Here is a 54,497-nt window from a genome sequence, read left to right on the forward strand (position 1 = left end):
AAGCCGAACGCGGAGCGTCCGTTGAGGCATTCCCACGCAGAGCGTGGGAACGATCGGCACAAGTTAGTCCTTGTCCAATAACCCCAAATTCCCGAATACCACTATCGGCAGTTTTTGCCTGGCTGCCATATGACGGACTCATTACAACCCTAGGATGGCTTTCATCTGCCAGATGAGGTCCGTCCATGAACAATTTGATCGCCACTGCCCTGACCAACCCCGGCGTACCGATGAAGGTGCGCGGCGCACAGAAACGCTTTGGTGCGTTCACCGCGCTGGACAGCGTGTCTCTCGACGTGGCGGCAGGCGAGCTGGTGTGCCTGCTCGGTCCTTCGGGTTGCGGCAAAACCACCCTGTTGCGTTGCATTGCCGGTCTGGAAAAGCAGGACAGCGGCGAGTTGTATCTCGGCGAGCGTGACGTTTCCCACCTGGCACCTCAAGCGCGGGACTACGGCATTCTGTTCCAGTCCTACGCACTGTTCCCCAATCTCACCGTTGAAGCGAACATTGCCTACGGCCTGACCGGCAGCGGCCGCGATCAAGTGCGGCAGCGCGTCGGGCAGATGCTGGAGCTGGTCGGCCTGAGCGGCAGCGAGAAAAAATATCCGGGGCAATTGTCCGGCGGCCAGCAGCAACGCGTCGCCCTGGCCCGCGCCCTGGCCCCGGCACCTTCGTTGTTGCTGCTCGACGAACCGATGTCGGCCCTCGACGCCCGGGTCCGTGAGCACCTGTGCACTGAGCTGCGCCAACTGCAACGCAGCCTCGGCATCACCACCCTGATGGTGACCCACAATCAGGACGAGGCCATGCTGATGGCCGACCGTATCGCCGTGATGAGCAACGGCAAGGTCGAGCAGTACGCCACGCCGCAGGAAATCTACAACCGCCCGGCCACGCCGTTCGTGGCGGAGTTCGTCGGTCAGGGCAACTGGCTGCCGTTTCAGCGCAGCAGTGACAGCCACGCTCGGGTTGGCGCCATGAACCTGCGTCTGGCCGATGACAGCGCCAAGACTACGTCGGGGCGTTTGTTTTGCCGCCCGGAAGCGATCAACGTCAACCCGCTGGTACACGAGGAAAACCTGTTCCCGGCCAAGGTTCGCGAAATCACCTTCCTTGGCAACCGCTGCCGCATGAGCTTCGAACTCGATCACCTGCCGGGCCACGCTTTGTTGGCTGAGCTGGCACCGGAAGCCATGCCACGTCTTGGCGCGCAGCAGATCATGGTTGCCTTGCCGCCGCGCAGCCTGCAGGTGTTTGCCTGATGAGCGTGAACATCGCGCTGCCGCTGCCCCACAAGCAGGTTCGGCAGATTTCCCGTGCCGAGCTGGGCGACCGCATCTTCGTGGTTGGCGGCAAGGTCCTCTTGTTGGGGTTGCTCGGCGTTGCGGTGTTGATGCCGTTGCTGGCGATCTTCTGGCGTGGTTTCAGCGCGGAGGCCGGGCAGGGCGGTGGCTGGCTCGCTGCGCAAGAACTGGTGACCAGCGACAACTTCCACTGGTTGCTCGGTAACAGCCTGAAGGTTTCCCTCAGCGTCGCCTCCATCGTCGTACCGCTGGCCTACCTCTTTGCCTACGCGCTGCAACGCACATTGATTCCCGGTAAAGGCCTCTGGCGCGGCATCTCGTTGCTGCCATTGATGGCGCCTTCGATGTTGCCCGGCATCGCCCTGGTTTATCTGTTCGGCAATCAGGGTATGTTGCGCGGCCTGCTCTCGGACAACATCTATGGCTTCTGGGGCATCGTTCTGGGTGAGGTGATCTACACCTTCCCGCACGCATTGATGATCCTGCTGTCGGCCTTGTCCCTGGCGGATGCGCGACTGTTCGATGCGGCTTCCAGCATGGGCGCCAGTCCCGCAAAGGCGTTTCGCAGCATCACCTGGCCGGCGACCCGTCAGGCGGTTTTCGCCGCGTTCTGCCTGGTGTTCACCCTGACCATCACCGACTTCGGTGTGCCCGTGGTGGTCGGTGGCGACTATCAGGTACTGGCGCTGGAAGCCTACAAAGCCGTGGTTGGCCAACAGCAATTCGGTCGCGGTGCGCTGATCGGCATGGTCCTGTTGCTGCCGGCGCTGTTCAGCTTCGCGGTCGATGCCTGGTTGCGTCGGCGTCATGGCGATTCAATGAGCGGTCGCGCCCAAGTATTCAAGCCTTTGCCGTCGACGCTGCGCGACAGCTGCTATCTGGCCGTCGTGCTGCTGATCTGCGCCACATTGCTGCTGGTGTTCGGCATGGCGGTGTTCTCTTCGCTGGTGAAATTCTGGCCTTACAACCTGTCGCTGTCGCTCAACCATTACCAGTTCAATGACACCGCGGGCGGTGGCTGGCTGGCGTACGGCAACAGCGTGAAGATGGCTTTGTGTACCGCGCTGATCGGTAGCGTCCTGATCTTCACCGGCGCCTATCTGATGGAAAAAACCAAAGGCCAGCGCGGCTTGAATATGACACTGCGCATGCTCAGTTTCGTACCGATGGCGGTGCCGGGTCTGGTACTCGGATTGGGTTACGTCTTCTTCTTCAACCTCACCGGCAACCCGCTGCATGTGCTCTACGGGACCATGACCTTGCTGGTGGTTTGCACCATTGCTCACTATTTGACCACTGCGCAAATGACCGCCACCACCGCGCTGCGCCAACTCGATGGCGAGTTCGAAGCCGCCGCGCTGTCGCTCAAGGCACCGCTGTACCGCCACTACTGGCGCGTGACCGTGCCGATTTGTCTGCCGGCGCTGCTGGACATCGTGCGCTACCTGTTCGTCTCGGCCATGACCACCGTCTCGGCGGCGATCTTCCTCTACAGCCCCGACACCATTCTCGCGGCAGTGGCGGTACTGAACATGGACGACGCCGGCAACGTCGGCGGCGCGGCGGCGATGTCGACCCTGATTCTGTTCACTTCGGCGGGCGTTTCCCTGCTGCTGGCCTGGGCTTCGCGCGGTTTGCTGCGCCGCTCACAGGCCTGGCGGCAGACCGCGCCCGGCCATTGAAACCGTACAACCCCTCAACTCAAAAACAGGAAAAGATCATGTTCAAGCCTATGGCCCTGGCCGCTGCTGTCCTCACCGCTTTCAGCCTGAACGCCTTTGCGGCGAAAACCGAGTTGACGGTGTACACCGCCCTCGAAGCCGAACAACTGAAGACTTATAAGCAAGCCTTCGAAAAAGCCAACCCGGACGTCGGAATCAAGTGGGTGCGTGACTCCACCGGGATCATCACCGCCAAGCTGCTGGCAGAAAAAGACCGCCCGCAGGCCGACGCCGTCTGGGGCCTGGCCGCTTCAAGCCTGGCGATCCTCGATCAGCAAGGCATGCTGCAAAGCTACGCGCCGAAAGACCTGGGCAAGATCGGCGGCAACTACCGCGACGCCGCCAACCCGCCGGCCTGGGTCGGTATGGACGTGTGGGCGGCGACCATTTGCTTCAACACCGTCGAAGCCGAGAAGCAGGGCCTGACCAAGCCTGTGAGCTGGCAGGACCTGACCAAGCCTGAGTACAAAGGCAAGATCGTCATGCCAAACCCGGCGTCGTCCGGCACCGGTTTCCTCGACGTCAGCGCTTGGCTGCAAACCTTCGGCGAGAAGCAGGGCTGGGCGTACATGGACGGCCTGCACCAGAACATCGGCCAGTACGTTCACTCCGGTTCCAAGCCTTGCAAACTGGCGGCGGCGGGTGAGTTTCCGATTGGTATTTCCTTCGAATACCCGGCTGTTCAGTTGAAGCGCCAGGGCGCACCGCTGGACATCATCCTGCCGAAAGAAGGCCTGGGCTGGGAGATCGAAGCGACGGCGGTAATCAAAGGCACTGCCCACGAAGAAGCGGCGAAAAAACTCGCTGACTTCTCGGCAAGCCCTGAGGCAATGGAGCTCTACAAGGAGAACTTCGCGGTGCTTGCGCAGCCGGGCATTGCCAAGCCGCAGACCGAATTGCCAGCCGACTACGAACAGCGCTTGATCAAGAACGACTTTGCCTGGGCTTCGAAGAACCGCGACCAGATCCTGAGTGAATGGCGCAAGCGCTATGACGGCAAGTCGGAGAAAGTGGCGGCCAAGTAAGATCTTCATCGGCTGACAGGGCCTCATCGCTGGCAAGCCAGCTCCCACAGTGGTTCCCGGTGTGATCGGGATTTCCAACCACTGAAGATCCCCTGTAGGAGTGAGCTTGCTCGCGATAGCGGTAGAACAGTCAACACACCTGTTGAAGTGAAGCCGCCATCGCGAGCAGGCTCGCTCCTACCATTGGATTGGGTACATCCAAAAGAGATGGGTCGGTTGTCAGGCTGCCATCGCTGGCAAGCCCCACCGTGAACCCTGTGGGAGCTGGCTTGTCGGGTCGCCGCATCGCAGCGATAGCGGTCTACCCTTCACCACAAACTTCACTGATGGGGGAATTTCCGATGGGCCGCAACGAGCAGGTGATTACTGAGGTATTCGGGCTGTACGAACGCTTCGGCACCGACGATTACATCGGCGAGCCGGTGTCGCAGATCGAGCACATGTCCCAGGCCGCCGAGCTGGCGATGGCCGAAGGTTTCGATGATGAAGTGGTGCTCGCCGCGTTCTTCCATGACATCGGGCATATTTGCGGCGAAAGCACCGAGAACATGGACGGCTTCGGTGTGGTCAGCCATGAGCGGCTGGGCGCTGACTATTTGCGTCGGGCGGGCTTCAGTGAGCGCATGGCACGGCTGGTGGAGTATCACGTCCAGGCCAAGCGATATCTGACATTGAGGGAGCCCGGGTACTACGAGCGCTTGAGCGAAGCCAGTCGCCGGACCCTGGGATATCAGGGTGGGGTGATGACTGAAACCGAAGCCGATGCATTCGAGCAGGACCCGTTGTGCGCCGTGAGCTTGCGCATGCGCCATTGGGATGAAATGGCGAAACAGATGCATGTGCCGGTGATGGACCTGGGCGTGTTGAAGCGCAAGGCGGTCGCGGTTTTGTCCCGCGAGATTTGCTGAGCAATCTGACGACTGATTGAGAAAAACATGCATGGTTCACCTTGTTGGCAGCGCTCAAGCTGAGCCTTTCACAAGGAAGAACATGTATGCGTTATTTGAAAGTGATTGCACAGGATCGAAGTGGAAACGGGGACGCAGATACGCTGCGGTTGCTGTTTTTTGAAGATGAACAATTGCTGCGTGAAGCCTCGGACAATGAAGTTCTGCGGCTGAAAAACTTTGGCTCTCATTACTTCAAGTGCAGATGGTTCAACACCGGTGAGGGTGAGGAACGGCATCTGCGCATGTTTTCGCTGAGCCCGACCGGCAATGCAACGCCGGAATCGGTGCGGCTGCATTTCCATGAAGGCCCCAACATCGTCTACAAGGCTGCTGTTCATGACCTCGACAACGATGGAGCTTTCGAGATTGTGCTGTGCACTGATGTGGACAACGACGGCCGTGCCAATCGTACGGATCGGACGCGGGTCAATGCGTTGGTGCGGGAATACCTGAAGCTGGGTTGGCAGTGATCAATGTTAAAAACGCGTCACTCCAGACACCATAATTGTCCCGGCCGCTAAAGCTGTTGCGCCAACACCTCAACCTGCTCCTGCCGTTCCGCCTGATTCAACTTCGCATGCGCATTGAGTGACGACCATTGCGGATGCGCCCGTGCCTTGTTCAGGGCCTCGGGCAGTTTGCCCTCGCGCCAGGTCTTGTCCTGAGGCGTTGCCACCTGGATGCTGTCCATCGCCGCATGTCCGCGGGCATTGAGTGCTTGCAGCAGTTGTCGTTGCCGCAGGGCCAACAGTCGCAACACGTTGTCATCGACCGTCAGCTCACGCTGGCCCTTGAGCTTGCCCAGCAAGCGGCTGCCATAGCTGCGCGCGGTTTGCAGGGCGCCGCCGGCGATGGCGCCGGCCAGCGCGGCGGCGCCGAGGGTGATGCCGCCGACCAGCAGGTCGACGCCCGCTCCGGCGGCGGCACCTGCGGCGATGCCGCCACCGACCCGCACACCCAATTGCTTGAGGGTTTCGGGGTTGAACAGGTCATCGCCCCAGCGGCCATCGAGCAGCGGCAAATCGCTGGCAGCGGCGTCCTGCGGGCGGAAGGCATAAAGCTTGAGCAGGGACTCGACGCAGCGTTGCTCGCGCTGGCGCACCGCTTTACGCAGTTCGCCGATGGCTTGCTGTTCCTGTTCGGCATCACTGACCACGCTGCGCCGGCATGCCGCGCAATCGATCAATAATTCGGCAATCAGCCGCGTCGCACTTTGCTCGCGCGCCCGGCGTTGGGCTTGCTGGTCGGCGATCAAGCGTTCCAGTTGCGGCCGCGCGGCTTCGAGCAGCAGGGCGAGGCTTTCATAGAGTCGGCGCTCGCCATCCTCTGGCGGTGCGACGCTGTCGAAGCGCACCAGTGCGTGCAATCCCAACCGCGCCAGCGCTTCACGCCACGCCGGTTCGCGATGGTTGGCGCTGCTGACGAAATTCAACACCGGCAGCAACGGTTTGCCGCAACCGGCCAGCACTTCCAGCTCATCGCGATACTTGGCCAGCACCGGTTCCCGAGCATCGATCACATAGAGACCGGCATCGGAGGCCAATAACTGGCGCAAGACCTTGGCCTCTTGTTCAAAACGCTGCCGGGCTTCGCTGCCATCGAGGAAGCGCGCCAGGCGGGCCGGACCGTCCAACCGTTCACCAGGTCGCTCGAGACGTTCAAGGTAGTCGAGCAGGGCGATGGCATCTTCCAGGCCGGGTGTGTCGTAGAGATCGAGCAGCGGTTCGCCGTCCACCGACAATCGCGCGCCTTCGACATGCCGTGTGGTGCTGGGACGGTGGGACACTTCACCGAAACCGACATCGCGGGTGAGGGTGCGCAACAGCGAGGTTTTGCCGACGTTGGTGTGGCCGACGACTGCGAGTTTCAGGGGCTGCTTGCGTGCTTCAGTCATGACCCGTCTCCAGCCAGTTCAACGGTGCACAATCGGCGAACGGCAGCTCCAGCTGTTGCAGCGCCGTATGCCAGTCGCCAAGGCGTTCGGCATCCAGCGCTTCTCCGTGCGGCGCTTGCAGCAACCAGACGCGGGTGGCGCTGGCGTTGCGAGCCAGTTCGGCGATCAGCGCCAGGCTGCCGCGATCCGGCGAACGCCGTGGATCGCAGGCGATGGCCAGGCGCGCCGGAGGGAAGCGACTGAGTTGTTCGAGCAGTTTGTGCCGGGATTCGCGGCTGTCGAGAATCCCGGCGTTGCTCACGTTGTTCGGCAGTTGCGGCGGCCAGGGGCGCTCGTTGTCCAGTTCGATGGCGACCAACAGCGCACCGTCGCTTTGCTGTTCACTGACGCCGCTCTCGACCCGATGCAGTTGCTCAGGCGCCGCATCGCTGATGCCCAGACGTTCGCTGGTGGGCATCAGTCGCTCGCGTAGCTGCGCGTAGCCGGGCAGGTTCAAATCCAGGCGCAACATCGCTTGACCGGTTTTCCAGCGCCACAGGCAAAACAGCGCCAGCAACATTCGCGGTATCACGCCGTACACCAGCAATACGCCTGCCAGCCACGCGGCCCAGGCTTGTCGGGCACTTTCGATGTTGAGTGCGGCGTCGCCACTGGCGCGGATCATTTCCTCGGTGGGCACGCTGAAGCCGAGCAGGGCCGGCAGCGCGCCGAGAGCCTGGGTCACGGCAATAAACGTGTCGGCGCTGAGGATGGTGGTTTCCCAGACGAAACCGTAGCGTCGGGTCGCCATCAACGTCAGCAGGATCACCAGCGCGCTGAGCATCGCCAGCAACCACAAGCCATTGACCAGCACACCAACGGCCCAGCGGTTGAGCTTGCGGCGTTGCAACAACAACAGCAGGGCCGGTGCCAGCTGCGCGGCTTTGGCATCCCGGGCGAGTTTTTCGCTCAGCCACAGCCACAATCGCCCGAGGCTGGCGCCGTGTTCGCCGGCAAACGCCAGGCCCAAGGCCCAGCTCAGCAGCAGAATCAGATTGAGCCCGAGCAGGCTGCCCAAGGCCCAGAACACATTCACCGAGTGCAGGCCGTCGCCCATCGCGGCGAAGGCCAGGCTTGCGCCGGTGACCACGGCCAGCAGCGCCAGGACGATCAACGCCAGTCGCGCACCTTGCAGCCAGTGCTTGAGCGCAGCACTCAAGCCATCGCGGTCCGCCAGCCACAGGGCGCGGCGTTGAATGCGCGACGGCAAATCGCCCCCGGCGCTGCGGGCCAGTCGGTTGGCTTCCAGATCTTCCAGGGGGCCGGCGTGTTCTTCACGCAGGCGGATGGTTTCTGTCAGCCAGAGGTTATTCAGTTCAGTCACGCGGCATCCCGTCGCTCAAATGAGCTGTGAGCATAACCGTTGTGGCGCTTATCGGCGAAAGCGAGGCTCTGGTATCCTCGCCGACATGACTAAATCACTTCCCCTCAGCCTGATCGCAGCCCTCGGTGAAAACCGTGTGATCGGCGTCGACAACAGCATGCCCTGGCACTTGCCGGGGGACTTCAAATACTTCAAGGCCACGACCCTCGGCAAACCGATCATCATGGGGCGAAAGACCTGGGATTCTCTGGGTCGCCCGTTGCCGGGCCGCTTGAACATCGTGGTCAGCCGTCAGGCGGACCTGGTGCTCGAAGGCGCCGAGGTGTATCCATCGCTGGAGTCCGCGGTGGTTCGCGCCGAGGAATGGGCGAAGGAGCAGGGCGTCGATGAGTTGATGCTGATCGGCGGTGCGCAGTTGTATGCCCAAGGGTTGGCGCAGGCCGATCGGTTGTACCTGACGCGCGTGGCGCTGAGCCCGGAAGGGGATGCGTGGTTTCCGGAGTTTGATGTGAAGGAATGGACACTGGTTTCCAACGTTGAAAACCCGGCAGTAGAGGGTAAGCCAGCGTACAACTTCGAAGTCTGGGAAAAGGTTTGAAAGCATCGCTGGCAAGCCAGCTCCCACAGTGTCCAAGGTGAATCACTTGTTGCGTGAACACCATAGATCCCTGTGGGAGCTGGCTTGCCAGCGATGGGGCCAGATCAGGCGCTGAAAAATTTAAGCGTGCGCCAGCTCCGAATGCTCATCCGCATCCAGCACTCGTTTATCGGTCTGCTGCATCATCTGGCTGGTTATCGCACCGGCCGTCATCGAACCACTGACGTTCAACGCCGTGCGCCCCATATCAATCAGCGGCTCGACCGAAATCAGCAACGCCACCAGTGACACCGGCAAGCCCATCGCCGGCAACACGATCAGCGCGGCGAACGTCGCACCGCCACCCACGCCCGCCACACCGGCCGAACTCAGCGTCACAATCGCCACCAGTGTTGCGATCCACAGCGGATCGAGCGGGTTGATGCCTACGGTCGGCGCCACCATCACCGCCAACATCGCCGGGTACAGACCGGCGCAACCGTTCTGGCCGATGGTCGCGCCGAACGAAGCGGCGAAACTGGCGATCGATTGTGGAATGCCCAGGCGGCTGGTCTGCGCTTCGATACTCAACGGGATTGTGGCGGCGCTGGAACGGCTGGTGAAGGCAAACGTCAGCACCGGCCAGATCTTGCGGAAGAAGCGCAGCGGATTGATCCCGGCAGCCGACACCAGCACGCCGTGAACCACAAACATCAGACCAAGGCCAATGTAGGAAACCACGACAAAACTGCCGAGCTTGATGATGTCCTGCAAGTTGGAACCGGCCACCACTTTGGTCATCAGTGCCAGCACGCCGTAGGGCGTCAGTTTCATCACCAGGCGCACCAGACGCATCACCCAGGCTTGCAGGGTGTCGATGGCGTTGATCACTTTCTGACCTTTTTCGACATCATCCTTGAGCAGTTGCAGCGCTGCGACTCCAAGGAACGCAGCGAAAATCACTACGCTGATGATTGAGGTCGGCTTGGCGCGCGCCAGGTCGGCGAACGGGTTTTGCGGAATGAACGACAGCAACAGCTGCGGCACATTCAGGTCGGCAACCTTGCCCGCGTAGTCGGTCTGAATGGTTTGCAGGCGGGCCATTTCCTGGGTGCCGGCCACCAGACCTTCGGCGGTCAGACCGAACAGGTTGGTCAGGCCGATACCGATCAGTGCCGCGATGGCGGTGGTGAACAGCAGCGTGCCGATGGTCATGAAGCTGATCTTGCCCAGCGATGAAGCGTTGTGCAGACGAGCCACGGCGCTGAGGATCGAGGCGAACACCAACGGGATCACGATCATCTGCAGCAATTGCACGTAACCGTTACCCACCAGATCGAACCAGCCGATCGAGGCTTTCAGCACCGGGTTGCCGGCGCCATAAACGGTATGCAGCGCGACACCGAACACCACACCCAGAACCAGCGCGAGCAGGACTTTTTTTGCCAGGCTCCACGGCGTGTGGCGGGTTTGTGCCAGGCCAAAGAGCAGGGCGAGGAACACCAGCAGGTTGAGAATCAGCGGCAGATTCATTGGAACTCCCATTAGACATGTGCCAACTGCCTTCCGGGGCAGCTGCGAACCGGGAAGCCTAACAGCTTGAATTCTAAAGAATTAATACGAAAAACGTCTTGAAACTGTCGTTTTTGGAATAAGCGTGTGTCGTTCTCGGAGATGCAGCTGACGCGATGGGTACGCTAGCGGTCGCTGGCAGACGAGGACCGTCACACTTATTTGTTAGCGTCGATGTCTTTCATTCAGGGAGTGACGCCAATGAAGTTTGCATCGAAATTTCTGGCAGCCGCACTGTGTGCAGGTCTTGCCGGCCAGGTATTTGCGACGGATCTGAAGCACTGGCCCGCCGATCAGGCCAAGGCACTGGACGCCATGATTGCGGCCAACGCCAACAAGGGTAACTACGCGGTGTTCGACATGGACAACACCAGTTACCGCTACGACCTCGAAGAGTCGTTGCTGCCGTTCATGGAGAACAAGGGCCTGATCACCCGCGACAAACTCGATCCCTCCCTGAAGCTGATGCCGTTCAAGGACACCGCCGACCACCAGGAAAGCCTGTTCAGCTACTACTACCGCCTCTGCGAACTCGACGACATGGTTTGTTATCCATGGGTCGCCCAGGTGTTCTCGGGTTTCACGCTTGAGGAGCTCAAGGGCTACGTCGACGAAATGATGGCGTCCGGCAAACCGGTACCGGCGACTTATTACGAAGGCGATGTGGTCAAGAAGCTCGACGTCAATCCGCCGAAAATTTTCACTGGCCAGCAAGAGCTGTACAACAAGCTGATGGAGAACGGCATCGAGGTCTACGTGATGACCGCCGCCTCCGAAGAATTGGTGCGCATGGTCGCGGCCGATCCGAAATATGGCTACAACGTCAAACCGCAAAACGTGATCGGTGTGTCGCTGCTGCTCAAGGATCCCAAGACCGGCGAACTGACCACTGCTCGCAAACAGATCACCGCCGGCAAATATGATGAAAAGGCGAATCTTGGTCTCGAACTGACTCCGTACCTGTGGACCCCGGCGACCTGGATGGCGGGTAAGCAGGCGGCAATCCTGACCTATATCGATGAATGGAAAAAACCGGTGCTGGTGGGCGGCGATACACCGACCAGCGATGGTTTCATGCTGTTCCACAGCGTCGATGTGGCCAAGGGCGGGATACATTTGTGGGTCAACCGCAAAGACAAATACATGACCCAGATCCAGGGCATGATGGCCAAAAACGCTGCGGCCCAAGCCAAGGAAGGGTTGCCGGTGACGGCGGACAAGAACTGGGTGATCGTCACCCCGCAAGAGATTCAGTAAGACCGTTTGGCTTACCTGTGATGAGAGAACGTTAGCATCCTGTGGCGAGGGAGCTTGCTCCCGCTGGGGCGCGAAGCGGCCCTAAAAAGGGCTGCTGCGCAGCCCAGCAGGACGGTGCGGCGATCCGACGAGCTCCCTCGCCACGGGTACAGTGTTGATCGTTCCCACGCTCTGCGTGGGAATGCAGCCAGTGACGCTCCGCGTCGGGACGCGGAGCGTCCTTTTAGACAGTCCCACGCGGGAGCGTGGGAACGATCAATTGTGGTCAAAAAAATGCCCCGCACTGTGGCGGGGCATTTTCATGTTCGACGGTTAAGCCTTACAGCCCATCAAGCATTGCCTTGTTGCGCACAGCACCCTTGTCGGCGCTGGTGGCCAGCAGGGCGTAGGCTTTCAGTGCGGTGGTCACCTTGCGTGGACGTTTTTCCACTGGTTTCCAGCCTTTCTTGTCCTGCTCGACCCGGCGCGCAGCCAGTTCTTCGTCGCTGACCAACAGGTTGATCGAGCGGTTTGGAATGTCGATCAGCACCTTGTCGCCATCCTGCACCAGGCCGATGGCGCCGCCGGCAGCCGCTTCAGGCGAAGCGTGGCCGATGGACAGGCCGGACGTACCGCCGGAGAAACGGCCGTCGGTGAGCAGGGCGCAGGCTTTGCCCAGGCCTTTGGATTTCAGGTACGACGTCGGGTAGAGCATTTCCTGCATGCCCGGGCCGCCTTTCGGGCCTTCGTAGCGAATGATGACGATGTCGCCTTCCTTCACTTCGTCGGCGAGGATGCCGCGCACGGCGCTGTCCTGGCTTTCAAAGATCTTGGCGTTGCCTTCGAACACGTGGATCGACTCGTCGACGCCAGCGGTTTTCACCACGCAGCCATCCAGCGCGATGTTGCCGTACAGCACGGCCAGGCCGCCTTCTTTCGAATACGCGTGCTCGACACTGCGGATGCAGCCGTTTTCACGGTCGTCGTCCAGGGTTTCCCAACGGGTCGACTGGCTGAACGCGGTTTGCGTCGGGATGCCCGCCGGACCGGCCTTGAAGAAGTGGTGCACGGCTTCGTCGTTGGTCTGGGTGATGTCCCACTTGGCGATGGCCTCTTCCATGCTGCGGCTGTGCACGGTCGGCAGCTGAGTGTGCAGCAAGCCGCCACGGGCCAGCGAACCGAGGATGCTGAAGATCCCGCCGGCACGGTGCACATCTTCCATGTGGTACTTCTGGATGTTCGGCGCAACCTTGCACAGCTGCGGCACGTGACGGGAAAGGCGGTCGATGTCGCGCAGGTCGAAATCGATCTCGGCCTCCTGCGCCGCGGCCAGCAAGTGCAGGATGGTGTTGGTGGAACCGCCCATGGCGATGTCCAGGGTCATGGCGTTCTCGAACGCCTGGAAGTTGGCGATGTTGCGCGGCAGCACAGACTCGTCGTTCTCGCCGTAGTAACGCTTGCACAGCTCGACGATGGTGCGGCCAGCTTGCAGGAACAACTGCTCGCGGTCGCTGTGGGTGGCCAGGGTCGAACCGTTGCCCGGCAATGCCAGGCCCAGGGCTTCGACCAGGCAGTTCATCGAGTTGGCGGTGAACATGCCGGAGCACGAACCGCAGGTCGGGCAGGCGCTGCGCTCGTACTCGGCGACTTTCTCGTCAGAAGCGCTGGAGTCGGCGGCGATCACCATGGCATCGACCAGGTCGAGGCCGTGGGAGGCGAGTTTGGTCTTGCCGGCTTCCATCGGACCGCCGGAGACGAAGATCACCGGAATGTTCAGGCGCAGGGACGCCATCAGCATGCCAGGGGTGATCTTGTCGCAGTTCGAGATGCAAACGATGGCGTCGGCACAGTGGGCGTTGACCATGTACTCGACGGAGTCGGCGATGATCTCGCGGCTCGGCAGCGAATACAGCATGCCGTCGTGGCCCATGGCGATGCCGTCGTCGACCGCGATGGTGTTGAATTCTTTTGCCACGCCGCCAGCACGTTCGATTTCGCGGGCGACCAATTGACCCAGATCTTTCAGGTGCACGTGGCCCGGTACGAACTGGGTGAACGAGTTGGCAATGGCGATGATCGGCTTCTTGAAGTCGTCATCTTTCATCCCCGTGGCGCGCCACAGAGCGCGGGCACCGGCCATGTTGCGGCCGTGGGTGGATGTTTTCGAGCGGTAATCAGGCATGAAGCACTCCGGGCGGCTAATCAGGTATCAAAAGGGAAGTGAGCTTCTAGTGACGTCTGGAACACTCAGAAATGGCCGTGTGTCCGGAAGTTGCCGATAACTTTGCGGGATCGCCGCGCGCTTCAGCTTGAGCTCATAAACCCGCCGGGGATGACTGGCGATGAATGTCGCGATTCTACACGGCTGGCGGCTGGAGGGAATGCCGGGAAGCGTTGATCCCGTGTTGACCAGGCCTGTGGAATGACGACTGGCAGGTGTCAGCCGACATTGAGCGTCTGTTTATCACGTTGAAAGATCAACGCATTGAGTCCAAGGCCTGCGAGGCTTAATGCCAAAAAGCAAAGGGCCAGGGTGCTGATCAGACCCTCGGGTACCACGCTGATCAATGCGCTGGCCACGCCGCCGCTGAGGAACATCAGCACACCACCGACCGAGGTAGAAGTGCCGGCGTATTGCGGGTGGATGTTCATTGCCATGGAGTTGACGACAGGTCTGGTTATGGTTGTGCCGATCGTACAAATAAGCATGGATAACAGCACTGTGGTGGCAGAGAGACCAAATTGCCGAGTCAGCCACAGCATCAGCAGGCCTGAAGTTGCGATCAGCCCCAGGCCAATATTGATCTGGGTGTTAGCGTGCAGGTATCGATGCAGGACGCTGGCGACCACGCCGCCGAAAACATAAGCGACACCATACAACAGCAACGTCCAGGCAAATTCATAGGGTGAGAGTGCCAGTTGCTCCATGAAAATGATGGGTGAATTGACGATGAACGAAAAATGGCAGGCGAAGGCCAGGGCCGAAATCAGCCAGTAACCCATGAACCTTGCATCCGAACAGACTCGCCAATAAGCACTGAGAACTCCGCCATGCGCTGGCGTACGTATCGGTGGTGCTTTCTTGAGCAGCCGGCAAGCGCTCAGCCAGACAATCGTTGCCAGTGTAATAAACACCCAAAAGCTGCCCTGCCAGCCAAACTCCAATTGCAGCCAGGTCCCCAGCAGCGGCGATATGGAAATGAAAACACCGCCCGCAGTCACCATCCATATCCGGAGTCGCTCCCGTTCACGGCCCACAAACAAGTCCTGTACCAGCGACTGGGCCAGCGAAAAGGATCCGCAACCGATCGCCTGGATCACCCGGAAACCCAGAAACCACTGGTACTCGCTGGAAACTGCGCACCCAGCCGCTCCAATTGTTGCCAGAGCAATACCGGCCAACAACAGCTTCTTGCGGCCCCACATGTCCGAGAGTGGACCAACCAGCAGGATGGAGAGTGCCAGGCTGACGGCGAACACGCTGACGGACAGGGCCGCGTCAGGTGGTGAAATCCGGAAGTATCCCGAGAGATCTGGAAAGGAGGGGAGGACCACGTCCAATGGGAACACGCTCAACAGCATCATGGTCATCAGCAACAAGATGATCAGCGGTTTTTCACGGGTGTTTGTGGCGAGGTTCATCAATCAGTGCGCTCGTTCCGTGAGGGGTAGACGAGGATTGATTTGATGAAGAAGCAAGTCAATGCAGGGGAACGTGGGCGATTTCTGAAACATCTGTAGGAGCGAACTTGCTCGCGATGAATCCGGGAACGTCGCGGGGTATCAGGCTCCCCGCGTTATCGTTGACGACCATCGCGAGCAGGCTCGCTCCTACAGGGGATTACTCAGCTATTCGGCAGCAACCGGCAGGTAATGCTCTTGATGTAGCGGGTTTCAGCGATGGCTGGGTGAACCGGATGATCCGGGCCCTGGCCGCCGCGTTCGAGCATTTGGATGTTGCGGTCCAGGTGACGGGCGCTGGTCAAGAGAATGTTCTGCAGGTCGTCTTCCGGCAGGTGCATCGAGCAGGATGCGCTGACCAGGATGCCGTCCTTGCTGAGCAGGCGCATGGCTTGCTCGTTCAGGCGGCGGTAGGCGCCTTCGCCGTTTTTCATGTCTTTCTTGCGTTTGATGAACGCCGGCGGGTCGGCGACGATCACGTCGAAGCGTTCCTCGCTGGCTTTCAGCTCTTTGAGCGCTTCAAACACGTCGCCTTCGATGCAGGTCATTTTCTCGGCGAAACCGTTCAATGCGGCGTTGCGCTCGACGCCATCGAGGGCGAAGGCCGAGGCGTCGACGCAGAACACTTCACTGGCACCGAATGCCGCGGCTTGCACGCCCCAACCGCCGATATAGCTGTAGAGGTCAAGCACGCGTTTGCCTTTGGCGTATGGCGCCAGGCGCGCGCGGTTCATGCGGTGGTCGTAGAACCAGCCGGTTTTCTGACCCTGGATGACCGGAGCTTCGAATTTCACGCCATTCTCTTCCAGCGCGACCCACTCCGGCACCAGGCCGAAGACAGTTTCGACGTAGCGGTTGAGGCCTTCGGCGTCACGGGCAGCGGAGTCGTTCTTGAACAGAATGCCGCTTGGCTTGAGCACTTGGGTCAGCGCCGCGATCACGTCGTCTTTGTGGGCTTCCATGGTCGCCGAAGCGATCTGCACCACCAGGATGTCACCGAAACGGTCAACCACCAGGCCCGGCAGCAGATCGGAATCACCGTAGACCAGGCGATAGAATGGCTTGTCGAACAAGCGGTCACGCAGCGACAAGGCCACGTTCAGGCGATGCACCAGCAGCGATTTGTCGAGCGGCAACTTGATGTCGCGCGACAGCAGGCGGGCGCAGATCAGGTTGTTCGGGCTCATGGCAACAATGCCCAACGGCTTGCCGCCGGCGGCTTCGAGGATCGCCTGGTCGCCGGCCTTGAAACCGTGCAAAGGCGTGGCGGCTACATCGATTTCGTTGCTGTAGACCCACAAATGACCGTTGCGCAGACGACGGTCGGCATTGGCTTTGAGGCGCAGGCTAGGCAGGGACATGTCGTCGCTCCGGAAAAAAGAGCGGGAGTATAGCGTGTTGCGCAGGGCCACGGCGCGACGGATGGACATGCGGTGATCCGCCAGCGATTGGATGAAACTTCAGTGATCGGACCGTCCAAGGTGTCGGATCCAACTTTTAGAAGCTAGAATCGGCGCCTCACCCAGAGTGTGTACTTATGTCCCAAGAGCTGACTCCCGAACAAATCCAGCAGTCCCTGCAAGGCATCAGTGTGCCGGCTCAACCGCAGATCATGGTTGATCTGCAGATGGAGCAGTACATGCCCGACCCGGATCTGGAGGTGATCGCGAAGCTGATCTCCCAGGACCCTGGCCTCTCTGGATCGCTGTTGAAGATCGTCAATTCACCGTATTACGGTCTGAGCAACAAGATTGCCTCGATCCAGCGGGCGGTGAATTTGCTGGGCAGCCGCTCGATCATCAACCTGATCAACGCGCAGTCGATCAAGGGCGAGATGAATGATGACACCATCGTCACCTTGAACCGCTTCTGGGACACCGCCCAGGACGTGGCGATGACCTGCCTGACCCTGGCCAAGCGCATCGGTATCCAGAACGGCGATGAAGCCTACGCCCTGGGCTTGTTCCATGACTGTGGCGTGCCGCTGATGCTCCAGCGTTTCCCCGACTACATGGGCGTTCTGGAGCAGGCCTATGCCAGTGCCGGGGCCGAGTGCCGCGTCGTGGACACCGAGAACCGGGAATTCAACACCAACCATGCCGTGGTGGGTTATTACACGGCCAAGTCCTGGCGCCTGCCGGAACACGTGAGCACGGCCATCGCCAATCACCACAATGCCTTGGCGATCTTCAGCGATGAATCGTCGCGCAACAGTTCGCTGAAGAACCTGCTGGCGATCCTGAAGATGGCCGAGCATATTTGCGCTTCCTATCGCGTGCTGGGCAACCAGACCGAAGATCACGAGTGGGACAGCATCGCGGCGTTGGTGCTCGATTATGTCGGTCTCTCGGACTACGACTTCGAGACCCTCAAGCAGACGATTCGCGACCTCGGCGCGCACCGCTGATTGTCGGATTTTCTTCCTCCAAGAGAGCACCATGCCTGAACTGCCAGAAGTCGAAACCACCCGCCGTGGCATTGCGCCGCACCTGGAAGGCCAGCGCGTCAGCCGGGTGATCGTGCGTGACCGGCGCCTGCGCTGGCCGATTCCCGAGGACCTCGACGTGCGCTTGTCCGGCCAGCGGATCGTGCTGGTGGAGCGGCGCGCCAAGTACCTGCTGATCAACGCCGAGGTCGGAACCTTGATCAGCCACTTGGGCATGTCGGGGAATTTGCGTCTGGTAGAGGTCGGCCTGCCGGCGGCCAAGCATGAGCACGTGGATATCGAACTGGAGTCGGGCCTGGCCCTGCGCTACACCGACCCGCGTCGGTTTGGCGCGATGCTCTGGAGCCTCGACCCGCTCAACCATGAACTGTTGATTCGCCTGGGGCCGGAGCCGTTGACCGACCTGTTCGACGGTGAGCGGTTGTTCCAGTTGTCCCGTGGCCGTTCGATGGCGGTCAAGCCGTTCATCATGGACAACGCGGTGGTGGTCGGCGTCGGCAACATCTATGCGACCGAAGCCTTGTTCGCCGCCGGGATCGACCCCCGTCGCGAAGCCAAAGGCATTTCCCGGGCGCGTTATCTGAAGCTGGCCATCGAGATCAAGCGCATTCTCGCTGCGGCCATCGAGCGCGGCGGCACTACACTGCGTGATTTTATTGGCGGTGATGGTCAGCCGGGGTATTTCCAGCAGGAATTGTTTGTCTACGGCCGTGGCACCGAGCCTTGCAAAGTCTGTGGCACGCCGTTGCGAGAAGTGAAACTCGGGCAGCGCGCCAGCGTCTTTTGCCCACGCTGCCAGAGCTGAATGCCTTACGGTCTATAGTCAGTGTTCCGACTGTCTAGCCGAAGGACCGAGCCATGAACCTGTTTCGAACCCTTGCCGTCGCGTCGATGCTGAGCTTCGTTGCATCAGCCGATGCCAGCAGCGGCAGCGGGGATCCGCTCTACACCATCCAGAACCCACCGGCATACGCGATGATTGGCGACCTGTTGATTGCCCGGCCTTTACTGGTCGCCGCCACAGTGATCGGCGCCGGCGTGTTTGTGGTGTCGCTACCGTTTACCGCATTGGGCGGCGGAGTAGGCGATGCGGGGCAGGCGTTGGTGGTGGACCCGGCGAAAGCGGCGTTCGTGCGGTGCCTGGGGTGTATCGGGGAAGGGTTTGAGCGGCAGGAGTGAGGTCCTGAAAAGTTTCGCGGGCAAGCCTCGCTCCTACAACGATCACACGACTGTAGGAGCGAGGCTTGCCCGCGAAGGCGTCCTGAAAGACGCCAAATGTCTCAAGCCTTGCCGGTAATCTTGCGGTACTTCTCCATCAACTGCTCTTCAGTCTCCGGATGCGCTTCGTCCAGCGGGATGCAATCCACCGGGCAAACCTGCTGGCACTGTGGTTCGTCGTAGTGGCCGACACACTGGGTGCACAGGTTCGGGTCGATCACGTAGATCTCTTCGCCCTGGGAAATGGCGGCGTTCGGACACTCGGGTTCGCAGACGTCGCAATTGATGCAATCGTCGGTGATGATCAGGGACATGCTAACTCCAGCCGGGGCGGCAAGCCCGGGCGCAATAAATCAATGCGCGTAATTGTGCCGCATTGGCGTGCGCAGTGCACGCAAGCGCGATCAAGTGCAAAAGATCGCAGCCCGCGGCAGCTCCTACTTCTTGAAGCGCTCGGTCAGTGCATCCGCCACTGCCGGGTGGACGAATTTGGTGATATCGCCGCCCAAGGCAGCGATTTCACGGACCAGTGTCGAGGAAATGAACGAATAGCGCTCGGACGGGGTAAGAAACAGGCTTTCCACATCCGGGGCCAACTGGCGGTTCATGTTGGCCAGCTGGAACTCGTATTCGAAGTCCGACACCGCGCGCAAACCACGCAGGAACACATTGGCGTTCTGCTCTTTGGCGAAATGCGCCAACAGGGTCGAGAAGCCGACGACTTCAACGTTCGGCAAATGCTTGGTGACCTCGCGGGCCAGCTCCACGCGCTGTTCCAGGGGAAACAGCGGGTTTTTCTTCGGGCTGGCGGCGACAGCAATGATCACGTGATCGAACAGGCGCGAGGCGCGTTCGACCAGATCGCCATGGCCCTTGGTAATAGGGTCGAAGGTACCTGGGTACAACACTCGGTTCATCGCGTCGTCCTGGCGGGAGTGCGTTGGGGAGTCGGATGGTATCGCAGCCTTCCCGGTCGGCCAAGTCGCCTGTTGGGTAAGAAAGCACTATAGACGATGCGAATAATCGCTTTTTTCACGGATTTTTTAAACGTTCGGCCAGAGAAGTCGCCAGTTGCGCCGTCAGGCCGTAGACCGACAACTGCGGGTTTGCGCCAATGCTGGTAGGGAATAGCGAGCCGTCATGAATCGATAGATTGGCCAATTGATGGTGCCGGCCGAGGCTGTCGGTCACGGCATTTTTCGGATCTTCGCCCATCGCGCAACCCCCCATCACATGCGCGCTGCCCAAACGAGTGCGGTACAACTCCAGGCTTAGACCGTCAATCAGTGCCCGTGCCTCGGCGAGGGTTTTGACGTAGCGCGCGTCGGCGTGCATCGGCATCACCGCCCGGGCGCCGCCGGCGAACTGGATCTCGGCCATCGTGTGGAATGCCCGGCGCAACCCGTCCCAGGTATAAGGCGAGATTTGGTAATCGAGTACTGGCGTGTCGTCGCTGCGTAATTCGACGTTGCCACCCTGGCTGTCCGGGTGAAAACCGTCGCGCAGCAGTGCCAGCATGGCGTGCGTGTGCGGCAGGTTGGTCATGTGCCCGGCGTTTTCTTCGCCAAAGCCCCCGAGTAATGTCGCGGCCAGCGCCGGGTGTAGCGGTGGAACTTCCAGTTTGTAGGCCATGGGGCCGGTAGTGCCGTTCTGCCATTGGAAATGATCGGAATAAATGGACTGCGGCGCGCCATAGAACGGGTTGACGACCTCGTCGAACAACGCAGCGGACATGTTCACCGGATGCAGGAACGTGCGTTTGCCCAAGCGTTCGTGCGGATCAGGCGCTCCGGAACGCATCAACAAGCCTGGTGAGTTGATGCCACCGCCGGCCAGCACGTAATGCCGCGCCTTGACCGTGATCTTGCGACCGGTGGGTTCGACGCAGCGCTCGTCCATCGCCACGCAATGCAGGCCGGTGACTTTGTCGCCGCTGATGACGAGTTTTTCGGCGCGGGCCAGGTAAAGCAACTCGCCGCCCTTTTCCAGGGTCGCTGGAATGGTCGTGACCATCATCGATTGCTTGGCGTTGGTCGGGCAGCCCATGCCGCAATAGCCGAGGTTCCAGCAGCCGCGCACGTTGCGCGGGATGACATGCCAGCTGTAGCCGAGTTTTTCGCAGCCTTTGCGGATCACGTCGTTGTTGGCATTGGGCGGGACCATCCACGGCGCGACGCCCAGACGCTGCTCCATTTTTTCGAACCACGGCGCCATGTCGGCCGGGCTGTGACCCTTGACGTTGTGCTCTTTGGCCCAATGCTCCAGGGTCGGTTGCGGAGTGCGAAAACTGGAAGTCCAGTTGATCAGAGTGGTGCCGCCCACCGCCCGGCCCTGAAGGATGGTGATCGCGCCATCCTTGCTCATGCGCCCGATGCCTTCCTGATAGAGACTGGCGTAGGCCTGGTCTTCGAGCAGTTTGAAGTCGCTGCTGGTCTTGAGCGGACCTTCCTCGATCAGCAGCACTTTGTAGCCGGCTGCGCTGAGGATTTCGGCGGTGGTGCCGCCACCGGCACCGCTGCCGATGATCGCCACATCCGCTTCGAGGGTCAGGTCCTGGCTCAGTTGCGAACCGTTATGGGTTTTCCAGCCGCGGGCCATGCCTTCGCGGAACGGATCGGGTACGGGCATCTTCGGGTTCTCTTATTGTTCTGGATATTTTGGTGAGGCAGATGACGCCTTCGCTGCAGCAGGAGCGAGGCTTGCCCGCGAAAGGCTCGATACGGTTTTCAAACCGTTGGCGGTCCGGGATAGCCGCAATGCGCCCACGATTCCTGGCGGCCGTACCAGGCCATCATCACCAGTTGCAGCAAAGAGCTGTGTCCCATGCGCAGCAAGTTCAGCGAGCTGTTTTCCCAGCGATCGAGGAAGTGCCGGATATCGTCGGCGCTGGCGTTTTCCCAGCTGCCCCAGATCCCGGTCAACGGACCGCGTGTGACAGCCATGCCCAGCACATCGAACAGTTGCCGGGTCAGCTTGAGCATTTCCGGCGACAGGTGATCGAGGTTGTAGTCCAGACTTTTCAAAGTGCCATCGACCGCAGCCGGCATGCGTTCGGCGGTCACCGCACCGTCAAGCATTACCGGAAGCAAGGCCCGCAAAAACAGCAGATCGCCGCTGCGCAACGCCGTGAAACCACTTTGCGGTGCACCCGAAGAGCAACCCGTGAGGCTGGCACCCAATCCGGCGGTGGCGAGAAAGGCGCTGGCGCCGAGGCTGAACTTGAGCAGGCCGCGCCGTGACAGCGCGGGTGTATCGGACAGGCTTGGGTTCATTATTGTTATTACCCGAGGGTGACGATCGTTAGCGAATAAACAGCTTCTGGATCAGTTTCTGAATGGATTTACCGTACGGCGGATAGATCAGTTTCGCCGCGTTGAAGCGCTGTTTGATCAGCACACCCTTGGCCTTGCTGAAGGTGAGGAAGCCTTCGTGCCCGTGGTAGTGACCCATGCCCGAAGCACCGATGCCGCCGAAAGGCATGTCATCCTGAGCCACATGCAGCAGCGTGTCGTTGAGGCACACGCCACCGGAGTGGGTCTCGTGCAGCACGCGGTTTTGCTCGCGCTTGTCGTAGCCGAAGTAATACAGCGCCAGCGGGCGAGGGCGTTGGTTGATGTAGGCAAACGCCTGATCGAGATCCCGATACGGGACGATCGGCAGCAGCGGGCCGAAGATTTCGTCCTGCATCACGGTCATGTCATCGCTGACGTTGAGCAACAGGCTATGGCCCATGCGACGGCCCTGGCTTTGCTCGAACAGAGGAATCAGCAACGCACCCTTGCTGGTGGCATCGCTGACGTAGCCATTGAGCCGAGCCAGTTGTCGATCATTGATGATTGCCGTGTAGTCCGGGTTGTCAGTCAGCGTCGGATAAAACCCGCGCACAGCCGAGCGATAGGCTTCAACGAAGCCACCGACACGATCCTCCGGCACCAGCACGTAGTCCGGAGCCACGCAGGTCTGTCCGGCATTGAGGGTCTTGCCGAACGCGATGCGTTCGGCGGCGTCCTTGAGCGGCACATCGTGGGACACAATGGCCGGAGACTTGCCACCCAGTTCCAGTGTCACCGGTGTCAGGTTCTCCGCCGCCGCGCGCATCACGTGCTTACCGATGCTGGTGGCGCCAGTGAACAACAGGTGATCGAAACGCAGGCGGGAAAATGCCACGCCGATATCGGCCTCGCCCAGCACGACGCAGACCAGGTCTTCGGGGAAGATCCGCGCCAACAACTGCTTCATCAGCAAACCGGTGGCCGGGGTGGATTCGCTGAGCTTGAGCATCACCCGGTTACCCGCCGACAGCGCACCCACCATCGGGCCGATCGCCAGGTACAACGGGTAATTCCACGGCACGATCACCCCAACCACGCCCAGCGGCTGATAAACCACTTTGGCCGAGGCTGGTTGAAAGGCAACGCCGACCTTGCGCCGCGACGCACGCATCCAGCCTTTGAGGTGCTGGCTGGCGTAATGGATGCCGTGCAGGCTGGGCATCAATTCAGCGAGCAGGGTCTCATCGGCGCTGCGATGGCTGAAGTCCTGGCTGATCGCGTCAATCAAGGCCTGACGCTCGCTGTTCAGCAAGTCGCGCAGTGCCTTGAGCCACTGTTGGCGCTGGGCGGCAGGGGGCATCGGGTTGGCGGCATACGCCGCGCGTTGTGCTTCAAACAGCGCCTGAAGCTCGTCCAGAGGCTGCTGTAGGTTTTGCAGGTAGGAAATTTCAGCAGTCATGGTCGGCTCCGGATTTATTCTAATGAGGCACTTTTTAGAGTCTATGCTCTAAAAAGTCAAATGCCTTCGTCGCGCAGTGATGTTCCATCCGCTTGCGGATAGGTCGTAAGATGCCCATCAACGCACTCTGAATTAAAGCTCAAGCCATGGCCCCACGGATCAAAACCAGCGAGCGCATCGTGCAGAACAGCCTGGAGCTGTTCAATCAACAGGGCGAGCGCAGCATCAGCACCAACCACATTGCTGCCCACATGGAGATTTCCCCGGGCAACCTGTACTACCACTTCCCGAACAAGCAGGCGATCATCGCCGTGCTGTTCAGCGAGTACGAAACCCTGGTGGACAGCTTTCTGCGCCCGCCACAGGGCCGCGCCGCGACGGTGGAAGACAAGCGCTTCTATCTCAAAGAGTTGCTCTCGGCGATGTGGGGTTACCGGTTTTTGCATCGCGACCTCGAGCATTTGCTCGACAGCGATCCGGAACTGGCCGCCCGTTACCGGCGTTTTTCCCAGCGCTGCGTGATTCAGGGCATGGCGATCTACGAAGGTTTCGTTGCCGCTGGCATCTTGAAGATGGATCGTGTGCAGATCGAGTCCCTGACCCTCAATGCCTGGATCATCCTCACTTCCTGGGTGCGCTTTCTGTGCACCACGCGGGAGAATTCCAGTCATCTGAGCGAGCAGGCGATCAAGCGCGGCGTGTATCAGGTACTGGTACTGGAAGCCGGATTCGTCACGGATGAGGCGCGCGAAGCGGTCAACGCCTTGTTTGAAGAGTTTTACGTGCCGTTGGCTCAGGCGCTGGAAGAGGTTTGAGCCAGCGCGTGCAGCAGGATTGAATTGCGTTTAATCACAGGAGCCCGCTATGCCCATCGCGCAACTGATCAGCCCACAAGCGCTGGACTTGAAAAAGGACCAGCCGGGGTTGGTGATTCTCGATTGTCGCTTTGCCCTTGAAGACCCGGATTACGGGCAGCGCAGCTATGCCGAGGGCCACATCAACGGGTCGAGCTTTGCTGATCTCGAGCGTGACCTCAGCGGGAAAGTGGTCAAGGGCGTGACCGGGCGTCATCCGCTGCCAGAGCCGGTCGAACTGATCGAGCGCCTGCAAGCCTGGGGCATCAACAATGACAGTGAAGTGGTTTTGTACGACGACGGCCCGGGCGCCTTCGCGGCTCGCGCCTGGTGGTTGCTGGCCTGGCTGGGCAAACGTGACGGCGTGTTCATTCTTGATGGCGGGCTAAAGGCCTGGCACGCGGCGGGTTTGCCGCTGAGCCTGGATGCGCCCTCGATCACTCGCGGCACGTTCAGTGGCGCCCCGGATGCTTCGTTGCTGCTCAGTGCCGAACAATTGCAAAAGCGTCTCGCGCAACCAGAACTGACCCTGCTCGATGCCCGCGCACTGCCGCGCTTCAAGGGTGAAATGGAACCGATCGATCCGGTCGCCGGGCACATTCCCGGTGCACAATGTGCGGCGTTTACCGACAACCTCGGCGCGGATGGGCGGTTTCTGCCGGCTGATCAGCTCAAGCAGCGCTTCGCCGCAAAACTTGCAGACCGTTCGCCGAACGATCTGGTGGCGTACTGCGGTTCCGGCGTGACGGCTTGCCATAACCTGTTCGCATTGTGCCTGGCGGGGTATCCGCTGGGTGCGTTGTACGCCGGTTCTTGGAGCGAGTGGATCAATGATCCTGCGCGGGGCATCGCAGTAGGCGAGTGAAGAACAAAGCATCGATACGCTCGCAGCTCCCTTCGTATGCCTACGCCCGGCCTGCGTTGGCCAGCCACTGGGGGATGCGTCGTTCCAGGTAGTAACCCGGTTGCCTGACCGAGCCGTCGACGAACCCGACGTGTCCGCCCTTGGCCTGCAGTTCGAATTGCGTACAGGCCGATAACTCATCGGCTTGCGGCAGGCTGTGGGGGAAGACGAAGGGATCGTCGGCCGCCTGAATGATCAGGGTCGGTGTGCGAATCTCCCCGAGAAAGTAGCGACTCGATGCGCGGCGGTAGTAATCCTCGGCATCCACGAAACCGTTCAGTGGCGCGGTCACCCGGCCGTCGAAATCCCAGAACGTGCGCATGTTTTCCAATGAACCGAGCGCGGCCAGTGCCGCCAGGCCGTCTTCCCGGCCGTCATGCTGGAACTGGCGCTGCTTGTTCTTGATGTAGGCCAGCATTTCGCGCATGAAGTGCGCCTGGTAGACCTTGGAAAAACCCTGGCCGATCCGGTCGGCGCACTGGTCCAGTCGGAACGGCACTGACACGGCCACCGCGCCAAGTACGCCGCTGTCACTGCCGGTTTCACCCAGGTGCTTGAGCAGGACATTGCCACCCAGGGAATAACCGACCGCATAGAGCGGCGCGAGTGGCCGCTTGGCCCGCAGATGTTTGATGGTTTCGGCCAGATCTTCGCTGGCGCCGGAATGGTAGCTGCGCGGCAATAGATTGGGTTCGCCCGAGCAGCCGCGCCAGTTCAGCGCGACGCTGGCCCAGCCCCGATCAGCCAAGGCTTTTTGCATGCCGGCCACGTAGGGCGAATTCGATGAACCGGTCAGCCCGTGCAGCACCAGCACCAACGGCGCTTCGGCGCTGTGCGGGCCGTACCAGTCGAGATCGAGAAAATCACCGTCTTCGAGCCACAGGCGTTCGCGGTCGCGGTCGATGTGCACGGTTTTACGCCACAGCGGCCCCCACAAGGTTTGCAAGTGCGGGTTGCCGATGCCGAAGGCGGGGATGAAGGAGGGCGGTGAGGCCAGTGCGGGGTGCGGTTGCACAGTCATTCTCGGTGGATGTGTTCATGAGTCTGCCGGAAGACGCGGCGGGACAGCGCCGCGACCGCGTCACCCTGGCAGTCTAACTTGCCACAATCTCACCAGGCACGCGACACATCGCATTGGTTGCGCTTTCGCTCGGCTCGGGCAGCGGTTGTTGATCTGCCCTGGGTCCCAGGATGACCGCCTGCCATTGTCCAGAGTGGTAATGCCGGTTGAGTGCGCTCTTGATTGATGTGAGGTTCAGCTTCGAAGCCGCTTGCGCGTCAAAATCCAGGTCCAGCGGCAGATTGTGTGTGCTGATGGCGTACAACTGTCTCAAGATCTGCGCATTGGTTGCGCTGTTCAACGGCGCGCTACCAATCAGTTGCTGTTGGCTGTCTTCAAGTTCCCGTTGGGTCGGCCCGTGGTTGAGAAAGTCGCTGAACATTGTCTCGATGTGGGCCAGCACCGCATCGGCCTGCTCGGGTCTGGTCTGTATTTCGATGGAGAGAAGCCCTTGTGCCTGAAGGGCTGAGAGTTCGGCCTCAACGTGATAGGTCAAGCCTCGGCGTTCTCGCAGTTCATTGGTCAGTCGTTTGCTGAAAACCAGCATGGCTGTCTGCAGCGCGACGTAATCCGGATTGCTTCGCAGGACACTTGGCTGGGCCAGGCGCAAGTAAGCCTGAGTCGATGTCCGCTCAACGCGCAGCAGACCTGAAGCGGTCGGGCTGGTCGCGGGTCGAATCGCAGCAATGGCCGGCCCTTTGGGCAAGGCCGCGGCTATCTGCGCACCAATGTGCTGGGCTTCCTCTTCGGTGAGGTCGCCGACCAGTGTGATTTGGGCATTGCCCACGGCATAGGCCTCGCGATGAAAGTCCTCCACCTGGGTGCGAGTGATGGAGGCAAGGCTGGCCCGGGTTCCGAAGAACGACTGAGCATAACCGTGGTCGGGAAACAGCTGGCCGAGGTTCGCGTGGCGGGCTTGAATGGCGTGGGACTGGTCTTCGCGATCCAGAACGTACTGCAATTGTGATTTGACTGCGGCCATGGAGGCCTCCGGCAGCATCGGCTTGCCGAGGATTTGGGCAAACAAATCCAGGGCTGGTGTGCGTCGTGATTCGTCACTCAAGCTACGCAGGGAAAACCACGTCCGATCCTGGCTGATCCCCATATCCATCTTTGCGCCCAGGTTATCGAAGGTCGCCTGTATGGCATTGACGTCCTTGCCCGCCACACCTTCATTCAACAGACTGAAGGTCAACGCTGCCAGGCCCGGTTGATGTGCTGTGTGGGCGCTGCCGGCGGCAAAGCTTACGAGGGTGTCGAACATCGGCAAGCCAGGGGTACGGATGAACAGGATCTTGGTGCCGCTGAAAGTCTTGTAACCCTTGATCGATAGCGTGCGTTGGAACGCAGGCGCTTGTGCTTCGCTGAGCGATTGCAGCACCGGTTTCGGGGGCGCCGTGATTGCAGCGGCATTGGCCTGAACGCTGAGCAGCATGCTTGCCAGTATCAATCCATTGATCAAGCCTTTGAACTTATCCATTGTTCTTCTCCGGCAGGATTTTCGCGGTACTCAGGCGCTCACGCGTCAGATAAGTCTGTGCCACCTGTTGAATATCCAGCGGTGTGACCTTGTTCAGCTCTTGCGTATCCAGATCGGCAAGCCGCCAGTCCAGGCCAATGGTCTGCAAAAGACCCAGGTTGTGGGCTTGTCTCTGCAGGTCGTCCTGCGCATAAACCAGGTTGGCGATCAGCAGGTTTTTCGCGCGTTCCAGTTCTGCCGGTTCCGGTGCCTTGCTTTTGAGTGATTCGATCACCTGCCACACACGGGTGAGGGCTGCGTCAGCATCATTGAGCTTGTCCGCATTGAGTTGCATGCTGATCGTCAGTAACGAGTCGCCGCGATTGAAGGCGTCGTATTCCGAGAGGACCTCGGTGAATATTGACTCGCTCAGTTGCAGTCGCTGTTTGATGCGTGCGCTATTGGAACCGGCCAGTAACATATCGAGCAGGCGCAGGGCATGGGCGGTCCGACGATCCAGAGCCGTGGCCAGGCTTGGCGCGTTGAAACTCATGATCAAGCGCGGGGACGCCACGGGTGCATGCAGGGTCAGCGATCGTTCGCCGGCAGAAGTGAGTTCGACGGGGGCAGGGGCCGCCGGTGTCGTGCCTCGCTCAAGGTGGCCGAAATACTGCCGTGCAAGGGCCTTGATCTGCTCGGGCTGGACATCGCCAACGACCACCAGGGTCGCATTGCCCGGCGAATACCAGGCCTTGTACCACTGCTGCAATTGCGCGGTATTCATTCGTTGCAGGTCATGCATCCAGCCAATCGTCGGGGTGCGATAGCCGCTGGCCGGGTGGGCGATGCTGTTCAGTCTTTCTTGAGCCAGCACGGTGATTTCATCATCGACGTACATCCGCCGCTCTTCCTGAATGACCTTGAGCTCCGGTGTGAAGTCCTGCGGATCCAGCTCGGCCGTACTCATCAGATCGGCGAGAATTTCGAACGCGACGCCGACGCGGCCGGAAGCGAGTGTCTGGTAAAAAACCGTGAAATCAGTGCCTGTATAGGCGTTTTGGCTGGCGCCCAGACTTTCCAGTATCGCCTCGAATTCTCCAGCGCAGGCCTTGCTGCTGCCTTTGTAGACCATGTGTTCGAGGGCATGGGACAGTCCCGACTGGCCGGGCGGCTCGTAGCTTGAACCGGCCTTGATCCACAGCTGAGCGGTGACGATTGGGGAGCGATGGTCCTCGCGCACGACGACCTTGAGGCCGTTATCCAGCACGAAGTCTTGCGTCGCAGGGGGTGTGGCAGCGCTGGCCATGAGCGGCAGCCAGGCGATAAATGGCAGTACAAAAATGCAGCAGGAGATGTTCATCCGTGTTCATCCTCAGTGGTTTGCAGGGTTATGCGCAAACCACTGTGGATGATCCGTAAGGGCGTCAGGCGGTAACTATGTAGTGCTCCTCACAATCGCAACGTCAGGCGCCGCGCTGCCACAACGAGTAATACACTCGCCCGGATTTCTGCTCCCGGTGCAGGCGCCAGTTCTGCGGCAGACCCAGGGTTGACGGCGCTGACTCGCTTTCGGTGTATATCCAGGCATCGTCGGCCAGCCATTGGCGCGCTTCGAGCAGGGCGCAAACGGCGGGCAACAGGTTCTGGTTGAACGGCGGGTCGAGGAACACCAGGTCGTAGGGCGTGGCGGTCTGGGTTTCCAGGTAGCGCAGGGCGTCAGCGGTCTGAACCTGGCCGGTGGTGCAGCGCAATGTGCCCAGATGTTCCTTGAGGCTCGACACCGCGAGGCTGCTGGCGTCCAGCGCCTGACCCATGGCCGCGCCACGGGACAGGGCTTCGAGGAACAGCGCGCCGCTGCCGGTGAACGGGTCCAGCACTTTGGCGCCTGGAACGTAAGGTGCGAGCCAGTTGAACAGGGTTTCACGCACCCGGTCCGGCGTCGGACGCAGACCCGGCGCATCGGGGAAGCTCAGTTTACGGCTGCGCCATTCGCCGCCGATGATGCGCAGCTGGTTCACGCCGTTGTGCACGTTGTGGACGGGTTTTTTGGGACGGGAAGTAGCCATTAATGCTCCGGAACCCCGAGCGGTTGCTCGGCAGGTTTATCAGTAGGGGCCGGCAGCGGCTTTTGCGGCACGGTCGGGCCAGCGCTGACGATGACCATTTTGTCCGTGCTCAAGTGTTTGTTCATGGCCGCTTTGACTTGCTCGACGGTCAGGTTCTGCGACTGTTGCATGAAGTCTTCCAGGTGGCTCAGCGGCAAGTCATAGAAGCCAATGGCACCCAGTTGACCGACGATGTCGGCGTTGCTGGCGGTGGACAGCGGGAAGCTGCCGGCCAGTTCACGCTTGGCGTCGTCGAGTTCTTTCTCGGTCGGACCGGTTGCAAGGTAGTCCGCGAGGACGTCCTGCACCAGTTTCAGAGTGCCTTCGCTCATTTCGGCGCGGGTCTGCACGTTGATCATGAACGGGCCACGCGCCTGCATCGGGCTGAAGCCCGAATATATGCCATAGGCCAGGCCGCGCTTCTCGCGCACTTCGCTCATCAGTCGAGTACCGAAACCGCCACCACCGAGGATCTGGTTGCCCATGGACAGTGCGGCGTAGTCCGGATCATCACGATCGATGCCCAGTTGCGCAAGCATCAGGTTAGTCTGTTTGGACGGGAACTCGATGTGGCCGATGCTGGCCTTGGGTTCGGTCGGTTGGGCGATTTTCGGCAGGGCCGGACCTTTGGGCAGCGCGCTGGACACCTGCGCGGCCATGGCCTCGGCTTCGGCGCGGGACAGATCGCCAACCAGTGCGATGACTACGTTGCCTGCGGCATAGGCTTTTTCGTGGAAAGCGCGCAGTTGCGCGAGGGTCACCTCGGGAATGGACTTTGCCGTGCCATCACTGGCGTGCGCATAGGGGTGATCGCCGTACAAGCGGTTCATCAACTCCAGGCTGGCCAGTTTGCCGGGGTTCTGTTTCTGGTATTCGAAGCCGGCGAGCAACTGGTTCTTGATGCGGGTAAATGAGTCGGCCGGAAAGGTTGGCTTGCCGACGACTTGCGCAAACAGCTGCAAGGCCGGTTCACGTTTGTCCGTTGCACTGAGGCTGCGCAGCGATGCAACCGCCATGTCTTTGTAAGCGCCATTGCCGAAATCGGCTCCCAGACCCTCGAAACCCTGGGCGATGGCGCTGACGTCTTTGCCGGCCACACCCTCGTTGAGCATGGCGTTGGTCAGCACGGCCAGGCCGGGCGCGCTGCCATCCTGGCTGCTGCCGGCGGCGAAGATCAGGCGCATATCGAACATCGGCAGTTCACGGGCTTCGACGAACAACACTTTGGCACCTTCGGCGGTGTTCCAGGTCTGCACGTCGAGTTTGCGGCGGCTCGGTGCCTTGCCGTTGAGTTCGGTCAGCGATTGCAGCTTCTGGCTGGCCTTGGCCTTGTCCAGGGCTTCGCTGGCATTGGATTCGTCGGTTTTCGAAAAATAGAACGCGGCAGAGCCGATCAGCGCAACGGCGATCAGGCCGAACAGGGCCAGGCGCGGTTTTTTACGCTCACTCATGAGTCGTCTCCTCTGGCAGAACATGGGCGACGCTGAGACGTTCGCGGGTGAAATACAGCTTGGCGGCATTCTGGATATCTTGCGGGGTCACGCTTTCCAGATCGGCGAGCTCGGTATCCATCAGTTTCCAGGACAGCCCGACCGTTTCCAGTTGGCCAATGGCCGTGGCCTGGCTGGTGATCGAGTCGCGCTCGTAAACCAGGCCGGCGATGACCTGTGCCCGCACACGCTCCAGTTCTTCAGTGGTCGGCGCAGTGGTTTTCAGCTGTTCAAGCAGCTTCCACAAACCGGCTTCGGCCTGGGCGATGGTCTTGTTTTTCTGGCTGTTGGGCGTTGCCGACAGCGTGAACAGGCTATCGCCGCGGGTGTAGGCGTCGTAGCTCGACGAGCCGCCGGACACCAATTCTTCGCCGCGCTCCAGTTGGGTCGGGATACGTGCGCTGTAGCCGCCATCGAGCAGCGCGGAAATCAGGCGCAAGGCGTTCACCGAGCGTTTGTCTTCGGCGGTGGCGATACTCGGCACGTTGAATGCCAGCATCAGGCTGGGCAATTGGGTCTTCACGTGCAAGGTGATCTGGCGCTCGCCGGGTTCGGCCAGTTCCAGCGGTTTTTTCGCGGCAGGCACGTCACGCTTGGCGATCGGGCCGAAATAGCGTTGGGCCAGGGTTTTGACTTCTTCGGGTGTCACGTCGCCAACCACCACCAGCGTGGCGTTGTTCGGCACGTACCAGGATTCATACCAGTGGCGCAGCTCTTCGACTTTCATGCGCTCCAGGTCTGCCATCCAGCCGATGGTCGGCGTGTGATAGCCGCTGGCCGGGTAGGCCATGGCCTTGAAACGTTCGTAAGCCTTGGACATCGGTTTGTCGTCGGTACGCAGGCGGCGTTCTTCCTTGATGACTTCGATCTCGCGGGCGAACTCGTCCGGTGGCAGGCGCAAGCTGGCCATCCGGTCGGCTTCCAGTTCGAAAGCCACGCCCAGGCGGTCGCGGGCCAGCACCTGGTAGTAGGCGGTGAAATCGTCGCTGGTGAAGGCGTTCTCTTCGGCGCCGAGGTCGCGCAGGATCAACGACGCTTCGCCAGGGCCGACTTTCTCGCTACCCTTGAACATCATGTGCTCCAGGGCATGGGACAGGCCGGTCTGACCCGGTGTCTCGTAGCTGGAGCCGACCTTGTACCAGACTTGGGAAACCACCACCGGCGCACGATGGTCTTCGCGCACGACGACCTTCAAGCCGTTGTCGAGGGTGAACTCGTGGGTGGGTTGCGGGTCGGCAGCCAGGGCCGAGAGGGGCAGACAAACTGTGCTGAGCAGCAGGCCTGCGGCGCGGCGGGCTAGAGCATTCATTCGTGTTTAAACCTGTTGGGCTGCCCGCTAGGTCTTAGCGTCGGCGGGCGAGAGGGTGCTAGGATACTGATCCGTTTTACTGGCGGCCACGCCTATCAGACCTTTGTGTGTGATCAGGTTGTTTGGGTTTGCGGCAGAAAGCTATGGTTTATCAACTAAACTCTGCGTTTTCGCCGATTATTACGCTTCAGTCCTTCGTGAAGTCGTTTTTTGCAAGGTGCCCGTTTGCACCTCGACAAAATGTTGCGCGTGAACAAGCTGTAGCAATCGCAGTCTGTTCTGCATCGAATATTTATTTGCCGGGGCGCCCGTTGGCGCGTCGCTACCGTGAGATAGCCGTCCTCCATGTTTGGTTCCAACGACGACAAGAAGACCCCAGCTACGGCTGGCGAAAAGAAAAGCCTGTTCGGATGGCTGCGCAAAAAACCGCAGGAATCCGTCGTCGAACAGCCACAACCACTCCCTGAACCCACACCTGCGCCGGTAATAGAAGAAGCATCAGTGCCGGTCGTCCTGCCAATCGCCGAGCCGGTGCTGCAACCGACCGTCGAACCTGAACCGCAAATCGTTGCCGAACTGCCGCTGACCCCGGCCGCAGAACCCTGGCTGACCTTGCCCGTGGCGGAAGAGCCGGTGGCGTTGGTCGAAGACGAGCTGGCGCCCCATGTAACGCCGCCGATTCCTGCTCCGAGTGCCTTTGCCCCTGAGCCAGTGCCGGTTGTCGCACCGGTCGTTGAAGCGGTCCCGGAACCGGTGGCACCGGTTGTCCAGATGCCTGAGCCCGAACCTGCACCTGCACCTGTCATCGAGCCGGTGGCCGTTGCCCCGGTTGAAGTTCCGGTCGAGCCTGTACGCAGCGAAGAAACCAAAGCCGGTTTTTTTGCCCGACTCAAGCAAGGCTTGTCCAAGACCAGTGCCAGCATCGGCGAAGGCATGGCCAGCCTGTTCCTGGGCAAGAAAGCCATCGATGACGAACTGCTCGATGACCTGGAAACCCGTCTGCTGACCGCCGACGTTGGGGTAGAGGCCACTTCGGTGATCATCCAGCGCCTGACGCAGAAGGTCGCGCGCAAAGAGTTGGCCGATGCCGACGCCCTCTACAAGTCCCTGCAAGCCGAATTGGCGGCGATGCTCAAGCCGGTCGAACAACCGCTGAAAATCGCCTCGCAGAACAAGCCGTTCGTGATCCTGGTGGTGGGCGTCAACGGTGCCGGCAAAACCACGACCATCGGCAAACTGGCGAAGAAACTGCAACTGGAAGGCAAGAAAGTCATGCTCGCCGCCGGTGACACCTTCCGTGCTGCGGCGGTGGAGCAATTGCAGGTCTGGGGTGAGCGCAACAAAATCCCGGTCATTGCCCAGCACACCGGCGCGGATTCGGCTTCGGTCATCTTCGATGCCGTGCAAGCCGCCAAGGCCCGTGGCATTGATGTTCTGATCGCCGACACCGCCGGTCGCCTGCACACCAAAGACAACCTGATGGAAGAGCTGAAAAAGGTCCGCCGGGTGATCGGCAAGCTCGACGCCGACGCGCCACATGAGGTGCTGCTGGTACTCGATGCCGGCACCGGGCAGAACGCTATCAATCAGGCCAAGCAATTCAACCAGACCGTCGAACTGACCGGCCTGGCGCTGACCAAGCTTGACGGGACCGCCAAGGGCGGGGTGATTTTTGCCCTGGCCAAGCAGTTCGGCCTGCCGATCCGCTACATCGGTGTCGGTGAAGGCATCGACGATTTGCGCACTTTTGAAGCTGAACCCTTTGTCCAGGCACTCTTTGCCGAACGGGAGCGTTCATGATTCGTTTCGAACAGGTCGGTAAACGCTACCCGAATGGTCACGTCGGCTTGCATGAGCTGAGCTTTCGAGTCCGTCGTGGCGAGTTTCTGTTTGTCACCGGCCATTCCGGTGCCGGTAAAAGTACGCTGTTGCGGCTGTTGCTGGCGATGGAGCGTCCCACCAGCGGCAAACTGCTGCTCGCCGGGCAGGACCTGAGCACCATCAGCAACGCACAGATCCCATTCCTGCGCCGGCAGATCGGCGTGGTGTTCCAGAACCATCAGTTGCTGTTCGATCGCACGGTGTTCAACAACGTCGCATTGCCGTTGCAGATCCTCGGTTTGTCCAAGGCGGAAATCGCCAAGCGCGTGGACTCGGCGCTGGAACGTGTGGCGCTGTCGGACAAGACCGATTTGTATCCCGGCGACCTGTCCACCGGTCAGCAACAGCGCGTCGGCATCGCCCGCGCCATCGTCCATCGCCCGGCCTTGCTGCTGGCGGACGAACCGACCGGTAACCTCGACCCGCGTCTGGCGGCAGAAATCATGGGGGTGTTCGAAGACATCAACCGCCTGGGCACCAGCGTGCTGATCGCCAGTCACGACCTGGCCCTGATCGCGCGCATGCGCCACCGTATGCTGACGTTGCAACGCGGCCGATTGATTGGCGACGGGGAGGCCGGCGTATGAGTGCGACACGCAGTCCGAAGGTTTCCGAGCGCGTGGCCCCGAAGGCCGCCGATCCGCAGCCGCAGAAGAAAAAGCGCGATGACGATGATGGCCCGGACTTCGCCACACTGTTTCGCGCCTGGATTGAAAGCCATCGTGCCAGCTTGCTGGACAGCTTGCGCCGCCTGGGCAAGCAGCCGATCGGCAGCTTTTTCACCTGCATGGTGATGGCCGTTGCCCTGAGCTTACCCATGGGGCTGTCACTTTTGCTAAGTAACGTCGAGCGTCTGGGCGGTTCCTGGCAGCGTGCGGCGCAGATCTCCCTGTACCTGCAACTCGAAGCCAGCCCGGCTGAAGGTGAATCCCTGCGTGAGCAGATCAAGGCCATGCCCGGTGTGGCGGATGCCGAGTACGTGGGGCGTGATCAGGCTCTGGAAGAGTTCCAGCAGCAGTCCGGCCTGGGCGATGCGCTCAAGGAGTTACCGGAGAACCCGCTGCCCGGCGTGGTCCTGGTGACGCCGAACGAAGTCGACAAGCCTGCACTTGAAGCATTAAGACAAAAACTTTCCGAACTGCCCAGGGTACAACAGGCGCAACTTGATCTAGTCTGGGTCGAGCGTCTGGCAGCCATCCTCAAGCTCGGTGACCGCTTTGTCTTTGGTCTGACCGTGCTTCTGGTTTCTGCATTACTTTTGGTGATAGGCAATACCATTCGTCTTCATATTGAAAACCGCCGCACCGAGATAGAAGTGATTAAACTCGTGGGCGGCACTGACAGCTATGTGCGCAGGCCCTTTCTCTATATGGGTGCGTTGTATGGTTTCGGTGCAGGGCTGCTTTCCTGGGGGCTGTTGGCGTTTGGTCTGGACTGGCTGAACGATGCGGTCGTCGGGCTGGCCGGTTTGTATGGCAGCGATTTCGCGCTGGCCGGCGTACCGGTGGCCGATGGTCTGTCTCTCTTGCTTGGCGCGGTGCTGTTGGGTTATATCGGTGCATGGATTGCAGTCGCACGTCATCTCAGGGAGTTGGCGCCGAAGTAGAATCTTTTTTGCGCGTGATTGACCTTGCAGTTTTTAGGGGAACTTGTCTTTTGGTTTCCGGTCAATTTTCGCAGTGCCACTGGCACGAGTATGTAAGTCGGAGGTTTTTTCGTATGACCAATTCTTTGCAGCCTGCATATGCTCTGGTCCCGGGTGCGAACCTGGAGGCCTATGTGCACACCGTCAACAGCATTCCATTGCTGACGCCGGAGCAGGAGCGTGAACTGGCCGAGAGTCTCTATTATGAGCAGGATCTTGAGGCGGCTCGGCAGATGGTGCTCGCCCACCTGCGTTTTGTCGTACATATCGCCCGTAGCTATTCCGGCTACGGCCTGGCTCAGGCTGACCTGATCCAGGAAGGCAACGTCGGCCTGATGAAGGCCGTGAAGCGCTTCAACCCGGAAATGGGCGTGCGCCTGGTGTCCTTTGCCGTTCACTGGATCAAGGCGGAAATCCACGAATTCATCCTGCGCAACTGGCGCATCGTGAAAGTCGCGACCACCAAGGCCCAGCGCAAGCTGTTCTTCAATCTGCGCAGCCAGAAAAAGCGTCTGGCCTGGTTGAACAACGAGGAAGTCCATCGTGTGGCGGAAAGCCTCGGTGTAGAGCCTCGGGAAGTGCGTGAGATGGAAAGTCGCCTGACTGGCCACGACATGGCCTTCGACCCGGCTGCCGAAGCCGACGACGACAGTGCGTTCCAGTCGCCGGCCAATTATCTGGAAGACCACCGGTACGACCCGGCGCGTCAGCTGGAAGACGCCGACTGGAGCGACAACTCCAACCACAACCTGCACGAAGCGCTGGAAGTGTTGGACGACCGCAGCCGTGACATCCTCTACCAGCGCTGGCTGGCGGAAGAAAAAGCCACGCTGCACGACCTGGCGCAGAAGTACAACGTTTCGGCCGAGCGTATTCGTCAGCTTGAGAAGAGCGCGATGAACAAACTCAAGGTGTCGATCGCCGCGTAACCCGGGCACCAGCAATAAAAAACGCCCCGATCATTGATCGGGGCGTTTTTGTGTGTGCCCATTATTGGTTATTGAGCCCAAGGCGCCCGGCGCGAATCGTTGAGGCCAACCAGATAACTCTCACCACCCAACTGACTCATCTGCCGCCGAATCCAGCCTGCGCGCCGCGCCACGTATCCCGTCGGATGACTGGCACTCCACACCCGCGGATTGGGCAGGACCGCCGCCAGCAAGCTCGATTGCTGGCGGCTGAGGCCTTTGGCGCTCACGCCAAAATGGTGCCTGGCCGCAGCCTCGGCACCGAACACGCCGTCATCCCACTCGACACTGTTGAGGTACACCTCGAGAATCCGCTGTTTGGGCCAGAACACTTCGATCAGTCCGGTGAACCAGGCTTCCAGGCCTTTGCGCAGCCAGCTGCGACCGGACCACAGGAACAGGTTTTTCGAGACTTGCTGGCTCAGGGTGCTGGCGCCGCGGATCGAGCCGCCGAGTTCGTTATGGGCCAGTGCCGCCTTGATCGCATTCACGTCAAAGCCCCAGTGTTCGGGGAATTTCTGATCTTCGCCGGCAATCACTGCGACTTTCAGGTCATCGGAAATTTCATCCCACGGTTTCCACGAGCGTTGCAGGTCGATGGGCTCGCCTTCGATCCAGGATTCGATCTTGCGCTCGACCATCAGCGCCGTCCCCGGTGGCGGCACCACGCGAAAGATCAGCACCAACAGGACGCTGCCGCCCATGAACCAGAGCACGGCCTTGGTGAAACGACGGAAATAGATACGCAGCATAGAGATGGCTTGGCCGAACCCGTGGAGCGGGCCATTATACAGACCCTGTAGATTGAGTCTGACTGGAGTTCTTCATGCTGCGTGGCTTTCTGATGCTGGCCGCTTTTTTCGGCTTCACCGGTGTCGGCCTTGGGGCGTTTGCGGCCCATGGCCTGAAAAACCGTCTGAGCGCCGAGTACCTGGCGATTTTTCATACCGGCGTCACCTATCAACTGGTGCACACTCTGGCGTTGCTGGGTGTCGCGTTGCTGGCCACGCAAATCCCCGGGCGCCTTGTGACGTGGGCTGGTGCATCGTTTGCCATCGGCATCCTGCTGTTTTCCGGCAGCCTGTATGTGCTGACGCTGACCGGAGTCAGCAAGCTTGGCATCATCACGCCATTTGGCGGGCTGGCGTTTCTGGTGGGCTGGTTTTGCCTGGGCCTCGCCGCCTGGCGGTTGAGCTGACCTCTGTAGGAGCGAGGCTTGCCCGCGATGGACGTGAACGATAACGCGTGCTTGCTGATTACGCGCGTTGTTCTGGCATCCATCGCGAGCAGGCTCGCTCCTGCAAGGTGTGTGACTGACGAATGGCTTGGGTCGGCCTGACTGATCGGGCTAGAATGCCAGCCCCTAAAAATGATGGCGGCATCCGGCATGCGCATTCAGTTGAACGGCGAATCCTTTGAACTGCCCGACGGTGAAACCGTTGCGGCCCTGCTGACCCGTCTGGACTTGACCGGACGCCGGGTGGCAGTCGAACTCAATCTGGATATCGTCCCGCGCAGTCAGCATGCAGATACCACCCTGAACGACGGCGACAACGTCGAAGTCGTGCACGCCATCGGCGGCGGCTAGTCGCCTCGGCCGAAAGGCCGCAGCATTCAGCAAGTACCTCACTCCTACAGAGGATTTCCCATGAGCATCGTTCGTAGCGACAAGCCTTTCGTCCTGGCCGGTCGTACTTACCAGTCGCGTTTGCTGGTCGGTACCGGCAAGTACCGTGACATGGAAGAAACCCGCCAGGCCATCGAAGCCTCGGGTGCCGAGATCGTCACCTTCGCCGTGCGTCGCACTAACCTCGGGCAGATCGAGGGCGAACCGAACCTGCTTGAAGTGCTGTCGCCGGATCGCTACACCTTCCTGCCGAACACCGCCGGTTGCTACGACGCGATCGAGGCCGTGCGCACTTGCCGCCTGGCCCGTGAGCTGCTCGATGGTCACAACCTGGTAAAGCTGGAAGTGCTGGCCGACCAGAAAACCCTGTTTCCCAACGTGATCGAAACCCTCAAGGCCGCAGAAACACTGGTCAAGGAAGGTTTCGACGTGATGGTCTACACCAGTGATGACCCGATTATCGCCCGTCAATTGGCGGAAATCGGCTGCATCGCCGTCATGCCGCTGGCTGGTCTGATCGGTTCGGGGCTGGGGATCTGCAACCCGTACAACCTGCAGATCATCCTCGAGGAAGCGAAAATTCCGGTGTTGGTGGATGCCGGTGTCGGTACCGCTTCCGACGCCGCCATCGCCATGGAACTGGGCTGTGACGCGGTGCTGATGAATTCGGCGATCGCCCACGCGGGGCAGCCGGTCATGATGGCCGAAGCCATGAAACACGCGATCGTCGCGGGCCGCCTGGCCTACCTCGCCGGCCGCATGCCGAAAAAACTCTATGCCAGCGCCTCTTCGCCGCTGGATGGTCTGATCAAGTAAGAGCCATTGATGACTGAATCGAACGACACGCCTATCCAGACGGAAGAAGGCGACGAGCGCCAACACCGCCGCATCAAGAGTTTCGTGATGCGCGCCGGGCGCATGACCGAAGGCCAGCAGCGCGGCCTGGACCAGGGCGCAGCGAAATTCGTGTTGCCGCTGGCCGACGCACCGGTGGACTTCGACCAGGTGTTCGGACGCTCGGCACCACGCTCGCTGGAAATCGGTTTTGGCATGGGCCATTCATTGCTGGAGATGGCAGCAGCCTCGCCGGAACAGGATTTCATTGGCGTCGAGGTTCACCGTCCGGGTGTCGGCGCGCTGCTCAATGGCGTGTTGACCCAGGGTTTGACCAACCTGCGGGTCTACGATTGCGACGCCATCGAAGTGCTCAACCGCTGCATCGCTGACAACAGCCTTGATCGTCTGATGCTGTTTTTCCCGGACCCGTGGCACAAGAGCCGTCACCACAAGCGTCGCATCGTTCAGGCTTCGTTCGCTGAGCTGGTACGCAGCAAGCTGAAGGTGGGCGGCATTCTGCACATGGCCACCGACTGGGAACCGTATGCCGAGTACATGCTGGAAGTGATGAGCGTCGCGCCGGGTTATCGCAATCTCGCCGAAGACGGCAAGTGCGTACCCCGTCCGGCCGAACGCCCGATCACCAAGTTCGAACGCCGTGGCGAACGTCTTGGGCATGGCGTGTGGGATCTGAAGTTCGAAAAGCAGTCCTAAATCGCGCCATAGCTGATCGTTCCCACGCTCCGCGTGGGAATGCCTCAACGGACGCTCCGCATTCGGCTTTAAAAGGGGCGCAGAGCGTCCCGGGCTGCGTTCCCACGCAGAGCGTGGGAACGATCAATGGCCAGGGAATCAGCGGCGGTCCGCGACTACGCCGATGAGTACCAGCACCACCAACAACACCGGCGCCAGGCTGTAGTTGTTGAACTGGCTCAAGCCCCGAACGATCCATGGCGTGGCGTAGATCAACGCTGCGCCGCTACCCACCATGCACAACAGGGCCATCAGCGGCACGCGCAGGGCGCCGGCGATGCTGCCCAGGCGTTGCTCGACCCAGCCTTTGAAATCCGCACCGAACAGCACCAGCAGGCAACCCACCAGGGCCAGGGCGATTTCCGAGAGGTTGCTGCGGCTCCAGCGAGACACGGTGGCAAGCAGGTCGAGTACCAAATCCATTCGATTTCCTTATGTCAGAAATTTCTGCAGCAAGTCGTTGAGGAAGAGTTGTCCGCGCTCGGTGGCTACCAGACGTGACGGTTCGACCTGCAACAGGCCGCTTTGTTCGGCTTCCCGGCGGCCTTCGGCAAGGCTTTCCAGGGGCATGCCGGTACGTTCTGGATAGAGCCGCGATTCGACGCCTTCCGTCAGGCGCAGCGCGTTCATCAGGAATTCGAACGGCATTTCATCGTTGCCCAGCGCTTTCTCGCCGGCCTGGAAGCTTTTCGCCGGATTCAAATAGTCCTTCGGCAAGCGAGTCTTCCATGTGCGGATGATGCGGCCGTCCGGATGGCTGAGCTTGCCATGGGCACCGGCACCGATGCCGATGAAATCGCCGAAACTCCAGTAATTGAGGTTATGCCGCGCCGGTCGACCGGGCAGGGCATAGGCCGAGACTTCGTATTGCGCGTAACCGTGCTCGGCGAGTAGCGCCTGGCCTGCCTCCTGGATGTCCCACAACGTATCGTCTTCCGGCAGCGTCGGCGGCTGGTTCCAGAATACGGTGTTGGGTTCCAGGGTCAGTTGGTACCACGACAGGTGCGTGGGTTTCAGGGCAATGGCCGTGCGCAGGTCCGCCAGGGCGTCTTCCAGGGACTGATCCGGCAAGCCGTGCATCAAGTCCAGGTTGAAGTTATCGAACCCGGCCTGACGTGCCATGCCAGCGGCGCGTACCGCTTCGTCACCATTGTGAATGCGGCCCAGTGCCTGGAGTTTTTCCTGCTGGAAGCTCTGGATGCCGATCGACAGGCGATTGATCCCCAGTTTCCGGTAGGCCACGAACTTGTCCTGTTCGAACGTGCCGGGGTTGGCTTCCAGGGTGATTTCGATATCGTCGGCAAACGCGATGCGCTGTTCCACGCCTTTGAGCAAACGCCCCAGGGCTTGGGCACTGAACAGGCTCGGCGTGCCGCCACCGAAGAAGATCGAGCTCAGCTCACGCCCGTGAACGGCATGCAGGTCCTGATCGAGATCGGCAAGTAGCGCGTCGACGTACTCTTCCTCCGGCAGCACAGGACTGGCAGTGTGGGAGTTGAAGTCACAATAAGGGCATTTGCGTACACACCACGGAATGTGGATGTACAGCGCCAGGGGCGGCAGCACTGACAGTGCCGCCCGAGGCGTTTGCGCATCGCCGCCGAAGATCAGTGGCGATGCTGTGGATTCACCGGTCATTTCAAGCCCAGGCGCTGGCGCAGCAGATCCATTGCACGGGCGCGGTGGCTGATCCGGTTCTTGTCGGCGGGGCTCAACTCGGCGCTGGAGCAATCGCGTTCCGGCACCCAGAACAGCGGGTCATAGCCAAAACCGTGTTCGCCGCTGGCCTGGTTCAGGATGCGCCCGTGCCACAGGCCTTCACAGAGGATCGGCAGCGGATCGTCGGCGTGACGCACCAGCGCCAGCACGCAGACAAACTGTGCACCGCGTTCGGCTTCAGGCACGTCCTTCAAGGCGTCGAGCAGCTTGGCGTTGTTCGCCGCATCGCCTTTGCCGTCGGCATACCGCGCCGAGTAGATGCCCGGTGCACCGCCGAGGAAGTCCACCGCCAGCCCGGAATCGTCGGCCAGCGCCGGCAGGCCGGAAATGCGCGCGGCATTGCGGGCCTTGAGGATGGCGTTCTCGACGAACGACAGGCCGGTTTCTTCAGGCTCGATGCTGCTGAACTCGCCGATCGAGCGCAGTTGCACCGAGTCGCCGAGCATGGCCTGGAGTTCCTTGAGTTTGCCGGCGTTATGGCTGGCCAATACGAGTTGCGTGAAGTTGATCATTGGCCGGGGAATAGCTCTTGGTTGAAATTGATGGTGTGGATTTTGTCACCGGTCTGCACCTTGATGTCGAAGGTGCGGTTTTCCTGTTGCTCCACCGGGAATTGGGCGATGTAGTAGATCGCGCCCTGTTCAGTGATCTGGCGGAAGTTCAGGTTCACGCTCTGGCTGGTGAGGTCCTTGACCGTGCCGCTGACCTGAGCCATTTGTGGCTTGCCGTCCTTGAGCACGGAAATATTGATGACGCCCTGGTTCTTGCTGCGGGTAAGCTCTGCGGCTTTGGCGATGTCGGGCGTCAAATACGTGGAGTTGAAGGTGTTGTAGTGCACCGTCACGTCGCCAAACTTTTCCTGGCGGTCACCCTTGATGGTGTCAGCAGCCATGGCGGTGACGCTCAGGCAGGCAGTAAGTAAAAACAGCGCTAAACGACCCATGATCGTTCTCCTCGAATGTGGTGGATCAGACCGCGACCTTGTGGTCTGCAAGCCCCGGGCTGCTGACGCGGTAAATACCGATCTCACCTAACAGATTAGGCCATAGCTTACTGGCCCACCCGTGCCGATGCTGTTGATCCACGGCAAGCCGATCAATGACCTTGGCTTCACGTTCGCGACACAAGGCTTCAAAGTCGGCGAAGGTGCAGAAGTGGATGTTCGGCGTGTTGTACCAGGTATAAGGCAGGAACTCGGAAACCGGCATACGGCCCTTGCTCGCCAGGTACCAGCGGCAGCGCCAATGGCCGAAATTCGGGAACGTGATGATGCACTGGCGACCGACCCGCAGCATTTCGTCGAGGATCCTGTCCGGATAGTGCACCGCTTGCAGCGCCTGGGTCATGACCACGACGTCGAAGCTGTTGCTGGCGAAGTTGCCCAGGCCCTTGTCCAGGTCCTGCTCGATGACGTTGATGCCTTTGGCCACGCATGCGGCGATGTTGTCCGCATCGTTTTCCAGGCCGTAGCCGGTGACTTGCTTGTTGTCGCGCAGCCAGGTCAGCAGTTCACCGTCGCCGCAACCAAGGTCGAGCACGCGGCTACCGGCGGGGATCCATTCCTGGATGATTTCCAGATCAGCTCTCATGGCTATCTCACAACGTAATGCGGTTCATGTAGTTGCCGAACGCCTGCAAGTAACGCGGGATCGGGATCAGGAAGGCGTCATGACCTTGCGGCGCATCGATTTCCAGATAACAGACGTCCTTGCGTGCAGCCATCAGTGCGTCCACCAGTTCCCGCGAGCGGGCAGGCGAGAAGCGCCAGTCGGTGGTGAACGACATCACGCAGAATTTTGCCGTGGCGTTTTCGAAGGTTTTTGCCAGGTTATCGTCGAAGTTGGCTGCCGGATCAAAGTAATCCAGGGCCTTGGTCATCAACAGATAGGTGTTGGCATCGAAGCGCCCGGAGAACTCTTCGCCCTGATAACGCAGATAGCTTTCAACCTGGAACTCGACACTGTGGAAGTCGTAGTTGAGCTTTTCGCTTTTCAGGCCGCGGCCGAATTTCTCGCCCATGGAATCATCGGACAGATAGGTAATGTGCCCGACCATTCGCGCCAGCATCAGGCCGCGCTTGGGAATCACGCCGTGTTCCTGGAAGGAGCCGCCATGGAACTCCGGGTCTGTGAGAATCGCCTGGCGCGCCACTTCGTTGAAGGCGATGTTCTGCGCCGACAGTTTGGGGGCCGAGGCGATGGCCAGGCAGTGGCGCACGCGATCCGGATAAGTGATGGTCCACTGCAACGCTTGCATGCCACCCAGGCTGCCACCGATGACAGCGGCCCATTGGCCGATGCCCAGCAGATCCGCCAGGCGCGCCTGGCTGTGCACCCAGTCTTCCACGGTGAGCACCGGGAAGTCGGCGCCGAACGGCTTGCCGGTTTCCGGGTTGACGCTGCTCGGGCCGGTAGAACCGTTGCAACCGCCGAGGTTGTTCAGGCTGACCACGAAGAACTTGCTGGTGTCGATCGGCTTGCCGGGGCCGATGCAGCTGTCCCACCAACCGGGTTTGCGGTCGTCGACGCTGTGATAGCCGGCAGCGTGGTGGTGACCGGACAAGGCGTGGCAGATCAGCACGGCGTTGCTCGCTGAAGCATTCAGCGTGCCGTAGGTTTCGTAAATCAGGTCATAGGCTGGAAGCGAACGGCCGCAGGCCAACGCCAGGGGTTCGCTGAAGTGCGCCATTTGCGGCGTCACCAGACCAACAGAATCGGGGGGAAAGGCAGCTGGCATCGACCCTGCTCTCGTTGAAATGAGGCGTAAGTCTAAAGACCGCTGCCCCTAGCAGCAAGCAACTACCCGCGATGATCGTTCCCACGCAGAGCGTGGGAACGATCATGAAGGCCGGGCCTGTTTTTCCTGTTACATCGGGGCGCTGCCTTCGCGGGCAAGCCTCGCTCCTACAGAAGTCATATACGTCCTGTAGGAGCGAGGCTTGCCCGCGATGAACGATGACGCGGCCCAGCTGCGAACGAGTCAGATCAGGCCAAACAATTCCTTCGGCATCAGCGCGTAGTAAGCCAGGCGCGGGATCAGCCAGCTTTGCAGCAACTGCAGCGCGATGAAGGCGAAGATCGGCGAAATATCGAGGCCGCCCAGGTTCGGGATGATCCGGCGGAACGGCGCAAGTACCGGCTCGGTGATCTGCTGCACCAGTTCCGCCCCCGGGTTATGACTGCCCGGAGCGACCCAGGACAGGATCACACTGATGATCATCGCCCAGAACAGGATCTTCAAGAACAGCGCGAAGATACCGATCAGCGCCCAAGGCGCCAGGAGCAGGGCGTCGACCGAGTAGCCACTGAGCAGCAGGATGACCGCGAACAGCGCCATTTGCACCAGCAGGGCCAGGACCAGCGACGACATGTCCAGACCGAACATGCTCGGGATCACCCGGCGCAGTGGCTTGAGCAGCGGTTGAGTGGCTTTCACGGCGAACTGGCAGAGCGGGTTGTAGAAGTTCGCCCGCACCAGTTGCAGGACGAAGCGCAGCAGCACGATCAGCAGATACAGGCTGCCCAGGGTTTGAATCACAAAAATGGCAGCGTCATTGAGTCCGAGCATTATTGATTCCTTATTGAGAGCTGATTAGCGGCCAAGTTGCTCAGCCATCTCGGCGGAGCGGTGCGCGGCGGCGCCCAGTGCTTTTTCGACCAGGGCTTCGAAACCGTTGGCCTGGAACGACTTGATAGCGGCTTCCGTGGTGCCCGCAGGCGAGGTCACGCGGCGACGTAATTCCGCGGCGTCGACGTCACTGGATACCGCCATGTGTGCAGCGCCCAGGGCGGTTTGCAAGGTCAATTGCGCGGCGATGTCCGCTGGCAGGCCGAGTTTCACGCCTGCGGCGGTCATGGCCTCGATCAACAGGAAAAAGTACGCCGGGCCGGAGCCAGAAACGGCGGTGACCGCATCCAGTTGCTGCTCTTGGTCCAGCCACAGGGCAATGCCGACTGCGGACAACAGCTCCTGGGCTTGCTGACGCTGCTCGGCTGTCACTTCGGCGGTGGCGAACAAGCCGCTGACACCCTGGCGCAACAGGGCCGGCGTGTTGGGCATGCAACGCACGATGGGCTGGGCACCGAGCCAGTTGTTCATGCTGGCGCAAGTGATGCCGGCGGCAATCGACACCACCAGCTGGTTGGACTTGAGGCTCGGGCGGATGGCCTCGCAAACGGCTTTCATCGCCTGGGGTTTGACCGCCAGTACGACCACATCGGCGCCATCGATGGCCTGGGCGTTGTCGGCGAATACTTCGATGCCATGCTCGGCGCTCACGCGGGCGCGGGTTTCTTCACCCGGATCGCTGGCGCGGATCTGCGCCGCATCCAGACCTTTGGCCCGCAGGCCACCGATCAGGCTGGCGGCCATGTTGCCGGCACCGATAAAGGCAATACGCGTCTTGCTCATGTCAGGTCCTTATTCAGAAGTGTCTCAGCCATGTTACGGCTGACTGTAGTCGCGAGCGCCGAACAGTGCCGTACCGATACGGACCCAGGTGGCGCCCTGGGCAATGGCCGATTCAAGATCGTGGCTCATGCCCATGGAAAGTGTGTCGAGCGGCAGGTCGAGGCTGGCTTGCAGGCTTTGCACGGCCGCGAAGGCGGCATCCTGGGCGGCGCGATCGTCGGTCGGCTCAGGGATAGCCATCAGCCCGCGCAACTTCAGGCGCGGCAGGGCACTGATGGCATTAGCCAGGGCCGGCAGATCGTCGGGGGTGCAGCCGGATTTACTGGCCTCGCCACTGACGTTGACCTGGATGCAGATGTTCAGTGGCGGCAAATCGGCAGGGCGTTGTTCGGACAAGCGTTGTGCGATTTTCAAGCGATCCACGGAGTGTACCCAATCGAAATGCTCGGCAATGGCACGAGTCTTGTTCGATTGAATGGGGCCGATGAAGTGCCAGATCAAGGGCAGATCGGCCAGTTCGAGCTGCTTGCCCAAGGCCTCCTGCAGATAGTTCTCGCCAAAGTCGCGCAGGCCGGCGGCATAGGCTTCGCGCAGGGCTTGTGCGGGTTTGGTTTTGCTCACGGCCAGCAGCTGGACGCTGTTTTCGCCGCGATTGGCGGCGAGTGTTGCGGCATGTATGCGCGAACTAACCTGAAGAATGTTGTCTGCTATCGTGGACATCAAGAGGCGCCAGCGGTCTGAAGGTTCGCGGCATTCTACTGGAATTGAGAGACGCTATGGATATCACTGAACTGCTCGCCTTCAGCGCCAAACAGGGCGCATCCGACCTGCACCTGTCTGCGGGCCTGCCGCCGATGATTCGGGTCGATGGCGATGTACGACGGATCAATCTGCCGGCACTGGACCACAAGCAAGTGCAGGCGTTGATCTACGACATCATGAACGATACCCAGCGGGTGGATTTCGAAAAGCACCTGGAAACCGACTTTTCCTTTGAAGTGCCCGGCGTCGCCCGCTTTCGGGTCAACGCGTTCAACCACAGTCGCGGTGCGGGCGCTGTGTTTCGCACGATTCCGTCCCGGGTCCTGAGCATGGACGAGCTGGGCATGGGCGACGTGTTTCGCAAAATGACCGACGCACCTCGCGGCCTGGTGCTGGTGACCGGCCCGACCGGCTCCGGCAAGTCCACCACGCTGGCGGCGATGATCGATTACCTGAACAACCATCGCCACCACCACATCCTTACCATCGAAGACCCGATCGAGTTTGTCCACGAATCGCGTAAATGCCTGATCAATCAGCGCGAAGTCCACCGCGATACCCGCAGTTTCGCCACGGCGCTGCGTTCGGCCCTGCGCGAGGACCCGGACGTGATCCTAGTGGGCGAGATGCGCGACCTGGAAACCATTCGCCTGGCGCTGACCGCTGCGGAAACGGGTCACCTGGTGTTCGGCACGCTGCATACCACGTCGGCGGCAAAAACCATCGACCGGATTGTCGATGTGTTTCCGGGCGACGAAAAATCCATGGTGCGCTCGATGCTCTCCGAATCATTGCTGGCGGTGGTGTCGCAGACACTGGTGAAGAAAATCGGCGGTGGGCGCATGGCGGCCCATGAGATCATGCTGGGGACGTCGGCGATCCGTAACCTGATCCGCGAAGACAAGGTGGCGCAGATGTACTCATCGATTCAGTCGGGCGGATCGCTGGGGATGCAGACGCTGGATATGGGCTTGAAGGATTTGGTGACCAAGGGGTTGGTCAGTCGTGAGCATGCACGGGAGAAGGCGCGGTCGCCGGATGGTTTTTGAGAATTGAAATGCAACCGTGGCGAGGGAGCTTGGATGATCGTTCCCACGCTCTGCGTGGGAACGCCTCAACGGACGCTCCGCGTTCGGCTCTTGGGACGCAGAGCGTCCCGGGCTGCATTCCCACGCAGAGCGTGGGAACGATCCTAATGCAACCGTGGCGAGGGAGCTTGCTCCCGCTGGGTTGCGAAGCAGCCCCAAAAAGCGGGAGCGCTGCGCTCTCCAGCGGGAGCAAGCTCCCTCGCCACAAGTGCTCGCCGTCCAATCAGCGTTGAACAACCCGCAACTGATTCTGTTCTTTCGGAAGAACCCGCTTGGCAACCACGTAGTGGCTTTCCCAGTACGGTTTCTTCAAGGTGTCGATGGTCACCGACTTGCCACGGCGCGGCGCGTGGATGAAGCGGTCGTTGCCCAGGTAGATGGCAACGTGATTGACTCGACGGCTCTTGATGTTGAAGAAAATCAGATCGCCCGGCTTGAGGTCCTTGCGATCGACTTTCTCGCCATGACCGCTCGCCATGGCGTTGGAAGTACGTGGCAGGTCAAACGTGGCGTCGTTGAACGCGTACTTCACCAGGCCGCTGCAGTCGAAGCCTTTGCTCGGGCTGCTGCCGCCCCAACGGTACGGCGTACCGAGGACGTTGACCGCACGGCTGAGCACGTTGCTGCTTTCCTTGGTTGCCATCGGTGGCACCAGGCTGCTTTTGCTGGTCAGCTCTGGAGCCGTTCTGAGCGCTTTCTTGCTTTTGCTCGAAGGAGCAGAAGCGTGGGATTTTGGGGTGTAACCATTAACGTTTGGAAGACGTTGCTCACGATTGGTGGCGTGGGCGGCCAGTGGCATCAAAAGGCAAATGGTTAGCCATGTCTTGAAAAATGAACGCATTAGGCAAGGCTCGAATAGGTGAACGCGCAACTTTATAACAGCTTTTTTTGCCCTTCCGAGGCCGTTGGTCGATTCAATTCGCGTCCAACGGAACTAAAAAAGCGGCAATTGGACGCAATTGTCCGACAGAAGTCCGGTGTTATAAGGCTTTGACGGGAGCGAAGGTACCATTTGCCGTATGTCGGGTGCCCGTAAAAAAGTCACAAAGAATTCAAGAATATTTATCTATCGTGTGAATCGAGGTCATCCATGAACACCTATCAACCGCCTGTTCCGCATCAAGACACCCACAGCAAAGTGATTGGTTATCTGCTGTGGATTTTCGGTTTCACCGGCGCCCACCGGTTTTATTACGGCAAGCCGGTGACCGGGACGATCTGGTTCTTCACCTTGGGTTTGCTGGGCATTGGCTGGTTGATCGACCTGTTCCTGATCCCGGCCATGGATCGTGAGGCAGACCTGCGTTTTACCGCTGGGCCAATCGAATACAACGTCGCGTGGATTCTGTTGACGTTTCTGGGGGTGTTCGGTGTGCACCGGATGTATCAGGGGAAGTGGATCAGCGGATTGCTGTACCTGCTGACCGGCGGGTTGTTTTTCCTGGGAGTGTTGTATGACTTCTGGACGCTGAATGATCAGGTGTCTGTTCGCAATGCGCAGAACAGAGGTGCCTTCCAGTAGTTGTGGCGAGGGAGCTTGCTCCCGCTGGGTCGCGAAGCGACCCCAAAGGTCTGCTGCGCAGCCCAGCGGGACGGTGCGGCGTTCCGACAAGCTCCCTCGCCACAGGTCTCAAGCCTGGTGACTGATTCGCCCGTCCACCAGGGTGTAACGCACAACACCCGGCAGGCTGTGCCCAATGAACGGGCAGTTTTCGCCTTTGGACAGCCATGTCTCACCGGCCACGGTCGAGGCCGCCGGGTCGAACAGCACGATGTCCGCCGGGCCACCTACCGCCAGTTTGCCCGCCGGCAGGCGCAGCGCCTCGGCAGGTCCGGTGCTCAATCGCGCCAACAACGTCGACAGGTCCAGCAAACCGTCTTCCACCAGCGTCATTGCCAATGGCAATAGCAGTTCAACACTGCTGATGCCCGGCTCGGTCGCGCCGAACGGCGCCAGTTTGGCGTCCCGTTCGTGGGGTTGGTGATGGCTGGAAATGGCTGAGATCACTCCGGATTTCACTGCCTCACGCAGACCATCGCGGTCGGCGCGGGTGCGTAGCGGAGGCTGGACGTGATACAGGCTGCTGAAATCGATCAGCGCTTCATCGGTCAGGATCAGTTGATACAGCGCGACATCGGCGGTGACCTTCAAACCCCGGGCCTGGGCCTGGGCGATCAGGGCCACGCCGCGAGCGCTGGTCAACTGGCTGAAGTGCGCGCGCACGCCGCTTTGTTCGACCAGCAACAGGTCGCGGGCCAGGGCCACGGTCTCAGCGGTTTCCGGAATGCCCGGCAGGCCGAGGAAACTGGCCGTCGGGCCTTCATGGGCCAGGCCGCCTTCGGCCAGGTCGTGATCCTGGGAGTTGAAAATCACTGTCAGGTCGAAGGTTGCTGCATATTCCAGCGCCCGGCACAGGGTGCGGGTGTTGCGGAAACTCTCCAGACCGTTGCCGAAGGCCACGCAACCGGCATCGCGCAAGGCGACCAGTTCGGCCAGCTGTTCGCCGTCCAGGCCTTTGCTCAGGGCGCCGATCGGGAAGACTTTGGTGTTGCCGGCTTCGCGGGCGCGGTCGAGGATCAGTTCGGCCACGGCCGAGGTGTCCAGCACCGGTTTGGTTTTCGGTGGGCAGCACAGGCTGGTGACACCCCCGGCCGCTGCGGCACGGGTTTCGCTGACAATCGAGCCCTTGCGGCTGTAACCCGGCTCGCGCAGGGCGACGTTCAGGTCAACCAGGCCCGGGGCGGCCACCAGGCCTTTGGCATCGATGGTGTCGACCGCGACAAAACCGGCCGGTGCGGCGCCAAGGGCAACGATCTTGCAGGCTTCAATGTGAATATCGGTAACTTGATCCAGGCCGCTGGCGGGATCGATGACGCGTGCGCCGAGAATGCTGAGCTTCACTGAACGTTCTCCTGCTCGAATTGGCGCTGCGCTGTTTGTCCGCTCATGGCCATGGACAGCACAGCCATACGAATCGCGATGCCGTAGGTCACCTGGTTGAGGATCACCGAGTGCGGGCCATCGGCCACCGCTGACTCGATTTCCACGCCACGGTTGATCGGCCCCGGGTGCATGACGATGGCATCGGGTTTGGCGCCGGCCAGGCGCGCTGTGGTCAGGCCGAACAGGCGGTAGAACTCGCCTTCGCTCGGCAGCAGGCCCCCGGTCATGCGCTCGCGCTGCAGGCGCAGCATGATCACCACGTCAACATCCTTCAGACCTTCGGTCATGTCGGTGTAAACCTTCACGCCGTATTGCTCGATACCGATCGGCAGCAGGGTTTTCGGTGCAATCACGCGGATGTCCGGGCAGCCGAGGGTTTTCAGCGCGAGCATGTTCGAGCGCGCGACCCGCGAGTGCAGGATGTCGCCGACGATGGCCACCGAAAGGTTTTCGAAGCCGCCCTTGTGCCGGCGGATGGTCAGCATGTCGAGCATACCCTGGGTCGGGTGCGCGTGACGGCCGTCGCCGCCGTTGATGATCGCCACTTGCGGGCAGACATGTTCGGCGATGAAGTGCGCGGCGCCGGAGTCACCGTGACGCACGACGAACATGTCGGCAGCCATGGCTTCGAGGTTTCGCAGGGTGTCGAGCAGGGTTTCGCCCTTGCTCGCCGACGATGTCGATACGTTGAGGGTGATCACGTCAGCCGACAACCGCTGGGCCGCCAGTTCGAAGGTGGTGCGGGTGCGGGTCGAATTCTCGAAGAACACGTTGCACACGGTCTTGCCGCGCAGTAGCGGGACTTTCTTTACAGCCCGGGCACCGACTTCGAGGAAGGAATCGGCAGTGTCGAGGATTTCCGTCAGCAGCTCGCGGCGCAAGCCGTCGAGCGAGAGGAAGTGGCGCAGCTGGCCCTGATCATTGAGCTGCAGCGGGCGCTTGGTGTCTAGAGGCGTCATCGCGAGGGGGACTCTCAATAGGGCGAATTAAAGGGCAAGGTCTTGCAGTTCGAGCGCAAGCTCCGGGCCGGACAGCTTGACGCGCTCGTGGGCGGCCAGCGACAGCGTCGCGCCGACCACGTTCGGGCGAATCGGCAACTCGCCGGCGTCCAGGTCCAGCAGGCACACCAGCGTCACGCTGGCCGGGCGACCGTAGTCGAACAGTTCGTTCATCGCGGCGCGGATGGTGCGCCCGCTCATCAGAACATCATCGATCAACACCAGGTGCTGGCCTTCGATTTCGAACGGCAGGGCTGAGGGGCGTACTTGCGGGTGCAGGCCGTTCTGGCTGAAATCGTCGCGGTAGAAGGAAACGTCCAGGGTGCCGAGTGGCTCCTCGCTGCCCAGCTCCTTGAGCAGGGCCTGGGCGACCCAGACACCGCCGGTACGAATGCCGATGTAACGCGGTTCGCTGATACCACGGTGTTCCAGGTGGGCCTTCAGGCGCGTGGCCATCTGGCTGATCAGTTCGGCAGGATTGGGCAGGCTCATGGTTGCTCCTTCTTGGACCCGAGCCGGTGCTGCTTGTACGGCAGGCTCGGGTTGTAGCTAAGAGAGGCGGGTTAGCGACTCGTCAGGATTCGAACAGTGCAGTGTTTTCGTCGAGCCAGCCTTGCAGCAGCAAGGCCGCGGCGATGGCGTCGACCGGGTTGTCGCGGTAACTGCCCTTTTGTCCGCCGCGATCACGTCGTTCACCTTTGGCTTCGAAGGTAGTCAGGCGCTCATCGTGGGTATAGAAGGGCAGGTTGAAGCGGCCGTTGAGGCGGCGGGCGAACTTCTCGGCTCGCAGGCACATCTCGCTCGGCGTGCCGTCCATGTTCAGCGGCAGGCCGACCACCACGGCGTCCGGCTTCCACTCTTTGATGAGCGCTTCAACCTGGTCCCAGTCGGGGATGCCGTTTTGTGCTTTCAAGGTGCACAGCTCGCGGGCCTGGCCGGTAATCACCTGGCCGACCGCGACGCCGATCTGTTTGGTGCCGTAGTCAAAACCGAGAATCAGCCGCAGGGCCATCAGGCGTGCCCCGCCTGGCTGGTCAGCAGGCTGAGGTTGACGCCCAAATGCTTGGCCGCTGCCTCCAGACGCAGTTCGCTGCTGGTGTTGAAGAGGATGTCGGCGTCGAACGGGCAGGTCAGCCAGGCGTTTTGTGCCAGTTCGGCCTCCAATTGCCCGGCTTCCCAGCCGGCATAACCGAGGGCGATCAGGCTTTTTGCCGGGCCGACGCCATCGGCAATGGCAAACAGCACATCCTGGGAGGTCGACAGGGACAGCTCGCCTTCCAGATCAACGGTCGCCTGAAAGGTTTTGCCCGAAGGATGCAGGACAAAGCCGCGATCGGTCTGCACCGGGCCGCCAATGAAGATCGGCACATGCTGGCAGAGGACCGGCGGTTCTATATCGGGACGCAATTGCTCGAGAATATCGGCCAGGTTCAGGTCTTGCGGACGGTTGACTACCAGCCCCATGGCACCATTGGCCGTGTGCTCGACGATGTAGGTCAAGGTGTGCGCAAAGTTCGGGTCGGCCATGTGCGGCATGGCGATCAGGAATTGATGCTTGAGGTAACTGGGGCTGACGTTTTTCATGAGCGCTAGTGTGGCGTTGGAGGGGCGAACTGACAAGCTGAGGATGCGTAGGAAATGCCGCAAATTCCCGCTGACGACTCACATTTCTGTGGGAGTGAGCTTGCTCGCGATGTTCGTCAACGATAACGCTGGGCCCATGACACCCCGTGGTGCTCTCAGGTTCATCGCGAGCAGACTCGCTCCTACAGGGGGGGGCGTACATCAATTGCTGGAGAGCCGATCGCCGCGCGCAAACTTCCAGGTGCGGATGATTTCCAGTCGGTCGACGTCCGAAAGATCCCCGGTAAACGGTGCAAACGGCGCCGCCAGCCGCACAATGCGCTGGGCTGCCTGGTCGAGCAGCGGCTGGCCGGAAGATTCGAGCACCAGTACCTCATACAGC

The 54,497-nt window shown here is 60.6% G+C and carries 56 protein-coding genes (1 of these 56 running past the window's edge); 22 read left to right on the forward strand and 34 right to left on the reverse strand.

Annotated features, from left to right (window positions below):
- The first annotated feature begins 185 nt into the window (after window positions 1–185).
- The 5 genes from D8U69_RS15335 to D8U69_RS15355 all read left to right on the forward strand — a co-directional run bounded on the left by D8U69_RS15335 (window position 186) and on the right by D8U69_RS15355 (window position 5,470).
- On the forward strand, window positions 186–1,262 hold the full coding sequence (locus D8U69_RS15335) for a putative 2-aminoethylphosphonate ABC transporter ATP-binding protein (RefSeq protein WP_130907649.1): 1,077 nt from the start codon (window positions 186–188) through the stop codon (window positions 1,260–1,262).
- Window positions 1,262–2,986 carry a putative 2-aminoethylphosphonate ABC transporter permease subunit gene (locus D8U69_RS15340; protein ID WP_130907650.1) on the forward strand — a complete coding sequence of 575 codons (1,725 nt, stop codon included), beginning with the start codon at window positions 1,262–1,264 and terminating at the stop codon, window positions 2,984–2,986. Before D8U69_RS15335 ends, D8U69_RS15340 begins: the two co-directional genes overlap by 1 nt.
- Before the next feature lie 38 nt (window positions 2,987–3,024).
- Window positions 3,025–4,050 carry a putative 2-aminoethylphosphonate ABC transporter substrate-binding protein gene (locus D8U69_RS15345; protein ID WP_130907651.1) on the forward strand — a complete coding sequence of 342 codons (1,026 nt, stop codon included), beginning with the start codon at window positions 3,025–3,027 and terminating at the stop codon, window positions 4,048–4,050.
- 341 nt (window positions 4,051–4,391) lie between these two features.
- On the forward strand, window positions 4,392–4,958 hold the full coding sequence (locus D8U69_RS15350) for a phosphonate degradation HD-domain oxygenase (protein WP_056854016.1): 567 nt from the start codon (window positions 4,392–4,394) through the stop codon (window positions 4,956–4,958).
- Window positions 4,959–5,044: 86 nt separating this feature from the next.
- On the forward strand, window positions 5,045–5,470 hold the full coding sequence (locus D8U69_RS15355; RefSeq protein ID WP_130907652.1) for a hypothetical protein: 426 nt from the start codon (window positions 5,045–5,047) through the stop codon (window positions 5,468–5,470).
- A gap of 47 nt (window positions 5,471–5,517) precedes the next feature.
- On the opposite strand, the gene D8U69_RS15360 is transcribed toward D8U69_RS15355, so the two are convergent.
- Window positions 5,518–6,894 carry a GTPase/DUF3482 domain-containing protein gene (locus tag D8U69_RS15360; RefSeq protein ID WP_130907653.1) on the reverse strand — a complete coding sequence of 459 codons (1,377 nt, stop codon included), beginning with the start codon at window positions 6,892–6,894 and terminating at the stop codon, window positions 5,518–5,520.
- Window positions 6,887–8,257, reverse strand: a complete 1,371-nt coding sequence (locus tag D8U69_RS15365; RefSeq protein WP_130907654.1) for a DUF2868 domain-containing protein — start codon at window positions 8,255–8,257, stop codon at window positions 6,887–6,889. Before D8U69_RS15365 ends, D8U69_RS15360 begins: the two co-directional genes overlap by 8 nt.
- Before the next feature lie 85 nt (window positions 8,258–8,342).
- Here D8U69_RS15365 and D8U69_RS15370 point away from each other — a divergent pair, with 85 nt between their 5' ends.
- Entirely contained in the window at window positions 8,343–8,855 is a 513-nt protein-coding gene (locus tag D8U69_RS15370; protein ID WP_130906059.1) for a dihydrofolate reductase, read from the forward strand.
- A gap of 120 nt (window positions 8,856–8,975) precedes the next feature.
- On the opposite strand, the gene D8U69_RS15375 is transcribed toward D8U69_RS15370, so the two are convergent.
- Complete coding sequence (locus D8U69_RS15375) at window positions 8,976–10,367, reverse strand: L-cystine transporter (RefSeq protein ID WP_056854011.1); 1,392 nt, start codon at window positions 10,365–10,367, stop codon at window positions 8,976–8,978.
- Window positions 10,368–10,607: 240 nt separating this feature from the next.
- Here D8U69_RS15375 and D8U69_RS15380 point away from each other — a divergent pair, with 240 nt between their 5' ends.
- Entirely contained in the window at window positions 10,608–11,663 is a 1,056-nt protein-coding gene (locus tag D8U69_RS15380; RefSeq protein ID WP_056854010.1) for a phosphorylcholine phosphatase, read from the forward strand.
- A gap of 319 nt (window positions 11,664–11,982) precedes the next feature.
- Here the strand turns inward: D8U69_RS15380 and ilvD are convergent, their stop codons facing one another.
- The 3 genes from ilvD to D8U69_RS15395 form a co-directional block, all read right to left on the reverse strand.
- Window positions 11,983–13,824: a dihydroxy-acid dehydratase gene (gene ilvD, locus D8U69_RS15385; RefSeq protein WP_056854009.1), complete on the reverse strand. Its 1,842-nt coding sequence runs from the start codon at window positions 13,822–13,824 to the stop codon at window positions 11,983–11,985.
- A gap of 257 nt (window positions 13,825–14,081) precedes the next feature.
- Complete coding sequence (locus D8U69_RS15390) at window positions 14,082–15,284, reverse strand: MFS transporter (RefSeq protein ID WP_130907655.1); 1,203 nt, start codon at window positions 15,282–15,284, stop codon at window positions 14,082–14,084.
- Window positions 15,285–15,487: 203 nt separating this feature from the next.
- Window positions 15,488–16,684: a class I SAM-dependent rRNA methyltransferase gene (locus D8U69_RS15395; protein ID WP_017341306.1), complete on the reverse strand. Its 1,197-nt coding sequence runs from the start codon at window positions 16,682–16,684 to the stop codon at window positions 15,488–15,490.
- A 230-nt stretch (window positions 16,685–16,914) separates the two neighbouring features.
- Here D8U69_RS15395 and D8U69_RS15400 point away from each other — a divergent pair, with 230 nt between their 5' ends.
- From D8U69_RS15400 to D8U69_RS15410, 3 genes are read left to right on the forward strand one after another with little or no spacing between them, the layout of a single operon-like run.
- Window positions 16,915–17,730: an HDOD domain-containing protein gene (locus tag D8U69_RS15400; protein ID WP_162250575.1), complete on the forward strand. Its 816-nt coding sequence runs from the start codon at window positions 16,915–16,917 to the stop codon at window positions 17,728–17,730.
- A 31-nt stretch (window positions 17,731–17,761) separates the two neighbouring features.
- Complete coding sequence (gene mutM / locus D8U69_RS15405; RefSeq protein WP_056854006.1) at window positions 17,762–18,574, forward strand: bifunctional DNA-formamidopyrimidine glycosylase/DNA-(apurinic or apyrimidinic site) lyase; 813 nt, start codon at window positions 17,762–17,764, stop codon at window positions 18,572–18,574.
- Window positions 18,575–18,627: 53 nt separating this feature from the next.
- Window positions 18,628–18,948: a multidrug transporter gene (locus D8U69_RS15410; protein WP_130907656.1), complete on the forward strand. Its 321-nt coding sequence runs from the start codon at window positions 18,628–18,630 to the stop codon at window positions 18,946–18,948.
- Window positions 18,949–19,049: 101 nt separating this feature from the next.
- On the opposite strand, the gene D8U69_RS15415 is transcribed toward D8U69_RS15410, so the two are convergent.
- From D8U69_RS15415 to D8U69_RS15435, 5 genes are all read right to left on the reverse strand, one after another.
- Window positions 19,050–19,301 (reverse strand): YfhL family 4Fe-4S dicluster ferredoxin, encoded by a 252-nt coding sequence (locus D8U69_RS15415; RefSeq protein WP_003195146.1) that lies wholly within the window; start codon window positions 19,299–19,301, stop codon window positions 19,050–19,052.
- 123 nt (window positions 19,302–19,424) lie between these two features.
- Window positions 19,425–19,904: a pantetheine-phosphate adenylyltransferase gene (gene coaD / locus D8U69_RS15420; RefSeq protein ID WP_007975368.1), complete on the reverse strand. Its 480-nt coding sequence runs from the start codon at window positions 19,902–19,904 to the stop codon at window positions 19,425–19,427.
- A 115-nt stretch (window positions 19,905–20,019) separates the two neighbouring features.
- Complete coding sequence (locus tag D8U69_RS15425; protein WP_056854004.1) at window positions 20,020–21,615, reverse strand: GMC family oxidoreductase; 1,596 nt, start codon at window positions 21,613–21,615, stop codon at window positions 20,020–20,022.
- A gap of 98 nt (window positions 21,616–21,713) precedes the next feature.
- Window positions 21,714–22,259: a twin-arginine translocation pathway signal protein gene (locus D8U69_RS15430; RefSeq protein WP_130907657.1), complete on the reverse strand. Its 546-nt coding sequence runs from the start codon at window positions 22,257–22,259 to the stop codon at window positions 21,714–21,716.
- 28 nt (window positions 22,260–22,287) lie between these two features.
- On the reverse strand, window positions 22,288–23,718 hold the full coding sequence (locus D8U69_RS15435; protein WP_130907658.1) for a coniferyl aldehyde dehydrogenase: 1,431 nt from the start codon (window positions 23,716–23,718) through the stop codon (window positions 22,288–22,290).
- A gap of 146 nt (window positions 23,719–23,864) precedes the next feature.
- On the opposite strand from D8U69_RS15435, the gene D8U69_RS15440 reads away from it, so the two are divergent.
- A complete protein-coding gene (locus tag D8U69_RS15440; RefSeq protein ID WP_056854001.1) occupies window positions 23,865–24,533 on the forward strand; it encodes a TetR/AcrR family transcriptional regulator in 669 nt (222 codons plus the stop codon).
- Between the two features lie 49 nt (window positions 24,534–24,582).
- Window positions 24,583–25,437 (forward strand): sulfurtransferase, encoded by an 855-nt coding sequence (locus D8U69_RS15445; protein WP_130907659.1) that lies wholly within the window; start codon window positions 24,583–24,585, stop codon window positions 25,435–25,437.
- Between the two features lie 40 nt (window positions 25,438–25,477).
- Here D8U69_RS15445 and D8U69_RS15450 read toward each other — a convergent pair whose 3' ends face one another.
- The 6 genes from D8U69_RS15450 to D8U69_RS15475 form a co-directional block, all read right to left on the reverse strand.
- Window positions 25,478–26,497: a hydrolase gene (locus D8U69_RS15450; protein ID WP_130907660.1), complete on the reverse strand. Its 1,020-nt coding sequence runs from the start codon at window positions 26,495–26,497 to the stop codon at window positions 25,478–25,480.
- A 73-nt stretch (window positions 26,498–26,570) separates the two neighbouring features.
- Complete coding sequence (locus tag D8U69_RS15455) at window positions 26,571–28,016, reverse strand: pitrilysin family protein (protein ID WP_130907661.1); 1,446 nt, start codon at window positions 28,014–28,016, stop codon at window positions 26,571–26,573.
- Window positions 28,009–29,355: a pitrilysin family protein gene (locus D8U69_RS15460; RefSeq protein ID WP_130907662.1), complete on the reverse strand. Its 1,347-nt coding sequence runs from the start codon at window positions 29,353–29,355 to the stop codon at window positions 28,009–28,011. Before D8U69_RS15460 ends, D8U69_RS15455 begins: the two co-directional genes overlap by 8 nt.
- A gap of 103 nt (window positions 29,356–29,458) precedes the next feature.
- The gene (gene rsmD, locus D8U69_RS15465) at window positions 29,459–30,061 is read right to left on the reverse strand and encodes a 16S rRNA (guanine(966)-N(2))-methyltransferase RsmD (protein WP_130907663.1); all 603 of its coding nucleotides are present in this window, start codon (window positions 30,059–30,061) and stop codon (window positions 29,459–29,461) included.
- Window positions 30,061–31,551 (reverse strand): pitrilysin family protein, encoded by a 1,491-nt coding sequence (locus tag D8U69_RS15470; RefSeq protein WP_056853995.1) that lies wholly within the window; start codon window positions 31,549–31,551, stop codon window positions 30,061–30,063. The genes rsmD and D8U69_RS15470 overlap by 1 nt, the downstream gene beginning before the upstream one ends.
- Window positions 31,544–32,899, reverse strand: a complete 1,356-nt coding sequence (locus tag D8U69_RS15475) for a pitrilysin family protein (RefSeq protein ID WP_056853994.1) — start codon at window positions 32,897–32,899, stop codon at window positions 31,544–31,546. Before D8U69_RS15475 ends, D8U69_RS15470 begins: the two co-directional genes overlap by 8 nt.
- 345 nt (window positions 32,900–33,244) lie before the next feature.
- On the opposite strand from D8U69_RS15475, the gene ftsY reads away from it, so the two are divergent.
- The 4 genes from ftsY to rpoH all read left to right on the forward strand — a co-directional run bounded on the left by ftsY (window position 33,245) and on the right by rpoH (window position 37,354).
- Complete coding sequence (gene ftsY / locus D8U69_RS15480) at window positions 33,245–34,699, forward strand: signal recognition particle-docking protein FtsY (protein ID WP_130907664.1); 1,455 nt, start codon at window positions 33,245–33,247, stop codon at window positions 34,697–34,699.
- Window positions 34,696–35,367 (forward strand): cell division ATP-binding protein FtsE, encoded by a 672-nt coding sequence (gene ftsE, locus D8U69_RS15485; protein ID WP_003229148.1) that lies wholly within the window; start codon window positions 34,696–34,698, stop codon window positions 35,365–35,367. Before ftsY ends, ftsE begins: the two co-directional genes overlap by 4 nt.
- The gene (gene ftsX, locus D8U69_RS15490) at window positions 35,364–36,386 is read left to right on the forward strand and encodes a permease-like cell division protein FtsX (RefSeq protein ID WP_056853992.1); all 1,023 of its coding nucleotides are present in this window, start codon (window positions 35,364–35,366) and stop codon (window positions 36,384–36,386) included. The genes ftsE and ftsX overlap by 4 nt, the downstream gene beginning before the upstream one ends.
- A gap of 113 nt (window positions 36,387–36,499) precedes the next feature.
- Window positions 36,500–37,354 (forward strand): RNA polymerase sigma factor RpoH, encoded by an 855-nt coding sequence (gene rpoH, locus D8U69_RS15495; RefSeq protein WP_056853991.1) that lies wholly within the window; start codon window positions 36,500–36,502, stop codon window positions 37,352–37,354.
- 68 nt (window positions 37,355–37,422) lie between these two features.
- Here rpoH and mtgA read toward each other — a convergent pair whose 3' ends face one another.
- Window positions 37,423–38,145 (reverse strand): monofunctional biosynthetic peptidoglycan transglycosylase, encoded by a 723-nt coding sequence (mtgA, locus tag D8U69_RS15500; protein ID WP_130907665.1) that lies wholly within the window; start codon window positions 38,143–38,145, stop codon window positions 37,423–37,425.
- A 74-nt stretch (window positions 38,146–38,219) separates the two neighbouring features.
- On the opposite strand from mtgA, the gene D8U69_RS15505 reads away from it, so the two are divergent.
- From D8U69_RS15505 to trmB, 4 genes are all read left to right on the forward strand, one after another.
- Window positions 38,220–38,591 (forward strand): DUF423 domain-containing protein, encoded by a 372-nt coding sequence (locus tag D8U69_RS15505; RefSeq protein WP_056853989.1) that lies wholly within the window; start codon window positions 38,220–38,222, stop codon window positions 38,589–38,591.
- A 189-nt stretch (window positions 38,592–38,780) separates the two neighbouring features.
- Window positions 38,781–38,981, forward strand: a complete 201-nt coding sequence (thiS, locus tag D8U69_RS15510; protein ID WP_007953386.1) for a sulfur carrier protein ThiS — start codon at window positions 38,781–38,783, stop codon at window positions 38,979–38,981.
- Window positions 38,982–39,041: 60 nt separating this feature from the next.
- Entirely contained in the window at window positions 39,042–39,836 is a 795-nt protein-coding gene (locus D8U69_RS15515; protein WP_056853988.1) for a thiazole synthase, read from the forward strand.
- Between the two features lie 9 nt (window positions 39,837–39,845).
- On the forward strand, window positions 39,846–40,571 hold the full coding sequence (gene trmB / locus D8U69_RS15520; protein WP_130906049.1) for a tRNA (guanosine(46)-N7)-methyltransferase TrmB: 726 nt from the start codon (window positions 39,846–39,848) through the stop codon (window positions 40,569–40,571).
- A 138-nt stretch (window positions 40,572–40,709) separates the two neighbouring features.
- Here trmB and D8U69_RS15525 read toward each other — a convergent pair whose 3' ends face one another.
- The 9 genes from D8U69_RS15525 to D8U69_RS15565 form a co-directional block, all read right to left on the reverse strand.
- Window positions 40,710–41,033 (reverse strand): DUF3392 domain-containing protein, encoded by a 324-nt coding sequence (locus D8U69_RS15525; RefSeq protein WP_056853986.1) that lies wholly within the window; start codon window positions 41,031–41,033, stop codon window positions 40,710–40,712.
- Window positions 41,034–41,042: 9 nt separating this feature from the next.
- A complete protein-coding gene (gene hemW, locus D8U69_RS15530; protein WP_130907666.1) occupies window positions 41,043–42,248 on the reverse strand; it encodes a radical SAM family heme chaperone HemW in 1,206 nt (401 codons plus the stop codon).
- Complete coding sequence (gene rdgB / locus D8U69_RS15535; protein ID WP_130907667.1) at window positions 42,245–42,841, reverse strand: RdgB/HAM1 family non-canonical purine NTP pyrophosphatase; 597 nt, start codon at window positions 42,839–42,841, stop codon at window positions 42,245–42,247. Before rdgB ends, hemW begins: the two co-directional genes overlap by 4 nt.
- Entirely contained in the window at window positions 42,838–43,272 is a 435-nt protein-coding gene (locus tag D8U69_RS15540) for a DUF4426 domain-containing protein (protein WP_056853983.1), read from the reverse strand. The genes rdgB and D8U69_RS15540 overlap by 4 nt, the downstream gene beginning before the upstream one ends.
- A 25-nt stretch (window positions 43,273–43,297) precedes the next feature.
- Entirely contained in the window at window positions 43,298–43,918 is a 621-nt protein-coding gene (metW, locus tag D8U69_RS15545) for a methionine biosynthesis protein MetW (RefSeq protein ID WP_056853982.1), read from the reverse strand.
- 7 nt (window positions 43,919–43,925) lie between these two features.
- Window positions 43,926–45,065, reverse strand: coding sequence for a homoserine O-acetyltransferase (locus D8U69_RS15550; RefSeq protein WP_056853981.1), 1,140 nt, complete (start codon window positions 45,063–45,065; stop codon window positions 43,926–43,928).
- A gap of 243 nt (window positions 45,066–45,308) precedes the next feature.
- Window positions 45,309–45,896, reverse strand: a complete 588-nt coding sequence (locus D8U69_RS15555) for a YggT family protein (RefSeq protein WP_130907668.1) — start codon at window positions 45,894–45,896, stop codon at window positions 45,309–45,311.
- A gap of 24 nt (window positions 45,897–45,920) precedes the next feature.
- Window positions 45,921–46,739, reverse strand: a complete 819-nt coding sequence (proC, locus tag D8U69_RS15560) for a pyrroline-5-carboxylate reductase (RefSeq protein ID WP_056853979.1) — start codon at window positions 46,737–46,739, stop codon at window positions 45,921–45,923.
- A 33-nt stretch (window positions 46,740–46,772) separates the two neighbouring features.
- Entirely contained in the window at window positions 46,773–47,459 is a 687-nt protein-coding gene (locus D8U69_RS15565) for a YggS family pyridoxal phosphate-dependent enzyme (protein ID WP_130907669.1), read from the reverse strand.
- A gap of 56 nt (window positions 47,460–47,515) precedes the next feature.
- Between D8U69_RS15565 and D8U69_RS15570 the strand changes: the two genes are divergently transcribed.
- Window positions 47,516–48,550, forward strand: a complete 1,035-nt coding sequence (locus D8U69_RS15570) for a type IV pilus twitching motility protein PilT (protein WP_056853977.1) — start codon at window positions 47,516–47,518, stop codon at window positions 48,548–48,550.
- Window positions 48,551–48,812: 262 nt separating this feature from the next.
- On the opposite strand, the gene D8U69_RS15575 is transcribed toward D8U69_RS15570, so the two are convergent.
- The gene (locus tag D8U69_RS15575) at window positions 48,813–49,430 is read right to left on the reverse strand and encodes a C40 family peptidase (protein WP_056853976.1); all 618 of its coding nucleotides are present in this window, start codon (window positions 49,428–49,430) and stop codon (window positions 48,813–48,815) included.
- Window positions 49,431–49,679: 249 nt separating this feature from the next.
- On the opposite strand from D8U69_RS15575, the gene D8U69_RS15580 reads away from it, so the two are divergent.
- Window positions 49,680–50,111, forward strand: a complete 432-nt coding sequence (locus tag D8U69_RS15580; protein ID WP_056853975.1) for a TM2 domain-containing protein — start codon at window positions 49,680–49,682, stop codon at window positions 50,109–50,111.
- Between the two features lie 108 nt (window positions 50,112–50,219).
- Here D8U69_RS15580 and D8U69_RS15585 read toward each other — a convergent pair whose 3' ends face one another.
- From D8U69_RS15585 to D8U69_RS15610, 6 genes are all read right to left on the reverse strand, one after another.
- Window positions 50,220–51,491, reverse strand: coding sequence for a dihydroorotase (locus D8U69_RS15585; RefSeq protein ID WP_130907670.1), 1,272 nt, complete (start codon window positions 51,489–51,491; stop codon window positions 50,220–50,222).
- The gene (locus tag D8U69_RS15590) at window positions 51,488–52,492 is read right to left on the reverse strand and encodes an aspartate carbamoyltransferase catalytic subunit (protein ID WP_020797380.1); all 1,005 of its coding nucleotides are present in this window, start codon (window positions 52,490–52,492) and stop codon (window positions 51,488–51,490) included. Before D8U69_RS15590 ends, D8U69_RS15585 begins: the two co-directional genes overlap by 4 nt.
- A gap of 27 nt (window positions 52,493–52,519) precedes the next feature.
- Window positions 52,520–53,023 (reverse strand): bifunctional pyr operon transcriptional regulator/uracil phosphoribosyltransferase PyrR, encoded by a 504-nt coding sequence (pyrR, locus tag D8U69_RS15595; RefSeq protein ID WP_056853973.1) that lies wholly within the window; start codon window positions 53,021–53,023, stop codon window positions 52,520–52,522.
- An 82-nt stretch (window positions 53,024–53,105) separates the two neighbouring features.
- Window positions 53,106–53,543 carry a Holliday junction resolvase RuvX gene (gene ruvX, locus D8U69_RS15600; RefSeq protein ID WP_056853972.1) on the reverse strand — a complete coding sequence of 146 codons (438 nt, stop codon included), beginning with the start codon at window positions 53,541–53,543 and terminating at the stop codon, window positions 53,106–53,108.
- The gene (locus D8U69_RS15605; protein ID WP_056853971.1) at window positions 53,543–54,115 is read right to left on the reverse strand and encodes a YqgE/AlgH family protein; all 573 of its coding nucleotides are present in this window, start codon (window positions 54,113–54,115) and stop codon (window positions 53,543–53,545) included. The genes ruvX and D8U69_RS15605 overlap by 1 nt, the downstream gene beginning before the upstream one ends.
- 201 nt (window positions 54,116–54,316) lie before the next feature.
- Window positions 54,317–54,497: the 3' end of an energy transducer TonB gene (locus tag D8U69_RS15610; protein WP_130906039.1), read on the reverse strand. It continues 719 nt past the right edge of the window; 181 of the gene's 900 nt are visible here — the last part of the coding sequence; the start codon falls outside the window, past its right edge; it ends in the stop codon at window positions 54,317–54,319.

The organism is Pseudomonas sp. Sample_16 (genome assembly GCF_004307665.1).
Lineage (GTDB): Bacteria > Pseudomonadota > Gammaproteobacteria > Pseudomonadales > Pseudomonadaceae > Aquipseudomonas.

What these genes read in the sequence shown, in the direction of transcription:
- D8U69_RS15550 (WP_056853981.1), bottom strand. Translation starts at nt 45,065, where the DNA reads ATGCCAGCTGCCTTTCCCCCCGATTCTGTTGGTCTGGTGACGCCGCAA.
- D8U69_RS15430 (WP_130907657.1), bottom strand. Translation starts at nt 22,259, where the DNA reads ATGAACCCAAGCCTGTCCGATACACCCGCGCTGTCACGGCGCGGCCTG.
- D8U69_RS15580 (WP_056853975.1), top strand. Translation starts at nt 49,680, where the DNA reads ATGAACACCTATCAACCGCCTGTTCCGCATCAAGACACCCACAGCAAA.
- coaD (WP_007975368.1), bottom strand. Translation starts at nt 19,904, where the DNA reads ATGAACCGAGTGTTGTACCCAGGTACCTTCGACCCTATTACCAAGGGC.
- metW (WP_056853982.1), bottom strand. Translation starts at nt 43,918, where the DNA reads ATGAGAGCTGATCTGGAAATCATCCAGGAATGGATCCCCGCCGGTAGC.
- ftsY (WP_130907664.1), top strand. Translation starts at nt 33,245, where the DNA reads ATGTTTGGTTCCAACGACGACAAGAAGACCCCAGCTACGGCTGGCGAA.
- proC (WP_056853979.1), bottom strand. Translation starts at nt 46,739, where the DNA reads ATGAGCAAGACGCGTATTGCCTTTATCGGTGCCGGCAACATGGCCGCC.
- mtgA (WP_130907665.1), bottom strand. Translation starts at nt 38,145, where the DNA reads ATGCTGCGTATCTATTTCCGTCGTTTCACCAAGGCCGTGCTCTGGTTC.
- rsmD (WP_130907663.1), bottom strand. Translation starts at nt 30,061, where the DNA reads ATGGCTACTTCCCGTCCCAAAAAACCCGTCCACAACGTGCACAACGGC.
- D8U69_RS15450 (WP_130907660.1), bottom strand. Translation starts at nt 26,497, where the DNA reads ATGACTGTGCAACCGCACCCCGCACTGGCCTCACCGCCCTCCTTCATC.
- D8U69_RS15590 (WP_020797380.1), bottom strand. Translation starts at nt 52,492, where the DNA reads ATGACGCCTCTAGACACCAAGCGCCCGCTGCAGCTCAATGATCAGGGC.
- D8U69_RS15440 (WP_056854001.1), top strand. Translation starts at nt 23,865, where the DNA reads ATGGCCCCACGGATCAAAACCAGCGAGCGCATCGTGCAGAACAGCCTG.
- D8U69_RS15350 (WP_056854016.1), top strand. Translation starts at nt 4,392, where the DNA reads ATGGGCCGCAACGAGCAGGTGATTACTGAGGTATTCGGGCTGTACGAA.
- D8U69_RS15355 (WP_130907652.1), top strand. Translation starts at nt 5,045, where the DNA reads ATGCGTTATTTGAAAGTGATTGCACAGGATCGAAGTGGAAACGGGGAC.
- D8U69_RS15605 (WP_056853971.1), bottom strand. Translation starts at nt 54,115, where the DNA reads ATGAAAAACGTCAGCCCCAGTTACCTCAAGCATCAATTCCTGATCGCC.
- ftsE (WP_003229148.1), top strand. Translation starts at nt 34,696, where the DNA reads ATGATTCGTTTCGAACAGGTCGGTAAACGCTACCCGAATGGTCACGTC.
- trmB (WP_130906049.1), top strand. Translation starts at nt 39,846, where the DNA reads ATGACTGAATCGAACGACACGCCTATCCAGACGGAAGAAGGCGACGAG.
- D8U69_RS15370 (WP_130906059.1), top strand. Translation starts at nt 8,343, where the DNA reads ATGACTAAATCACTTCCCCTCAGCCTGATCGCAGCCCTCGGTGAAAAC.
- D8U69_RS15575 (WP_056853976.1), bottom strand. Translation starts at nt 49,430, where the DNA reads ATGCGTTCATTTTTCAAGACATGGCTAACCATTTGCCTTTTGATGCCA.
- D8U69_RS15540 (WP_056853983.1), bottom strand. Translation starts at nt 43,272, where the DNA reads ATGGGTCGTTTAGCGCTGTTTTTACTTACTGCCTGCCTGAGCGTCACC.
- rpoH (WP_056853991.1), top strand. Translation starts at nt 36,500, where the DNA reads ATGACCAATTCTTTGCAGCCTGCATATGCTCTGGTCCCGGGTGCGAAC.
- D8U69_RS15475 (WP_056853994.1), bottom strand. Translation starts at nt 32,899, where the DNA reads ATGAATGCTCTAGCCCGCCGCGCCGCAGGCCTGCTGCTCAGCACAGTT.
- D8U69_RS15460 (WP_130907662.1), bottom strand. Translation starts at nt 29,355, where the DNA reads ATGAACATCTCCTGCTGCATTTTTGTACTGCCATTTATCGCCTGGCTG.
- D8U69_RS15360 (WP_130907653.1), bottom strand. Translation starts at nt 6,894, where the DNA reads ATGACTGAAGCACGCAAGCAGCCCCTGAAACTCGCAGTCGTCGGCCAC.
- rdgB (WP_130907667.1), bottom strand. Translation starts at nt 42,841, where the DNA reads ATGATCAACTTCACGCAACTCGTATTGGCCAGCCATAACGCCGGCAAA.
- ruvX (WP_056853972.1), bottom strand. Translation starts at nt 53,543, where the DNA reads ATGGCCCTGCGGCTGATTCTCGGTTTTGACTACGGCACCAAACAGATC.
- D8U69_RS15335 (WP_130907649.1), top strand. Translation starts at nt 186, where the DNA reads ATGAACAATTTGATCGCCACTGCCCTGACCAACCCCGGCGTACCGATG.
- D8U69_RS15390 (WP_130907655.1), bottom strand. Translation starts at nt 15,284, where the DNA reads ATGAACCTCGCCACAAACACCCGTGAAAAACCGCTGATCATCTTGTTG.
- D8U69_RS15380 (WP_056854010.1), top strand. Translation starts at nt 10,608, where the DNA reads ATGAAGTTTGCATCGAAATTTCTGGCAGCCGCACTGTGTGCAGGTCTT.
- D8U69_RS15435 (WP_130907658.1), bottom strand. Translation starts at nt 23,718, where the DNA reads ATGACTGCTGAAATTTCCTACCTGCAAAACCTACAGCAGCCTCTGGAC.
- D8U69_RS15555 (WP_130907668.1), bottom strand. Translation starts at nt 45,896, where the DNA reads ATGCTCGGACTCAATGACGCTGCCATTTTTGTGATTCAAACCCTGGGC.
- D8U69_RS15425 (WP_056854004.1), bottom strand. Translation starts at nt 21,615, where the DNA reads ATGCCCGTACCCGATCCGTTCCGCGAAGGCATGGCCCGCGGCTGGAAA.
- D8U69_RS15505 (WP_056853989.1), top strand. Translation starts at nt 38,220, where the DNA reads ATGCTGCGTGGCTTTCTGATGCTGGCCGCTTTTTTCGGCTTCACCGGT.
- D8U69_RS15515 (WP_056853988.1), top strand. Translation starts at nt 39,042, where the DNA reads ATGAGCATCGTTCGTAGCGACAAGCCTTTCGTCCTGGCCGGTCGTACT.
- D8U69_RS15455 (WP_130907661.1), bottom strand. Translation starts at nt 28,016, where the DNA reads ATGGATAAGTTCAAAGGCTTGATCAATGGATTGATACTGGCAAGCATG.
- D8U69_RS15570 (WP_056853977.1), top strand. Translation starts at nt 47,516, where the DNA reads ATGGATATCACTGAACTGCTCGCCTTCAGCGCCAAACAGGGCGCATCC.
- D8U69_RS15565 (WP_130907669.1), bottom strand. Translation starts at nt 47,459, where the DNA reads ATGTCCACGATAGCAGACAACATTCTTCAGGTTAGTTCGCGCATACAT.
- D8U69_RS15410 (WP_130907656.1), top strand. Translation starts at nt 18,628, where the DNA reads ATGAACCTGTTTCGAACCCTTGCCGTCGCGTCGATGCTGAGCTTCGTT.
- pyrR (WP_056853973.1), bottom strand. Translation starts at nt 53,023, where the DNA reads ATGAGCCTGCCCAATCCTGCCGAACTGATCAGCCAGATGGCCACGCGC.
- D8U69_RS15415 (WP_003195146.1), bottom strand. Translation starts at nt 19,301, where the DNA reads ATGTCCCTGATCATCACCGACGATTGCATCAATTGCGACGTCTGCGAA.
- D8U69_RS15525 (WP_056853986.1), bottom strand. Translation starts at nt 41,033, where the DNA reads ATGGATTTGGTACTCGACCTGCTTGCCACCGTGTCTCGCTGGAGCCGC.
- D8U69_RS15345 (WP_130907651.1), top strand. Translation starts at nt 3,025, where the DNA reads ATGTTCAAGCCTATGGCCCTGGCCGCTGCTGTCCTCACCGCTTTCAGC.
- ftsX (WP_056853992.1), top strand. Translation starts at nt 35,364, where the DNA reads ATGAGTGCGACACGCAGTCCGAAGGTTTCCGAGCGCGTGGCCCCGAAG.
- D8U69_RS15445 (WP_130907659.1), top strand. Translation starts at nt 24,583, where the DNA reads ATGCCCATCGCGCAACTGATCAGCCCACAAGCGCTGGACTTGAAAAAG.
- hemW (WP_130907666.1), bottom strand. Translation starts at nt 42,248, where the DNA reads ATGACCGGTGAATCCACAGCATCGCCACTGATCTTCGGCGGCGATGCG.
- mutM (WP_056854006.1), top strand. Translation starts at nt 17,762, where the DNA reads ATGCCTGAACTGCCAGAAGTCGAAACCACCCGCCGTGGCATTGCGCCG.
- D8U69_RS15395 (WP_017341306.1), bottom strand. Translation starts at nt 16,684, where the DNA reads ATGTCCCTGCCTAGCCTGCGCCTCAAAGCCAATGCCGACCGTCGTCTG.
- D8U69_RS15470 (WP_056853995.1), bottom strand. Translation starts at nt 31,551, where the DNA reads ATGAGTGAGCGTAAAAAACCGCGCCTGGCCCTGTTCGGCCTGATCGCC.
- D8U69_RS15375 (WP_056854011.1), bottom strand. Translation starts at nt 10,367, where the DNA reads ATGAATCTGCCGCTGATTCTCAACCTGCTGGTGTTCCTCGCCCTGCTC.
- thiS (WP_007953386.1), top strand. Translation starts at nt 38,781, where the DNA reads ATGCGCATTCAGTTGAACGGCGAATCCTTTGAACTGCCCGACGGTGAA.
- ilvD (WP_056854009.1), bottom strand. Translation starts at nt 13,824, where the DNA reads ATGCCTGATTACCGCTCGAAAACATCCACCCACGGCCGCAACATGGCC.
- D8U69_RS15340 (WP_130907650.1), top strand. Translation starts at nt 1,262, where the DNA reads ATGAGCGTGAACATCGCGCTGCCGCTGCCCCACAAGCAGGTTCGGCAG.